Below are 57,292 nucleotides of genomic sequence, written 5' to 3' on the forward strand. Positions count from 1 at the left end.
CGGGTCGAGGCGGTGTTATTCGCCAGCGATACGGTAGTTGCGGAAAAATCCCTGATGGCGGTGATCGGGCAGGGTGCAAAGCTGGATCGGTTGATCACGGATATTAACGCCGATCTGATCCGCCGCCCCTACGAGGTGGTCGCCGTGGCCGGCGGTTATATGATGAGGACGCGCAAAAAATTTGCGCCTGTCATTCACAAGGCCAGACACGGCGAGGATAAGGGCGTCCGGCTGAGCGAGTCCGAACTCTTGGTGCTTGCGACCATTGCCTATCAGCAACCGGTCAGCCGTGCGGATTTGCGGGATGTTTTCGGCAAGGATGTAAACCGCGATCTGCTGTCCCGTCTGCAATATCGTAAACTGATCGCCAACGGTCCGCGCAGCCCCCGTCCGGGTGCGCCCCATACCTTTGTGACAACGCCGGAGTTTTTACGCACCTTTGACCTTGAAAGCCTGCGCGACCTGCCGGAGATGGATTTCCCGCAGGCCTAGGCTGCTTGTTCAAGAATGGCGACAAGTTCGGACTGGCTGAGAGGGAATGGATTGCCCTTCATAGAGGAAGCACCCGCCGAAAGGGCTGCAGTTTGCGCAAATATGCCCTTGTCCAGCCCCATCGCAGACAACCCCCGCAAGCCGTTGGTGCGGGACCAGTCTTGTAGGGCCAGCACCCCGTCCGGTTGATCGCCTGTGGCGAAAGCTTCATTGATCAGATCCAGCACCCATCCGGTTCGTTCGGCGATCCCGCTGCCTTGCGGCGCTTTCTGCCGATGCGAGGCCAGCACCGCCGGTAAGAGAGCGCCGCAGATTTCACCGTGGGGCGCATTGGTTATCCCGCCGATGACACCGGCAAAACCGTGCACCGCGCCCAAGCCGCTGTTGGCCAGCGCAAGGCCGCCGCAGGTGCTGACCCATGCCATCCGGTCAAGGGCTTCTGCCGAATCTTCCTCGATCAGCGGTCTGAGCGCGGCGATACCTTCGGGAATGGCTCCCCGGCAAAGCGCATCACTCATCGGATTGGCCTTGACCGAGAGATAGGGTTCGATCACCTGCGTTACCGCATCCAGCGCGGCGGCAAGTATGACGGCTTTGGGTGCGCCTTCCATAAGGTCCGCATCGACAATAGCAGCGCAAGGGATCATCCGCGGATCGCGCAAGCTGACTTTTATGGCGCGGTCTGGCACTGTGATCACCGCGTTTCGCGTGACTTCCGACCCCGTTCCGGCTGTGGTTGGCAGTGCAATCACTGGCAGGGGGGCGGCATCAAGGCTGCGCCCGTCGCCGACGACCTCAAGGTAACTGCGTGGTGACGCTGTGCAGGGAACCAGTGCGGCAAGCGCCTTGGCAAAGTCCATGACGGAACCGCCGCCAAGGGCGATGATAACATCCGGTGGCGCGGTTCTGATACCGGGCAGGGCGGCTTCCAGTAAAGGCAGATCCGGTTCCCCGTTGCAGGCGGTGGTCTGCACGGTAAGACCCGCATTTGCACAGTCTTCCAGCAGCCACTCTGCCCGTTTGGATGTCGCTCCATGGACGACAAGAACTGATCTGCCAAATGTTGCCGCCAGTCCGGCGGCCTTGCTCCGGCTGCCGCGCCCGAAATGGATTGTGTTCGGGGCAGTAAAAGTAAATGCGTTAAAATTCATTGTCTGCCAGCCTTAAACGCTCATCGTGGCGTCGATTGCCTTTTTCCATCCGGCATATTTGGACTTGCGCTGGTCTTCGTCCATTTTCGGTGTGAACTGTTTGTCGAGCGCCCAGCCCTTGGCGAAAGTTTCCTGATCAGGGTAGAGGCCTACATGCATCCCCGCCAGCCACGCCGCCCCGAGCGCGGTTGTTTCCAGTACCTTCGGGCGGTCCACAGGGGCTGCAATAATATCAGACAGGAACTGCATGGCAAAATCATTGGCAGACATGCCACCGTCTACCCGCAGGGTCGGTTGCACGCCGTCCACCTGCCAGTCTGCGGACATGGCATCAAGCAGGTCACGGGTCTGGAAACCCACGCTTTGTAATGCAGCCCGCGCCATTTCCGCCGGACCGGAACCGCGGGTCAGACCGAAAACCGCACCGCGGCAGTCAGGGTTCCAGTAGGGCGCACCAAGGCCCACAAACGCAGGAACAAGGATCACATCCTGATTATCATCCGCATCCCGCGCCAGCGCTTCGGTTGCCGCAGCATCCTTGATGATCTGCAAGCCGTCCCGCAGCCATTGCACCACAGCGCCTGCTACAAAGATCGACCCTTCCAGCGCATAGGTCGGCTTGCCATCCAGTTGATAGGCGATGGTGGTCAGCAGGCGGTTTTTTGAAACCACAGGGGTTTCCCCTGTGTTCAACAGCGCAAAACAACCGGTGCCATAGGTGGATTTCAACATGCCGGGGGTGAAACAGGCCTGCCCGACCGTGGCGGCCTGCTGGTCGCCTGCAACGCCGCAAATCGGAATTTCATGGCCGAACAGATCCGCCCGGGCATGGCCAAAATCGGCGGCGCAGTCCTTGACCTCGGGCAGCATATCCATCGGGATGTTCAACAGCTCGCAGATTGTGTTGCTCCAACGCCCCTTGCGAATGTCATATAGCATTGTGCGAGCCGCATTGGTGGCGTCGGTGGCGTGGACCTTGCCGCCGGTCAGCTTCCAGATCAGATAGCAATCAACAGTGCCGAACAACAGTTCGCCCTGGTCGGCGGCCTGCCGTGCTCCATCTACGTTTTCCAGAATCCAGCGCAGTTTCGTGCCGGAAAAATAGGGGTCAACCAGAAGGCCCGTGCGGTCCGCGATCATGTCGCCCTGTCCGCTGTCCCGCAGGCTGCGGCAATATTCTGCGGTGCGGCGGTCCTGCCAGACAATGGCATTATAGACCGGCTTGCCGGTTTTGGCGTTCCAGACGATGGTGGTTTCGCGCTGGTTGGTGATGCCGATTGCCGTCACCTCTCGCGAGGATAATCCTGCGCGCTCGATCGCTGCGCGGCAGGTGCCAGCCGTCGTTGCCCAAAGGTCCGCCGGATCATGTTCAACCCAACCGGAGTTGGGGAAAATCTGGCGGAACTCTTCCTGCGCACTGGCGACAGGATTCATGTTTTCGTCAAACAGGATCGCCCGCGTCGAAGTCGTGCCCTGATCAATGGCGAGGATATGGGTCATGGGATGTCCACCTGTTTCTGAGATGTCGATAGAATGTCGGTGCGCGGGCGGCTGTCAAGCCTTCGGCCGCAAGCCTGCGCGGGGTGGAGCGGCCCGCCCGTTCGGGGCCGCTCCGGTATTGAGGATCGCAGGGGCGGCGGGCCGCCCCCTGATCACCGGCTTACTGCCAGGATTTGATCAGCTCGTCGTAAGATACCGTCTTTGGCTCTTCGTCTTCGTTTTCCAGCTTGGCCTTAGGCGAACCGGGTTGGGACAGCCAGTGCTCCGGGTCCATTTCCTCGTTCATCTTCGGGCCGATGTCGCCCTGAACACCTGCACGCTCCAGACGGATCAGGACTTTTTCCTGATCGGCACACAAAGCGTCGAGCGCTTCTTGTGGGGTTTTCGCACCGGACATTGCGTCACCGATGTTCTGCCACCACAGCTGGGCCAGTTTCGGGTAGTCAGGCACGTTTGTGCCGGTCGGGGACCACTGCACGCGGGCAGGGGAACGGTAGAATTCCACCAGACCGCCGAGTTTTGGCGCCCGTTCGGTGAAGCTGTCGTGCTGGATCGTGGATTCACGGATGAATGTCAGACCAACATGGGATTTCTTCACGTCAACGGTTTTAGAGGTCACGAACTGGGCGTAGAGCCAAGCCGCCTGGGCACGATCCACAGGAGTGGATTTCATCAGCGTCCAGGAACCGGCGTCCTGATAGCCGATCTTGGTGCCTTCCGTCCAGTAAGCGCCGTGTGGCGAAGGAGCCATGCGCCATTTCGGGGTACCGTCTTCGTTCATCACAGGCAGATCGGGTTCAACCGATGCGGCTGTAAAGGCGGTGTACCAGAACATTTGCTGCGCAACATTACCCTGTGCCGGGATTGGACCCGCTTCGGAGAATGTCATACCGGCAGCCGCTGGGGGAGAGTATTTTTCCAGCCATTCGATTGCCTTGGTCACAGCATAAACCGCTGCTGGCCCGTTGGTTGCACCGCCACGGGCGACACAGGAACCCACAGGTTGGGAGTTTTCGTTTACACGGATACCCCATTCATCCACAGGCAGGCCGTTCGGCTCACCCACATCGCCGGCACCGGCCATGGACAGCCACGCATCTGTGTAGCGCCAGCCAAGGGACGGGTCTTTCTTACCGTAATCCATGTTGCCATAGATTTCACCGTCAACGCCCATGTGGGTCAGATCACGGCCGGTGAAGAATTCAGCGATGTCTTCATAAGCGGACCAGTTTACAGGCACGCCCAGATCATAGCCGTATTTCTCTTTGAAATCGGCCTTGTTCTTTTCGTCGTTGAACCAGTCGTACCGGAACCAGTAAAGGTTGGCGAACTGCTGGTCGGGCAACTGGTAAACCTTGCCGTCCGGTCCGGTGGTGAATGACAGACCGATAAAGTCTTCCAGATCCAGACCGGGGTTGGTGACAGAAGCGCCTTCGCCTTCCATCCAGTCGGTCAGGTTACGCGCCTGTTGATAGCGCCAGTGCGTGCCGATCAGGTCAGAGTCGTTGATATAGGCGTCATAAATGTTTTCGCCGGACTGCATCTGTGTTTGCAGTTTCTCAACAACATCGCCTTCACCGATCAGGTCATGTGTGACCTTAATGCCGGTAATGGCTTCGAATGCAGGCGCCAGAACTGTGGCTTCGTATTCGTGGGTGCCGATTGTCTCGGAAACCACATTGATGGACATGCCCTGAAACGGTTTCGCTGCATCCACGAAGAACTGAAGCTCTGCTTCCTGTTCTGCACGGGACAGGACGGACATATCCTTGATTTCGGAATCCAGAAACGCTTTGGCGGCGTCCATATCCGCGAACACGGGTGTGCTCAGCAAACAGGCCACCACGCTAAGCGCGGATGTTCCTTTAAGTCGCAAGGTCATTTTTGTTCCTCCCAAGGTTTGAACAATTAAAGCTTTCCGGCCTTGCGTGCCGGTCAGCCACTTTGATTACACCCAGCGAAACACCGCTACAGCGTAAAAAAAACAGACGATCAACGCGCCCCATTGCGGGGCACTGGTTGATGCGAGCCATGCCAGATTGATAAAGGCCGATCCTAACAGGGTGATGAACAGACGATCCCCCCGTGTGGTTTCAATCCGCAAAATCCCGACCCGAGGCGTTTCGGGGAATTTGATCGCAAGGATTGTGAACACGATCAGGGTCGCGGCGATCACTGCAAAGAAAATTGCGGTCGGCCAGGTCCATGCCATCCATTCCATGAGGTCTCTCCTTCGTTAGATTACACGCGGCCCAGGGCAAAACCCTTGGCGATGTAGTTGCGGACAAAATAGATCACCAGCGCACCCGGAACGATAGTCAGCACACCGGCCGCTGCCAGTACTCCCCAGTCAATACCGGCGGCACCCACGGTGCGGGTCATAGTGGCGGCGATGGGTTTGGCGTCTACGCTGGTCAGGGTCCGGCTGAGCAGCAGTTCGACCCAGCTGAACATGAACAGGAAAAAGGCCGTAACCCCGATGCCCGACGCCACCAGCGGTGTGAAGATGCGGATAAAGAAACGCGGGAAGGAATAGCCGTCGATATAGGCTGTTTCGTCTATTTCCTTTGGCACCCCGCGCATGAAACCTTCCAATATCCACACCGCCAGCGGCACGTTGAACAGGCAATGGGCCAGCGCCACTGCGATATGGGTGTCAAACAACCCGACCGAGGAATAAAGCTGGAAGAACGGCAGCGCAAAAACCGCAGGCGGGGCCATCCGGTTGGTCAGCAGCCAGAAGAACAGGTGTTTGTCCCCCAGAAATGTATAGCGGCTAAAGGCATAGGCGGCAGGCAGCGCCACGGCGAGGCTGATCACCATATTGATCACCACATAGGCCATAGAGTTCAGATAGCCCGTATACCAAGACGCATCTGTCAGGATGGTCAGATAGTTGTCAAAGGTCAGATCACGGGGCCAAAGGGTAAATGTGTTCAGGATTTCCGTGTTGGTCTTCAGGCTCATCGTGAGCAGCCAATAGATCGGCAGCAGCAGGAACAGCAGATACAGCCCCATGACAATGGCGTTGCCCTTTATGCGGAAGCCACCGCGTTTTTGTACAGATACAGACATCAGTGGCCATCCCTTTTATCGAGGTTCGTCATAACGGTGTAGAACACATAGGAGATCAGCAGGATCACCAGATAATACATGATCGAGAAGGCGGCTGCGGGACCAAGATCAAACTGCCCCAGTGCCATTTTCACCAGATCAATCGACAGGAAGGTTGTCGAATTGCCCGGCCCGCCGCCTGTTACAACAAACGGTTCGGTGTAGATCATGAAGCTGTCCATAAAGCGCAGCAGGATCGCGATCATCAAAACGCCGGTGATTTTCGGCAGTTCGATAAAGCGGAAAACGGCCCAACGGCTGGCCTGATCAATCTTGGCCGCCTGATAATAAGCATCGGGAATGGATTGCAGTCCGGCATAGGCCAAAAGTGCGACAAGCGAGGTCCAGTGCCACACGTCCATGACAATGACCGTGATCCATGCCGCATAGAAATTCTGGGTATAGTTGTAATCAATCCCCATCGCATCCAGCGTATACCCCAACAGGCCGATATCGACCCGCCCGAAAATCTGCCAGATGGTGCCGACCACGTTCCAAGGGATCAGCAGGGGCAGGGACATCAGCACCAGACAAAACGACGCCCAGAAGCCGCGCTTGGGCATGTTCAGCGCAACAAAGATGCCAAGCGGGATCTCAATGGCAAGGATAATGGCGGAGAAAGCGATCTGCCGCCCCAACGCATCCCACATCCGTTCGGAATCCATCATCTCGCGGAACCAGTCGATACCGGCCCAGAAGAACTGGTTGTTGCCGAACGTGTCCTGCACCGAATAGTTGACCACCGTCATCAATGGAATGACTGCAGAAAAGGCGACAAGCACCAGAACGGGCAGGATCAGGAACCATGCCTTTTGGTTGACAGTCTTGTTCATTATTCCCCCCCCGATGGCGCAACCCGCCAGCTGTCCGCATAGATGTTGATCCCTGCGGGATCAAAGATGATCCTGTTGGCATCCGGTGAAATGGAGCTGCCTTCTTCGGCAATCACGTTGATTTCGGTGCCATTGAAATCGGCGCGAACGATCTTGTGACGCCCAACATCTTCGATCCGTTTGACTGTCACCGGCAGGCCGGTGTCGCCGCTGGTCAGTTTGGTGAATTCAGGACGAACCCCCAGCTCAACCTTGCCCGACAGAGCGCCAAAGCCCTGTCCCAGCGGAATTTCCGTGCCATTCAGAACCGCCTTGTCGCCGGAGACTGATGCTTCCAGCACGTTCATACCGGGAGAGCCGATAAAATAGCCCACAAAAGTATGCTCGGGGCGTTCGAACAATTCCTGCGGCGTGCCCATTTGCACAACACGGCCATCATACATCACCACAACCTTATCCGCAAAAGTCAGCGCCTCTGTCTGGTCGTGGGTCACGTAAATCATCGTGTGACCGAATTCGTGATGCAGGGATTTCAACTGGGTGCGCAATTCCCATTTCATGTGGGGGTCGATCACGGTCAGCGGTTCGTCAAACAGCAGCGCGTTCACGTCCTCGCGCACCATTCCCCGCCCGAGCGATATCTTCTGCTTGGCATCCGCCGTCAGTCCGCGGGCCTTGCGGTTGAGCATCTCTTCCATGCCGATCATCTGCGCGATCTGTTGCACGCGATCCCGCACATAGGCCGCATCCGCCCCGCGATTGCGCAGTGGAAACGCCAGATTGTCCCGCACGGTCATCGTGTCGTAGACCACCGGAAACTGGAAAACCTGCGCGATGTTGCGCTCCGTGGTGGGCGCGTGGGTCACGTCCTTGTCGTCAAACAGGATTCGCCCCTGACTGGGGTGCAGCAGGCCGGAAATGATGTTTAGCAGTGTGGATTTCCCGCACCCCGAAGAGCCAAGCAGCGCATAGGCTTCTCCGTCCACCCAATCGTGGTTAAGCTCTTTCAGCGCGTAATCCTGTTCGCCTTGCGGGTTTGGCAGATAGGAATGGGCCAGATTGTCGAGGGTGATTTTAGCCATGGTTCAAGCCCTCTGTCTCTGTGGCATAGGCAGCAGGGGCTACGGATGTGCCGTCCTGCGCAAAAATGTATACGTGGCGGGGATCAAGAAAAACCTTCAGTGCAGCGCCAATTTCAAGGTCTTTGACCCCGTGGATCAGGCCGACCCAGTTTTCGCCGTGGTGGTCCAGATGAACAAAAGTTTCCGATCCGGTAATTTCCTTGACCTGCAAGGTTCCGGTGAACTCCAACGTGGCACTGCCGCTGTTTTCCAGTTCCAGATGGTTGGGGCGGAAACCGGCCATGTAGTCACCATCCGGAAGGGCGGCAAATCCGGTGGAAGCGGCGCTTTGTCCGTCGCCGAAGTGCAAAGTATCACCGGATTTGCGGATGTTGAGGAAGTTCATAGGCGGGTCGGAGAATACCCGCGCCGTGGTTGCATCTACCGGCTGGCGATAAACGATCGGGGTTTTGTCGAACTGGGTGATCCGGCCTTCCCACATTGTCGCTGTGTTGCCGCCAAGCAGCAGCGCTTCTTCCGGTTCGGTTGTGGCGTAAACAAAAATCGAACCCGCTTCTTCGAAAATCTTCGGAATTTCGGCGCGCAGTTCCTCGCGCAGTTTATAGTCCAGATTGGCCAGCGGTTCATCCAGCAGCACCAGTCCCGCGTCCTTCACCAGCGCGCGGGCCAGTGCGCACCGCTGCTGTTGCCCGCCGGACAGTTCCAGCGGCTTGCGGTCCAGCATTTCCGAAAGTTTCATCAAATCGGCGGCCTTCTTCACCGCCGCGTCGATTTCTGCCGCAGATTTGCCGAGCAACCGCATCGGGCTGGCGATATTTTCATAAACGGTCATCGATGGATAGTTGATGAACTGCTGGTACACCATCGCCACGCCGCGGTCTTGGACGCGCATGCCGGTGACATCCTTGCCATCCCAGAACACCTTGCCGGTGTTGGGCACATCAAGCCCCGCCATCAACCGCATCAAAGATGTCTTGCCAGCCAAGGTCGGACCAAGCAGAACATTCATCGTACCAGACCGTAGTTCAAGGTCTGTCGGATGGATATGGGTCTGGCCGTTCACGACCTTGGAAACACCTTCAAGTACAAGTGCCATGTTATTCTCCTTGTGCGCGCGCAACGGGCGCCTGTGCGGGTGGAGCGGCGGCATGTTCTGCCATCCAATCATCCAGCGCGTCTATTTCCTGTGGCGTCATGCGCAACCCCAGTTTGGAGCGCCGCCAGACGACATCCTGCGCGGTCCGCGCATATTCCTTGTCCATCAGCCAGTGTACTTCACGCTCGCTTAGATCACTGCCGAAGTTCCGTCCCAGATCATCCGCGGTTTTCGCCCCGTCAAGCAGTTCGAACGCATCGGTGCCGTAAGCTTTGACAAGACGGGTGCACCAGCGCGGGGATAGAAAGCTGTAACGGGAGGAAAGTTCAGCCTTCAGATCCCCGACGCCTTGCACCGGAAAATCGCCGCCGGGAAGGGGGATTCCAGCGGTCCAGCGATCCGGCAACCCGTCAAAAAACGGTGCAATTTTTTCAAGGGCAGATTCCGCAAGGCGGCGGTAGGTAGTGATCTTGCCGCCAAACACATTCAGCATCGGTGCACCGGCTGAGGTATCCACCTTCAGCACATAATCCCGCGTTGCGGCCGTGGCAGAGCTGGCCCCGTCATTGTAAAGCGGCCGCACGCCGGAATAGCTCCAGACAATATCGTCCCTTGTGACAGGGGTTTTGAGATAGTTTGAAGCAAAGGCCAACAGATAGTCCCGTTCTTCGGGCGTGCATTCGGGGCGCTTTGAAACATCGTCGTGATCCGCATCTGTGGTGCCGATCAGGGTGAAATCCGTTTCGTAAGGGATGGTAAAGATGATCCGGCCATCCTCGCCCTGAAAGAAATAACATTTGTCGTGATCGTAAAGCTTGCGGGTTACGATATGGCTGCCGCGCACCAGCCGCACACCTTCGGTTGTGTTGATCCGCGCTGTGTTGCGGATCACGTTTTCGACCCACGGCCCGCCGGCATTCACCAGCATTTTCGCAGTCACTGTCCGTTGGTCGCCGGTGACGGTATTTTCCAGTGTGATTGACCAATGGCCGTCCACCTGTTCAGCGGACACAACTTTTGTGCGTACATTTATCTTCGCGCCACGGGCTTCGGCGTCCCGTGCGTTCAGCACGACCAAGCGGCTGTCTTCAATCCAGCAATCCGAATATTCGTATGCTTTGCGAAACCGGTCTTGCAGGGGTGCGCCTTCGACGGAATTATCCAGATCGACAGATTTGGTGCCTTCCAGAATATCCCGGCCACCCAGATTGTCATAAAGAAACAGGCCAAGCCGGACGAGCCACGACGGGCGGCGCCCTTTCATCCATGGCATGAAAAAGCTCAAAAGCTTTGATGTGGGCGTATCGCCCTCAAACCGCATGTCCTTGTGGTAAGGCAGTACAAACCGCATCGGCCAGGAAATATGGGGCATCGCCTTGAGCAGGGTTTCCCGCTCGATCAGGGCCTCGCGCACAAGGCGCACTTCCCAGTATTCCAGATAACGCAACCCGCCGTGGAACAATTTGGTAGAGGCAGAAGATGTGGCAGATGCGAGATCGTTCATCTCGGCCAGTTCAACGCGCAGGCCACGCCCCGCAGCATCGCGGGCGATGCCGCATCCGTTGATGCCGCCGCCAATGACGAACAGGTCAATCATGTCCTGATTTCCGTGCTGACTCACTTGGACCTCCACCGCCACAAAACCACACCGGAATTGGCTCCACCCTCCGGTTTGTGACTGGGAATATACCAACAGCATTTACAGATTTGTTGCAATAACGAATGTTCGTTTATTTTCTTTTTTGGATTAATACCTGATTTTACTGTGTTAATTTTTTCGTTTCGGGCCGGTTTTACCCGCGCTTTCGCAAGAATCTCGATTCGCGCTCTTGACCTTCGGACCTGCCCGTTGATTGATACAAGCCGGAGGACCACGCCAGACAGGTATGGGAAACGGGGAGAGGGGCACGCCACTATGGTGTCGAATTTCAGGCAGCAGGAAATTCTCGAAATTGCGCGGGAGCAGGGCAAGGTTACGGTAGACGGGTTGGCAGAACGCTACGATGTAACTGTTCAGACCATCCGGCGCGATCTGGCGGAATTGTCCGAAAGCGGACGTCTGGAGCGGGTACACGGCGGCGCAGTTGTCCCGTCAGGCGTGGTCAATATCATCTATGAGGAACGCCGCCGTTTAAACGAAGCCGGCAAGAAAGCCATCGGCGTGCGTTGCGCAGCGGCAATCCCGAACGGTGCCTCGGTTTTTATGAACATCGGCACCAGCACAGAGGCCGTAGCGCGGGAATTGCTCGACCATGAGAACCTGCTGGTGGTGACGAACAACCTGAACATCGCGAATATTCTTGCGGCAAACCAGAGTTGCGAGATCATTCTTGCGGGCGGAGTCCTGCGGCGCGCGGATTCCGGTATCGTCGGCGGTCTGACGGTGGAAATGGTGAAACAGTTCAAGTTTGATTATTCTGTTCTGGGCTGTTCGGCCATTGATGCGGACGGGGACTTGCTGGACTTCGACGGTCAGGAAATCATGGTCAGCAGTACCGCGATCCAGCGGTCCCGAAAGGTCAAGATCGTGGCGGATCACCTGAAATTCCAGCGCAAAGCCCCCCTGACCATCTGTTCCCTGCGGGATGTGGATGTGTTTTACACGGATGGCAAATTGCCAAAATCCCTGATGGAAGACTGCGCCGGTTGGGGCACCGAGGTGCAGATCGCCGAACCTGCCGGATTACGGGGGCGCAAAGCGACTCGAAATGAAGCCAACAGATAATTCCGGGTGGTTATTTGTGCTGCCCGCAATGGCGGTTCTTGGCCTGATCGGATTGATCCCGCTATTAACGGTCGTAAATTATTCTTTCTTTGAAATCTTTATTCTCAGTTCACGGTTTTGGGTCGGGCTGGAGTGGTACGGCGAACTGATCGGCTCTGCCCGTTTCTGGCAGAGCTTCGGGCGCAGCATCTTCTTTTCGATGATAGTGCTTCTGATCCAGATTCCGCTCGGGATCGGGCTTGCCCTTTGTATTCCAAGGGGTCGTCTCTGGATCGGCCTGTCGCTTGTGGTGGTGGCACTACCACTGCTGGTGCCATGGAATATGATCCCCGCCCTGTGGCTGAGCCTGCTTAATCCTGAAACCGGACTTCTGGGGCGTTTGGGTTCAATTCTCGGCTGGCCTGCGGATTGGAAAGCCTCGGCGTTTCACACATGGGTTGTCATTGTGATGATGGATGTCTGGCATTGGACCAGTCTTGTGGTGATCCTGTGCTACTCTGCGCTGACAACAATTCCTGCCGCCTATTATCAGGCGGCTGCGATCGACGGGGCGAGTCCTTGGGATGTGTTCCGTTTTATCCAGTTGCCCCGTTTGCACAATGTGCTGCTTATGGCCGTACTGCTTCGGTTTATGGATTCCTTTATGATCTACACCGAAGCTTTCCCTATCAACGCAGGTGGTCCGGCAGAGGCGACGCTGTTTCTGGCGGTTGATCTGGGCGAAGAGATCAAGGCGTTTAACTATGGTCCCTCCGCCGCCCGTTCCGTGCTGTATTTCTTGATAATCGTAACAGTGGCGTGGCTGTTTACCAAGGCGCAGGGCAAACTAGAGGACAAGGCGGCCCCATGAAGCTGATCTACCGCTACCTTGACGTGATCAAGATCGTTGCACTGCTGGCTTTCATGATCTTTGTTTGCCTGCCCCTTGTGCAAATGACGTTGCTGGCCTTTGTCGCGACCCTGCCCCATGAAGGGCTGGATGTAGGGCAAGCGACCTTGCGAAACTTCACCGGCATTCTGGCAGATCCGAACCTGCGCGCGGCCTTTGGCAACTCTATCGCCTATGTGCTGATCAATATCTGCATCACAATTCCGGTTGCGCTGCCCTCCGCCTATGCCTTTTCGCGCATGTCGTTTGTCGGGGACAAATCCCTGTTTCTGGCCTTCATCGCCTTTCGCATAACCCCGCCTGTTGTGCTGACCCTGCCAATCTTTCAGCTTTTTTCGGCGCTCGGGATCGTAAATTCGGTCTTTGGAATTGCGCTGGCCCATTGTCTGTTCAACCTGCCGATTTCCATCTGGATCTTGCAGGGGTTTATCTCGGCCATCCCGCAGGAAATGGACGAAACGGCCTTTATTGACGGCTATTCGCGGCCCCGTTTCATCTGGTCAATCCTGATCCCGCAAATCAGGGCTGGCATCGCTGTAGCGGCTTTTTTCTGCTTTATGTTTTCATGGGTAGAGGTGGTATTTGCCCGTATCCTCACCACGACAAACGGCAAGCCGATCAGTATGGCGATCAATGCCCTGTTCGGGTTTCAAACCGACATCGGGTTGGTTATGGCCGTCACCCTTGCCTCCATGGCACCGGGCGCATTGCTGCTCTTTGCGATGCGCAATCACCTGTCGCGGGGTTTCCGGATCGGTCAGGTTTGACGCGGGGCTTTCGGTCATGCACAAGTTAGGGTGACAAAGCGATTGCACCAAAACCCATTACACAGGAGCCTCTGTCCCATGACACCGGAAAAACTGCGCAGCCTTTACGGGGCGGTATCCCCTGCGGCGGCGGCCAAAGTGATCACGCGATTTGACCACCATTGCCGCGATTTCATCGAAAACGCCACGTTTCTGGTTATGGCCACTACGAATGGCCAGACGCTGGATGTGTCGCCGAAGGGCGATCCGGCGGGTTTTGTGACGGTCGAAAGCGATACCACCTTGTTGATACCGGACCGCCCCGGCAACAACCGGATCGACGGTTTGATGAATATTCTGGCCAACCCGCAAGTGGCGCTGATTTTCCTGATCCCCACGGTGGGCGAAACCCTGCGCGTGAACGGGCGGGCGGAAATTTTGGACGACCCTGAAATTTGCGCACGGTTTGCGGTGAACGGGCGCAGCCCCAAAACGGTTACTCGGGTGACAGCGGAAAAGATCCTGACCCATTGCGGCAAGGCACCGATCCGTGCGGGCTTGTGGAAACCGGAAGGCTGGCCTGCCGAACGGCCGGTTGCCACGCTCAGCGACATCATCCGCGATCACGTCAAGGGCGAGGCCGAAGTGGTGGATGACGCCACAATGCAGGCAATCTATCAGAAAACACTTTACTAGGGCTTGGGCCGGACGGGATCGGGAATGACACAAGGCAAAAACATCTGCTCGCGGATTGAAAACATGCGCGGACTTGATCCCGCACAACGGCTTGCGGCTGTCGGACAGGCGGCGGGGTTGTCACCGGACGATCTGGCCACACTTGCGGGGCGGGACGTTCTGGATATGGCCCGCGCGGACGGGATGATCGAAAACGTTGTCGGCAAATTCGAATTGCCGCTTGGGGTGGCGACCAATTTTGTGGTGAACGGCAAGGAGTACCTCGTGCCGATGGCGGTCGAGGAACCTTCAGTGGTGGCTGCGGCTTCTTACATGGCCAAGATAGCAAGGACCTACAGCGGGTTTCACACCAGCGCCACCGCGCCGTTGATGCGGGCACAGATTCAGGTGCTTGGGATCACCGACCCTTATGCTGCCCGTCAGCGTATCCTGTCTCATCGTGACAGCCTGATGGCAGCCGCCAATGCCAAAGACACGCTTTTGGTCGAACTGGGCGGTGGCTGTCAGGATATTGAGGTTCACGTGTTTGACGACACTCCGGTCGGCGCAATGGTGGTGGCCCATCTGATCGTTGATGTGCGCGATGCGATGGGGGCGAATACGGTCAACACGATGGCAGAGGCGCTTGCCCCCGAGGTAGAGCGGATCACAGGCGGCACCGTGCGGTTGCGTATCCTCTCAAACCTTGCAGACAAACGGATTGTGCGGGGGCGGGTGGAGCTGCCGCCAGAGGCGCTGGACACGAACACCTTGCAAGGCGCTGATGTTGCCAAAGGTATGGTGGAGGCTTGCACGCTTGCGATCATTGATCCTTACCGCGCAGCGACCCACAATAAGGGGATTATGAACGGGATTGATCCGGTGGTGCTGGCAACAGGCAATGACTGGCGCGCGATTGAAGCAGGCGCTCATGCCTATGCTGCGCGGAACGGACGCTACACATCGCTGACACGATGGGAACTAACATCGGATGGCGGGCTGGCGGGCAGTATCGAACTGCCGCTGGCGCTGGGGCTGGTGGGCGGGGCCACGAAGACCCATCCGGCAGCGCAGGCTGCGTTGCGGCTAATGGATGTGGGCAGCGCGACGGAACTGGCCGAGGTTACAGCCGCCGTCGGACTGGCGCAGAATATGGCAGCACTGCGGGCGCTCTCGACCGAGGGTATCCAGAAAGGTCATATGGCCTTGCATGCCCGCAATATCGCGATTTTGGCTGGTGCCAGCGGCGCGGATGTGGACCGGATTGCCCGTGCTCTGGTGGTTTCAGGGGATGTGAGCGCTGCGAATGCGCGAACTCTCTTGAACGCGAAATAGGCATCATCTCCGGCAGGAACAGCCCTTGAACCGGCAGACGCGCCTGACCACTCCGGCCAGACGCGTCGTCATTATTGTCTAACTGCGGGGATTACAGAATTCCCGGCAGGTTTAACCCGTTTTCCCGCGCGCATTCCTTGGCCTCTTCATAGCCTGCATCTGCGTGGCGCATCACGCCTGTTGCCGGATCGTTCCAGAGCACCCGCGCAATGCGGCGGTCGGCGTCTTCGGAACCGTCACAACAGATCACCATGCCGGAGTGTTGGGAAAAGCCCATGCCAACGCCCCCGCCATGATGCAGCGACACCCAAGTCGCGCCCGAAGCGGTATTCAGCAACGCGTTCAATAGCGGCCAGTCCGACACAGCATCGGAACCATCCATCATCGCCTCGGTTTCGCGATTGGGAGAAGCAACCGAGCCGCTATCCAGATGGTCGCGCCCGATCACGATCGGGGCTTTCAATTCGCCTTTTCGCACCATTTCGTTGAAGGCCAGTCCCAGTTTGTGGCGCACGCCCAGACCGACCCAGCAGATCCGCGCTGGCAGCCCTTGGAAGGAGATCCGCTCCCGCGCCATATCCAGCCAGTTGTGCAGATGGGCGTCTTCGGACAGGATTTCCTTCACCTTGGCGTCTGTCTTGTAGATGTCCTCGGGATCACCCGATAGCGCGGCCCATCGGAAGGGACCAATGCCGCGGCAGAACAGCGGGCGGATATAGGCAGGCACAAATCCGGGGAAGTCAAAAGCGTTGTCCAGCCCTTCTTCCAGTGCCATCTGGCGGATGTTGTTGCCGTAATCCACGGTGGGTATGCCCATTGCGTGGAAGTCGCACATCGCCTTGACCTGCACCTTCATGCTGGCCCGCGCAGCTTTTTCCACCGCTTTGGGATCGCTCTCCCGCTTCTCGCGCCATTCGCCCATGCTCCAGCCTTGGGGCAGGTAGCCGTTGACCGGATCATGGGCCGAGGTCTGGTCAGTCACAATATCGGGACGCACGCCTCGTTTAACCAGTTCAGGGAAAATATCGGCAGCATTGCCCAGCAGTCCGACGGATTTTGCCTCACCCGCTGCGGTCCAGCGCTCGATCATCTCCAGCGCTTCGTCCAGCGTTTCCGCCCGTTCGTCCACGTATTTGGTGCGAAGCCGGAAGTCGATGCTATCCGGATTGCACTCTACCGCCAGACAGCAGGCACCTGCCATTACGGCGGCAAGCGGTTGTGCGCCGCCCATGCCGCCCAGACCACCTGTCAAAATCCATTTGCCTTTCAGATCACCGCCGTAATGCTGGCGGCCTGCCTCGACAAAGGTTTCATAGGTGCCTTGCACGATGCCTTGAGAACCGATGTAAATCCACGAACCGGCAGTCATCTGCCCGTACATGGCAAGCCCTTTCTTATCCAGCTCGTTAAAGTGGTCCCAATTGGCCCAATGGGGCACAAGGTTGGAGTTGGCGATCAATACGCGGGGCGCGTCTTTGTGGGTCTGGAACACGCCGACGGGTTTGCCCGATTGCACCAGCAGGGTCTGGTCATCCTCCAGCGCTTTCAGGCTTTCGACGATCTTGTCAAAATCCGCCCAAGTACGGGCCGCGCGGCCGATACCGCCATAAACCACCAGCTCGTGCGGGTTTTCCGCCACATCTGGGTGCAGGTTGTTCATCAACATGCGCATCGGCGCTTCGGTCAGCCAGCTTTTGGCGGTGATCTCGGTTCCGGTGGCCGGAAAGACGTCGCGGGCATTTTTGCGGGGATTGGTCATGGGATACCTTTCGAAAGAATATAGGGGCTGGCGCGGCTCAGTCGCGCAGGGCAGGGGTTTTAACAGCGGCGGCCTTGAGGATTGCGCCGGTGCGGATCAGCACTGCGGCCTGTTCCAGATCAGGGGCGAGATAGCGGTCTTCCTCTATGGTTTTGACCGATTTGCGCAGTTCACTGACCACGCGCTCCAGCGGGGCGCTGGTGGTCAGGGGGGCGCGGAACTCGATCCCTTGCGCCGCACACAGCAGTTCCACTCCGAGTATCCGTTCCAGATTGGCGACCATCCGTCCCAGACGCACGGCACCGTGGGCAGCCATGCTAACGTGATCTTCCTGATTGGCACTGGTGGGCGTGCTATCGGTCACACAGGGGTTCGCCAGATGTTTGTTTTCGGACATCAGCGCGGCCGTGGTCACCTCGGCAATCATCAGGCCCGAGTTCAGGCCGGGGTTGGGTGTCAGGAACGGCGGCAGGTCATGGCTCAGTACCGGATCAACGATCAGCGCGATCCGGCGCTGCGCGATTGCGCCGATTTCAGCAACGGCCAGCGCGATCATGTCAGCGGCAAAGCCTACGGGTTCGGCGTGGAAATTCCCGCCCGATACAATCAGGCCTGCGCCGACCAGCACCAGCGGATTATCCGTGGCAGCATTGGCCTCGATCTCCAGCGTGCGGGCGGCCATGCGGAGCATATCCATCGCAGCCCCAGTAACCTGCGGCTGGCAGCGGATGCAGTAAGGGTCTTGCACCCGCGTGTCGCCTTCGCGGTGGCTTTCACGAATGACCGAGCCGTCCAGAAGGTCGCGCATGGTGGCGGCGGCTTCGATCTGTCCGGCATGGCCGCGCAGGGTGTGGATTTCCGGTTCCAACGGGGCGGTAGAGCCCATGATCGCATCGGTGGACATCGCGGATGTCACCAGCGCCGCATTCATTGCCCGCCAAGCGTCAAACAATCCCGCCAGAGCAAAAGCCGTGCTGAACTGTGTGCCGTTGATCAACGCCAGCCCTTCCTTGGCGCCCAGCACAACGGGTTTCAGTCCGGCCCGTTTCAGGGCTTCTGCACCGCTCAGGGTTTCGCCCTGATACTGCGCTTCGGCGTGGCCCATCATCACTGCGGCCATATGGGCCAGTGGCGCCAGATCGCCCGAGGCCCCGACCGATCCCTGCACGGGGATCAGCGGTGTGACGCCTTTTTCCAGCATGGATTCAATCAGATGCACGATCTCCAGCCGCACGCCCGAGGCCCCACGCCCGAGGCTGAGGAGTTTAAGCGCCATCATCAGGCGGGCGTGTGCGGTTGCAATCGGCTCACCCACGCCGCAGCAGTGGGACAGGATCAGGTTGCGCTGCAAAGTGGCCGTGTCCTTGGCTGCGATCTTGACGCTGGCCAGTTTGCCAAAGCCGGTGTTCACACCATAAACAGCAGTATCGCCATTGGCGGCGGCGTCGATCCGTTCCTGCGCTGCAACAATGTCGGGATGGCAGGCAGGGTCCAGTTTCACACTGGCGCCCTCGCGGTAGATCACGGCCAGATCGTCCAGCGTCACAGAACCGGGGGAGAGGGTAAGCGTGGTCATGTAAGGTCTCCGAAAATACGGGTGTGAAGGGGATTAAATCCGATGCGATAGGCTAGTTCTGCAGGGTGTTTTACGTCCCAGACCGTCAGATCCGCCTTTTGACCTGCGGCAAGGGTGCCCTGATCCGACAGGCCAAGCGCACGGGCTGCGTTGACGGTGACACCGCGCAGGGCTTCTTCGGGGGTCATACGGAACAGGGTGCAGCCCATGTTCAGGGTCAACAAAATGGAATTCAGCGGCGAGGAACCGGGGTTGATATCAGTCGCCAGCGCCATTGGAACGCCGTGTTTGCGCAGCAGATCAATCGGCGGCGCCTGTGTTTCACGCAAGGTGTAAAACGCTCCGGGCAGGATTACGGCAACGGTTCCAGCCTCTGCGAGCGCTTTTGCGCCATCCTCGTCCAGATACTCGATATGATCCGCCGACAAAGCGCCGTAACGGGCGGCAAGTTTCGCGCCCCCGAGGTTGGACAGTTGTTCAGCGTGAAGCTTGACCGGCAGGCCGAGTTCCTTGGCCACATCAAAGACGCGGGCGATCTGGTCAGGCTGGAAGGCGATGCCTTCGCAAAACCCGTCCACTGCATCCACCAGCCCTTCGGCGTGGGCGGCACGCAGGGCAGGGATGCAGACCTCGTCAATATAAGCGTCATCGCGGTCTTTGTATTCGGCAGGGGTGGCATGGGCGCCCAAAAAGCTGGTGACAACCCGCACAGGGCGATGGTTCGGGATAGCACGGGCAACGCGCAGCATGCGTAGTTCGGTGCCCACGTCCAGACCATAACCGGACTTGATTTCAAGCGTGGTCACACCTTCGCTGATCAGCACATCGACGCGGCGCAAAGCCTCTGCCAACAGTTCGGATTCGCTGGCGTTGCGGGTGGCTGTCACGGTGGAGACGATTCCGCCACCGGCGCGGGCGACCTCTTCGTACGAGGCTCCGTTAAGGCGCATCTCGAACTCAACCGCACGATCGCCGCCGTGCACGATATGCGTGTGGCAGTCGATCAGGCCGGGCGTGACCAGTCTGCCGCCCATCGTTCGATTTTCAAATAATTGATATTGCTCCGGAATTTCAGCAGCAGAACCGATCCAGACGATGGTCCCGTCATCGATCGCAATAGCGGCATCTTCGATCATTCCATATGGCGCGGCGGTCTCTGTCATCGTCGCCGCCTTCAGGTCTGTCAGTAATTGGGTCCGGTCGGGCATGGGTGAATCTCCTTCCTGTTCAGCATTAAGTATATTCTCATTGCTTATATGTCTATACATAAAAAATGGAAAACAGATGCCGGCTGATGGTAACACTCCGCTTTGCACGGGGTTTGCGCTGGAGGTGCGCCCATGAAATTGCCGATCAGGCCAAGCTGGTATATTTCGCGTTGTAGTAGGCTTGGTGTTCAGGATAGAAAGCGGGCAACTCGGCACGAAAGGCGACACCCCCGTGAAAATGCGCGACACATTCATTAAACCGATGCATCCGGAAGGCCGCAAATTCGTGGCTATCTTTGCCTCGATTACTCTGGTGCTTTTCCTGATCGCTGATTTTCTTGGCTGGATCGGTGTGGGCCTGACGGTCTGGTGCTATTACTTTTTCCGGGATCCGAAGCGCGTTACACCCGAACGGGACGGCTTGATCGTCAGCCCTGCGGACGGGGTCGTTTCGCTGATCGAAAAAGCAGTGCCGCCTGCGGAACTTGGCATGGCGGATACGCCACTGACCCGTGTCAGCGTGTTCATGAGCGTGTTTAACTGCCACGTAAACCGCGCACCGATTGGCGGGAAGATCACGGCGATTGCCTATCGCCCCGGTAAATTCTTCAATGCCTCGCTGGATAAAGCCAGCGCCGATAACGAACGCAACAGTCTGTGCATCGAAATGGAAGATGGCCGTCAGATTGCAGTTGTCCAGATCGCGGGGCTGGTTGCACGGCGCATCGTTTGTTTTTCGAAAGTGGGCGACGGTATTCGCACCGGCGCACGCTTCGGGCTGATCCGCTTCGGTTCCCGCCTTGATGTCTATCTGCCAGATGGCGTCGCGCCGCTGGTGTGTCTGGGGCAGAATATGGTCGCGGGGGAAACAGTACTGGCTGATCTGGCCACCGACGAGCCGCGCCGGACCGGACGGACGGACTAACTATGTCCCAGCCTCCTAGCGATACCAAAGCCGAAGTCAGTATTCTTCAGCTTTTGCCCAATGTGATTACCATCGGAGCAATCTGTGCGGGGCTGACAGCGATCCGCTTCGGGTATCAGGGGGATTTTGAAACTTCGGTGCGATTGATCCTGCTGGCCTGTGTCCTTGACGGGATTGACGGGCGTCTGGCGCGGATGATGAACACCGACAGTGCGGTCGGCGCGGAACTGGATTCCCTTGCGGACTTCCTGAATTTTGGTGTGGCACCTGTACTGATCCTGCATCACTGGGCCCTGACGGATACCACCGGATTGGGCTGGATCGCAGTGCTCTGCTATACAATCTGTTGTGTGCTGCGACTGGCACGGTTCAACGTGACCAGCCGGTTGGAAAAGCTGTCTCCGGACCCGAGCAGCGGGACCGACCATTTTATTGGCGTACCTTCTCCGGCCGGAGCAATGCTGGTTATGTTGCCGATGTTTATTGTTTTTCTTTTCCCTGACATCGGGACCATTCCGCCGGTTGCGATTGCCATTTATATCGGTGCAATCGGCTTGCTGATGATCAGCCGCCTTCCTACATATTCATTCAAGAACATTTCAATCGCTCGCAAATACGCCAAATATCTGATGTTGATGGCGGTTTTGATGGCGGCTGCGTTATTTACCTATCTGTGGGCAACTCTTGTGCTGTTCTGCGTGATTTATCTGCTGGGGCTGGTACGGGCGTTTCAACTGGATCGAAGAGCGAAGAAAAATACTGAAGGGTAGTTACGATGGAACTTGAGGCAGTCAAATCCTCTTATGCGCGATGGGCCCCTGTTTATGACAAGACTTTTGGTATCATCACCAGCGGCGGAAGACGGGCTGCTGTGGGATTTATCAACGGCCAAAAAGATTGCCGGAACGTTCTTGAAGTGGGGGTGGGCACGGGGCTTGCCTTGCAGCACTATCGTGACGGTTTGAATGTAACAGGCGTGGACTTCAGCACCGATATGCTGAAAAAGGCCCGCGAAAAAGTGGACAAACAGGGGCTGAGCCACGTAAAGGAACTGCGCCAGATGGATGCACGGGAGCTGGATTTTCCGGATAACTATTTTGATGCGGTCGCGGCGATGCATATCGTGTCTGTCGTGCCGGAGCCGGAGAAAGTGATGGCTGAAATGGCCCGTGTCTGCAAACCCGGGGGAAAGGTTGTCATCACCAACCACTTCGCCAAAGAAGCCGGTGCAATGGCCGTCGTTGAAAAAATGTCTGCGCCCTTCGCAAATCTGCTGGGGTGGCATTCCGATTTCGAGATGAGCACGGTTCTGAAACAGCCGAACCTGAAGCTGGTAGAAAAACGACCGCTGCCGCCGGTTAACATGATGACGTTTCTGGTTCTGGAGAAAACCCAGAGCAATTGAGCCGGTCCGTTTCTGACCAGTCACAACCAGACGCGACACGGGGGCGCAGCCCCTTTAGCTTTGCAGCTATTCACAGATATAAGCATCTTATGATCCGTCGTTTGACATATTCTCTTCTGGCCTGTTGCGCCGCAGTAATGATCGCTTGGGCGGGTGTAAGCTCTGCGACCATGATGGCGCCGGAACGGGGCGAGGTGGACAAACTGGAAACCGCCTTGGTGTTCGGTTTGTCAGCTGCGGACTTTTGTGAAGAAGGTACTGCGGGCCACAGCCACGAATGTCCGTTCTGTCTGACCGTTTCCAAGGCGCCCCTTATCCGTCCGGCTGCAACAGTCACTTTGTTGACGCCCTTTGACGGATGGCGCGCTCTTGCGGGCTTGACCCGTCACGCAGAGGCACCTTCGCCCCATTACACCACCCGCGCTCCGCCGGCGTTGGTCTGATACCGCCTGTTTAAAGGCAATCAAGACTGAAAACGCGGGCCCCAAATTGCCCGAAAAAAGACAAGCGTAAGATGTGGTGTTCCCACGTGCGCTATGTGACGGAGTAACAACGTGTACAAATCAATTCTTATGTCCGCCGTTCTGGTGGGACTGGTCAGTGTCGCTCAGGCTCAGGCCGAACAGACCGCAACTGGCCATAGTGCTAAAACAAGCAGCCTAAACCCAGCACAGTCCGGCGAAGCAGTTGCAATAGGCGATCTGACAATTTCAGGCGGTTTTGCCCGTGCAACATTGCCAAACCAGCCGGTCGGTGGCGGTTTCTTCGCAGTAACCCACAGCGGCGATGCAGATGACCGTCTCGTTTCTGTTTCTACCGAAGTCTCCCCGCGCGTGGAAATTCACGAGATGAGGGTGACAGAAACTGTGATGAAGATGCGCAAGTTGGAAGGTGGGCTGCACATTCCGGCCGGGGAGACAGTCGTTCTGGAACCGGGCGGGTTGCATCTGATGTTTATGGACCTGACGCAGCCTTTGATTAAGGAAGAAATCCTGCCAGTGACCCTGACCTTTGAGAATGCCGGAGAAGTTGTGGTTCCGCTCGCAATCAAAGCTCCAAACGCCCGCAAGTCGGGTGATCATTCAACACACGACGGACATTAAACCGGAGCCGATGAAATGACTTTTCAACGTAAACACTATGCCATTCTGGGCCTCTGGGTGATTGCCATGCTTGCGCTTGGACTTTTTGTCTGGGCGCGCTTTGCCCAGCCAACCTATCAAAACGCCATGGCTGACGTGATCGGGCCGGGGGACTACGAACTTGTCACCACCGGTGGAGAGAGCTTTACCCAAGACAGTCTGAAGGGGCGCCCCTCGGCTGTGTTCTTCGGCTTTACCCATTGTCCTGATGTCTGTCCGACCAGTCTCGGGGATATCGCAACATGGCAGGAAGAACTTGGGCCTGACAACCAGATCCGTGTGTTCTTTATCACGGTCGATCCGGAGCGGGATACAGTTGAAAGCCTCAAGGATTATGTGGAATGGGTACCGGATGCGGTTGGCGTGTCCGGAAGCCCCGAAGAGGTTGAGAAAGCGGTGAAAGCGTTCAAAATCTACGCCCGCAAGGTGCCGCAGGATGACAGTTACACAATGGACCATTCGTCGAACGTGCTGCTGTTTGATGCGAATGGCCGGTTCTTTGAGCCGGTCGGGTATCAGGAAGCATTCGACCGTGCGATTGCCAAAATCCGGCGGATGCAACGGGGCTGACAACCGGCCCCGCCGTTACCTGACGCAAACTTAACCCTGTTCGCGCAACTCGTCTGTGCGGTGGATACTGTTATCCACCGCACAGACGAGTTGCGCGAATTTTCCGGCCTTCAAAGGCCAGTTGACCGCTGCATTATTGGCCTTTGGTTTGCAGACGGTCTGTTGAATGGTTCCCAAAAGATGAAACAAACGATTGAAAAAACCCGCCCGTCGAACGGGCTCTATCGGGCTGTCTGGCGCTGGCATTTCTATGCCGGATTGCTGGTACTGCCCTTTCTTATCCTTCTTGCCGTGACAGGTGGTATCTACCTGTTCAAGGACGAGATAAACAACACGGTATACTCCGGTCTCAGGATCGTGGAACCTCAAGAAGCGGCGTTCAAGCCGGCGTCGCTGATCACGTCGAATGCGCTGGCGTACGGGGGCGGTACGCTGAAAGCCTACGTCCCGCCAGCAGCGGCAGATTCATCGGCGCAAGTGCGCCTGGTGGGCGAGGACGGCCTTAAAAACACTGTCTTTTTGAACCCGTACACCGCCGAAGTCCTTGGCAGCCAATGGGACAGCGGAGCATCAGGTAGTCCGGCAATGTGGGTAGTCCGCAAGTTACACTCGCTTGAATACATTGGCTGGCTTGGCAACCGGATTATCGAAGGTGTTGCCGGTTGGCTGGTGCTGTTGGTCGGAACCGGATTGTACCTGTGGTGGCCGCGCAACCGCAGGGCCGGTGTTTTGACAGTAAAGGCAAGGAAGGGTCGGCCGTGGTGGCGGGATGTCCATGCGGTAACCGGCTTTTACACGGCAGGTTTTATCCTGTTCCTGTCGCTAACCGGCCTGCCGTGGTCCGGCGTCTGGGGCAAACAGTTTTATGACCTGTCGTACAAGTTGGGGCTGGGGATGCCTGACGGATACTGGTCTTCCTATCCTGTGTCCAACGTGCCTACGGGGGAGGTTCTGGACCGCACACCCTGGATATTGGAGCATCAGCCGTTGCCCCAATCGACCACATCTACGGGAATACCGGCAGGACTGGATCAGATCGTGGCGAAGGTCGAAGATCTTGGGGTTGCGGCAGGCTATGCGCTAAATATGCCGTCCGGTCCGACAGGTGTTTTCACGGCTTCGGTCTATCCTGATGACATCACACAGGAACGGGTGGTGCATCTGGATCAATACACCGGCGAAGTTCTGTTTGACATGGGGCTTTCGGACCTTGGCACGCTTGGCTTTCTGGCAGAATGGGGGGTGAGCATTCACATGGGGCAGGCATTCGGTCTTGCGAACCAGATTGTGCTGCTGCTCGCTTGTATCGCGATGGTGCTCATGGCTGTCTCTGCCGCATTGATGTGGTGGCGGCGGCGTCCGGCGGGCAAACTGGCTGCACCGACCTATCCCGCAGATCTGCGGGTGCCGCCTGCGATCTGGATCATTGCAGGGTTGTCAGCTGTGTTCTTTCCGCTTGTCGGCCTGTCGATGGTTGTCTTTGCCGCAATCGAACTCGGCCTCCACGGGGTGGCGCGCCTGAGAACGACCTAGACCGCAGTTGCTGGGTTTCGGGTGGGTGGTCTGCCCGCCCGAAGCCTGACAGACGCTCTTGTGCACTAATGGAAATACGTTGCTCTGTGGGAGCTTTTTCAATGATATATTGATAATCTGTAGATAAACCCCGACTCTGTAGGGTATTCTGACGAAAAGGAAGGTTGAAGCTATGCCCTATCTGGAGAGCCTTCGGGTTTTTGTGCGGGTGGTCGAACTTGGCAGCATCACCGCGGGTGGTCGCGATTTGCGCCTGACCCCTGCGGTGGCAAGCAACCGGATTAAAGAGCTGGAAAAGCGCCTTTCGGTGCGCCTGTTCAATCGGACAACCCGCAAGCTTTCCCCGACAGACGCAGGGATCAGTTTTTACGATCACGCCCGACTGGTGATTGAAAATCTTGAAAATGCCGAAGCGGTGATTGCGGGGTTTGCCGGAAACCCGCGCGGGACCATTCATGTGACCGCGCCCCTTGGTATGGGCAAACGGATTGTTGCGCCACTGGTGCCGGATTTTGTGGATCGCTACCCCGAAATCTCGGTGCGCCTGCGTTTGTCCGACCGCAAGGTGGATATTCTGGAAGATGGGCTGGACGTTGCTTTCTTTGTCGGGACGCCACCGGACTCCACGCTGAAGCTGCGCAAGATTGTGGATTGCCCCCGCGTGCTCTGTGCAGCGCCGTCATATCTCGAAAAACACGGCATCCCGAAAAAACCGCAGGATTTGACAGATGGCGATCACAATTGTCTTTTGCTGCGCTATCCCCGCTCGCCGGAGTATTTCTGGACACTGGAAACTCCGGACGGCCTACAGAAATGTGAAGTGGCAGGAAAATACGACAGTGACGACGGGGATGTGTTGACGCAATGGGCGCTGGACGGGCGCGGGATCGTAAACAAGCCGCGCTATGATGTGGCGGATGACCTGAAGGCGGGGCGACTGGTGGAACTGCTGCCAGACACTCCGCCTGTTGCATCGGTTATGGGATGTCTTTATCCCCACCGGCGTTTGCAGGACCCGAAGGTGCGCAGCTTTATTGATTTCATGATAGAAGAAGCCCGCCTGAAGCTGTGACCGGTCGGTTATGCGCAATCGATGAAGCCGATTGTTGTTTCCAGACCTTGCCGCATGTGATCGTTCAGATGGTCCAGCATCGCGCCCAGATCATTGCCGCTTGCCAGACGGATATACAGATCGTGAGACCTGCGTTTCGGGCCTTTGCGTTCGTGGGCTTGCTGGTGCATGGCAAAATAGAATTGCAGGTTCGGCTTTAACCGGTTCCAGCTTTGCAGCAGCAGACGGTGACCGGACAGTTCATAACACCAGCTGTGCAGGTGCAATTCCGCCTCGATTGGGCCGAGCGGATCAGTCGCTGCTTCTATTGACCCGATCAGTTTTTTATTGCGTGCCTTTAAATCTTCCAGCGCCTCGGGTGTGCGTTTTTCCCATGCCTCCTGAAAGGCAAATCTCTCTAACATGGTACGCAGCGAGTAGATTTCTTCCAGATCCTTGCGGGTGATTTCCCGCACGAACAATCCTTTGTAGGGTTTGGATACCAACAGGCCAATATCTACCAACTCGCGGATCGCCTCGCGCAGCGGGCCGCGGCTGATACCAAGCGCGTCGGCCAGCTCGGTTTCTGTCAGTCGCATCCCAGCCGCCAGTTCACCCGTCACCACAAGGCGGCGCAGCTGTTCAACAGTGCGCCCTCGGATTGTGGTGTCTTCCAGTGGTTTGAGCGCGGCGAGATGGTTCACACTTTATGCTCTGCGATGTTCTGGCGGATCAGCTTTTTGTAGAGACCCTGAATGCGCGCCATAACAGGGCGTTCTCCGCTGCCGATGATCTTGCCGTCAATTTCTGCAACGGGGGTTTGCGCCCCGAAAGTTCCGGTCAGGAAAGCCTCGTCCGCGCTATAAGCCTCATAGAGCGAGAAGTTCTTCTCATAGACCGGAATGTCATTGGCGCGGCACAGATCAATGACCTTCTGACGGGTCACACCGTTCATGCAGTAATCGCCAGTAGAGGTCCAAACCTCCCCCTTACGCACGATGAAAAAGTTGCAGGCGTTGGTGGTGTTAACAAATCCGTGGGGGTCCAGCATCAGCCCTTCATCCGCACCGGCCTGTTCTGCCTGCAGGCAGGCGATGACACAGTTCAGCTTGGAATGGCTATTGAATTTGGCATCCTGACTGTTGGGCAACCCGCGCACCTGCGGGACAGAGGCCAGACGTATACCGGCACTGTGCAGGCTATCCACAGGTTTGGAATGTTCCATGATAATCACTAGCGTCGGGCCGGAGCGGCTGAGTGACGGATGCTGGAAAGGTTTGACCTTGGTGCCCCGTGTCAACATCAACCGGCAATGCACATCCGTAGTCATATCATTGGCGGCAGCGGTTTTGGTCAGGGCGTCCAGAATACCCGCACGGTCCATCCCCACGTCCAGCGAGACCGCTTTACAGGACCCGAAGAAACGATCCATGTGTTCGTCAAAAAAGGCCCAGACCCCGTCATAAAGGCGCATGCCTTCCCACATCCCGTCCCCCAGCATGAAACCGCTGTCATAGACGGATACCTTGGCTTCGTCGCGATGGAACAATTCGCCGTTGATATAGATTTTGATGTTCTCGTTGCGGACATCTTCATCCGCATCATGGGTGGTGTGGTTTGCAGGCGCTAGGTCGGTCATTTCGGGGATCTCTGTCAGTTCGTATTTCCGGCGTAAGTTGAGATTAAATTGTCTGATTGTCAACAATCTGGCTCCCTAGCAATCCCTATAGTTCGGCCAGTGGCTACACCGACCGGAGTTTGGGAACGCTGCGGCGCGTTTTGTGATGCTTGTGTCCGGCGTGGCGGAGCGGCTAGAACTTTGGACAGAACCAATGCCACAACAGAAAGAGACGACCATGAAGATCAAAGCCGCCGTTCTGGAAGAAGTTGGACGGGCCATGCCCTATGAGCAAACCCGCCCGCTGGTTGTGCAGGAAGTGAATCTTGAAGGGCCGCAATATGGCGAGGTTCTTGTGCGGATTGTTGCGGCAGGTCTGTGCCATTCCGATCTTTCCACAATCAACGGTGACCGTCCACGTCCCGTGCCGATGGTGTTGGGGCATGAGGCTTCGGGCGTTGTCGAAGAACTCGGTGCGGGTGTAACCGATCTCGAGGTCGGAGATCATGTGGTCTGTGTTTTTGTGCCCAGTTGTGGCCATTGCGCCCCCTGTCAAAGCGGCCGTCCTGCGCTGTGTGAACCCGGTGCTGCGGCGAACGGGGAAGGTGTGCTTCTTGGCGGGGGCACCCGCCTCAGCCGGAACGGGGAACCGGTTCTCCACCATCTGGGAGTTTCCTGTTTCGCCGAATATGCCACCGTGTCGCGCCATTCTTTGGTGAAGGTGGACAAGGAAACACCGCTTCATATCGCGGCGCTGATTGGCTGCGCCGTGCTGACGGGAACCGGAGCAGTTTTTAATACGGGTGCAGTGCATCCTGCAGGGACCACAGCGATTGTCGGTTTGGGCGGCGTTGGGCTGGCGGCTGTTATGGGAGCAGTCGCCACTGGGGCGCAAACGATCGTGGCAGTAGACCGGATACCCGAGAAGCTCAAACTCGCTGCGGAACTGGGGGCGACCCACACGGTGAATGCGGATGATGAAGATGCTTTGGAGCAAATCCGAGATACTACAAATGGCGGCGTGGAATCCGCGCTTGATTTCACCGGTAGCGCGCGCGCTCTGGAATTCAGTTTCGGCATTACAAGACGGGGAGGCACCACTGTGACCGGTGGTCTTCCTAACCCTGCTGCGCGTCTGGACTTGCCTGCGGTAACGTTTACAGCCGAAGAACGGACATTGAAGGGCAGCTACCTTGGCTCGGGTGTGCCATCGCGGGATATTCCCAAATTCCTCGGCCTGCATAAATGCGGCAAGCTTCCGATTGAGAAGCTGATGACCGACCGTTTGAAACTCGAAGACATCAACGCCGGGTTTGACCGTTTGCATGCAGGAACCGAAATCCGGCAGATCATCGACTTCAGCTAGGCGCCGGCCGGAAACTTCCGATTGTCCTGCGCAGGCGGTTATATATACTTGGCGCGAATGTGATGTGGGATATATCACGGCCATCTAGCAGGAGCCGCCGACCGTGTCCAAAACAGAAGATGCCTATCAGGCGTTGAAGCAGGATATTCTGTTTACCCGTCTGGCACCTGACGCGCCGCTGAACCTGAAGAAGCTATGTGCGCAATACGGGTTCGGTTGGACCCCGATGCGGGAAGCGCTGGCGCGGCTGGAATCCGAACAGCTTGTCCTCTCTCGGGAAAATCGCGGGTTCGTCGTGGCGCCAGTATCAGAAGCAGAGCTGCACGATCTGACCAATGCGCGCCAGACGGTTGAGCTGGCCATGTTGCGCGAAGCGATGGAACAGGGCGACGAGGCTTGGGAAGAGGCAATCGTCACAGCCCATTTCCGTCTGGGACGCTTCAAGGTGGATGCAGGCCATCTGACAGAGTCCGATTTTGACGCTTGGGAGTCGCTCCACGACAGGTTTCATCGTGCCCTGCTTGCGGCGTGCCCGTCCAAAACGCTACATTATTTTTACGATCACGTGAACGCACAATTGCTGCGGCACCGTAAATACCTTGCCATCAGTCCGGCCATTCGTGCAGCCCAAACAGGCGGGGCAGAGCGCGACGCCGTTGTTGCCCGTCTTGCAGAGGCTCTTTCCCTAGAGGGTCATACAGTGATCATGGAAGCGGTCATCGATCGTGACAAAAAGCGCGCCGAACATCTGCTCGGCGCGCATATTCAACTTACACGACAGGTGTTTACCACGGCCTTGGGCGAAGCGGTCAGGTGACGGCCTGGCGGGTTTTGAACTTGGCCTGATCCCATTCGCCGGTTTCCATGATTTCCCGCAGGTGACTGACTGAATCCCAAATATCCTGATAGGTTACATAAGGTGCAGCAAAGCCGAAGCGCAGAATGTCGGGCGCACGGAAATCCCCGATCACACCCCGCGCGATCAGCGCTTGCATGATCGGATATCCCTCCTCGTGGGTCAGGGATACCTGACTGCCCCGCGCTTCGGCCTCGCGCGGGCTGGCGAGTTCGAAACCCATGCCCGACAGTTCCTGCTCCACCAAAGCAATGAACAGATCGCCAAGCTGCTGGTTCTTTTTGCGAAGGTCCGACATGTCCACATCCGCAAAAACGCCAAGTGCTTCTTCCAGCGCGATCAGACCAAGCTGGGAGGCCGTGCCGGTCAGCATTTTGTCAATCTTTGCATGGGGTTCATAGCTTTGGGTAAAGGCGAAAGGCTGTGCGTGCCCATGCCAGCCGGCGAGCGGCTGGTGCATGTCGGGCAGGTGGCGGGACGCGACAAACAGGAAGGCCGGTGCGCCCGGTCCGCCGTTCAGGTATTTATACCCGCAGCCCACTGCAAAATCCACATTGCAGCCGTTCAGATCCACCGGCAGGGCACCTGCCGAATGGGCCAGATCCCAGATCACAAGCCCGCCCAATGCTTGGGCCTGTTCGGTAATGCCCTTCATGTCATAAATACGACCCGACTTGTAGTGCACATGGGTCAGTTGCACGGCAGCCAGCGTTTCGCCCGCTTCGGCAATCGCCTCTTCCACCGCCTCCGGTGCGACACAGCGCAACTCGAAGCCCATCATATCCGCGACCTCGGCATTGATATAAACGTCTGTCGGGAAGTTCCCCTGTTCCGAAATGATGACCTTGCGGTCCTTGCGCATCCGCAGCGCCCCGACGAGTACCTTGTAGAGGTTCACGGAGGTGGAATCGCACACAACGACCTCATCCTCTTTGGCCCCGATCAGCCGTGCGATTGCAGCGCCGGTTCGTTGCGGCGCGGGATACCAGCCAGCGTCGTTCCAGCTGCGGATCAGGCCTTTGCCCCATTCCTCTGTCACTGCTTTTTGCAACCGCGCATCAATGCCTTTTGGCAGTGCGCCAAGGGAGTTGCCATCGAGATAAATTACACCCTCCGGCAGATTAAAACGGTCCCGCAGATAGGAAACCGGATCATTGGCATCCATCTTTTTGATGGCATCACGGGTATAGGTTTGCTGGGTCATTTCAGGCTCCGAAGGGGTTATGGAACTGATTGTATATATTAGAATGATGGATTTCAATAATTATATATAATTTTAAGATCGGGCATGTTCCGCTGTAATTCGTCCCTTTGAAACGAAAAAAGACCGCACGCTGGCGGTCTTTTTCTAGTACTTCAGGCGAAAGGCCTTATCCGGCTTTGGCCGGCACGGCATCCCTGTCCGCACCAATGTCCCAAAACAGACCCGCCATCACTTGCAACGCATCGCGGCAGACGGGTTTGAGAACATGCTCGTCCGGAGCATGCTGGGAACATCCGCGATAGCTGTGAGGCACCCAAACTGTCGGCAGTTCCAACACATCGCTGAAGCTGTCGTTGGGCAGGGAGCCTGCAAGATTGGGCAATACATGGGGTTCCTGCCCTGCGGTGCGGGTCAGGCTGTCCTTTACATAGGTCACCCACGGATGCTTCGGATCCAAACGGGTCGCCGCAAAGAAACCGCGGTCCTGCGGGGTGATTTTCACATCCTCAAACCCGTTGGCATCCAGATGGCGGCGCAGGGCGGGCAGAATGTCGTCTGTTTCCGTTCCCACCACATAGCGTAGCTGGCAGGTGGCCCGCGCTCTTGCGGAGATTGCGTTTACCGGCGCTTCGGGCACGCCGGAAGTCATGGCAAGTACAGCAAAACTGTTCCAGCCGTAAACCCGTTCCGCAGGGGTCAGGCTCTCTTCGCCCCAATCCGCGTTGACCTCTGGGCCGTCCCCTTCTGACACTGGAAGATCTTTCAGGGCGGCGCGAATATCATCCGTCAGGCTGGTCGGACGCCACTCGGGGATCTGGATCTGGCCGCGACGGTCACAAATCGTCGCCAGCGCATGAGACAGGATCATCGCCGGATCGGCAAGCAATCCGCCCCAGTTTCCGGAATGGTGTGCCCCTTCGCGCAAATCAAGTGTCAGGTCAAAGCCGATACCGCCCCGTGATCCCATAAACATAGTCGGCCGGTCCGGTTGCAACCTTGGCCCGTCAGATGCGATGAGAACATCGGCGGACAGGCGCTCCTTCTGCGCTTCAAAGAATTCACGCAGACCGGCAGAACCGGTTTCTTCGCTCATCTCAAGAACAATTTTTGCATTGAACCCGAGCGATCCCCGCTCTGCGATAACAGCCTCTAAGGCGGCGATATTAATAAGATGCTGGCCTTTGTTGTCCGCCGTCCCGCGTCCGTAAAGCCGATCACCTTCTTCGACGAGTTTGAACGGGTGTAATCCCTCGCGCCATTGATCTGTTTGGGCGCGGATCACATCGCCGTGGCCATAGGTCAGAACCGTGGTCAGGGCAGGGTCTTCGATCCGTTCCCCGATCAGCAACGGGCCACCGTCAGGGTTAGGGTTGGGAAAAATTTCGCAAGTGAAACCGGCAGCTTCAAGACGGGGCCGGATGGCCTGTTCAAGATAGACCCCCAGCTTTTCCTTTTGCTCCGGGTTCTGGCTTTCGGTTTCATGAGAGACCAGAGTGGCTAGTTCGGACTGGAAGGTGCCATCATCGAAATAGCTGGAAATACGCTCTATTGTTGTGTCGCGGGTCATATTTGATCCTCGGATATTGCATCGCCCCAAGGGGACATGATTTCGGTACAGCCGGCATTTTTACCGTCACGCCGCATGACACCGGCGGTGCAGGCAAAAGCGTAGGGAAAGACCGTGCGGCGTGTGCTGTGGATCGGGTGTTTTTCTGCCAGTCCGTTCTGAACATCCTCTGGCAAGGCATCGTCGACAACGACCGTGTCTCCGCCTGACACATCAATGCGCGGGTGGTGGAAAGCATCCGACAGGGACATGCCATAATCGCTGACGAAAGACGAAAGCTGCGACACGGCACCAACAATCTTGCGTCCGCCTGATGCGCCAAAGGCAAAGCGTGCGCCATCGCCGGTTTCCCCGAGAACAGGGCAGACGTTCATCAGGCAGGGTTTGCCTGCTGCCAGAGAGTTCGGCTTACCCTGTGTCGGGTCAAACCACATGATCCCATTGTTCATCAGAAAGCCGGTAGAGGGCGACACAACGCGGCTGCCAAAAATCGACAGCAGGGTTTGGGTCTGGGCCACCATATTGCCGTGACGGTCTACAACCGAGAAATGTGTGGTGCATCCGGGCGCTTCGGGGGATTCCCCGTCATGGCCCATCTCTGCCAGCCGTTTGGCATAGGCCGCTTTCAGCCCGTCCACATAGGCGGCATAGGCTGCACCGTCCGGCGCTTTACCATTCATGGTCGACGGATCAATGTGTTGGAACACTTGTTGGAAAGTCGGACCAGCGGTCAGACCGGGCAGAACGTTGAACTTTGCGCTGCCATGGCTGAACTCCAACGGTGCATGAAAGCTGGCGTTGTAGGCACGAAGGTCCTCATGGCTCAGACTGCCACCTTTGGCCTGAACATCTTCAGCCATCGCCGCCCCCAGATCCCCGTCATAGAGCGCGCGGTGGCCTTTTTCTGCAATCTCTGCAAGGGACTGGCCCATTGCCTTCATGTTCAGACGTTTTTCGGCAACGCTGGTCCATCCGGCAATGGTCGGCCACTGGCCGTCCTCCAGAAAAAGCGCAGCGGCATCAGGGTCTTGCGCCAGCGCACGGGTGGTAGAGGCGATGATCAACGCGGCATACCAGTCCACGTAAAGACCCTCATTGGCCAGATCGACCGCAGGCTGCACCAGATCGCGCCAAGGCATTTTGCCAAATCGATCGTGCGCTTTGCCAACGCCATCCACAAGCCCCGGAACGGCGATGGATTTGGCACCCTGAACGTTGCAGTCGTCTACCACCTTTTCCCAAGGGAACAGGTCGTCGGCCTTGCCCGCACCCGACAAAGGATAATCGGCAATGTCGAGGTTCTTCGGAGAGCGCATCCCGTAGTTAAGCGCGTAAGCCTTTTGTTCATGCGCGCGCCAAAGCATCATCGCCCCGCCACCGGCAGGGCCGGACATCCACGGTTCGACAACGCCAATCGCGAAGGATACTGCGGTTGCCGCATCCACGGCGTCGCCGCCCGCAGCAAGGACTTCTGCGCCGATGCGGGCAGCACGGGAATGTTGAGCTGCTACCACGCCGTGTTCCGTTTCGATCACGGTTTTGCGGACAGTCTGGCTGTTTGAAAGGTTCGGGATCATTACACGCCCTCCCGCACCAAAGGTGCGCCTGTGTTATGATCGTTTTCCGAGTCGAACAGGTGGCATTCTACATGCCCTTCTGGTGTCGGAACAGGGCGCGGCGGGATGCTTGCACAGTGTGTCATCGCCATCGGGCAACGGGGGTGGAAATGGCACCCGCTTGGTGGTGCAATCGGGTTCGGGTATTCCATGCCCAATTCTGTATCCGGCACGCCTTTGCCCGCTTCCGGTGTCAGCACAGATTTCAACAAAGCCTGCGTGTAAGGGTGTCCCGAAGTGTCAAACAGCCCACCTACGGAGGATTCCTCAACGATCCGGCCCAGATACATCACAGCCACGCGGGTAGCGAGATGTTCCACCACGGCAAGGTCATGGCTGATGAAGAGGTAGGTCAGGTTAAATTCTGCCCGCAAGTCATTCAGAAGATTCAGAATCTGGCTTTGCACCGACACATCGAGCGCAGAAGTCGGTTCGTCACAAATCACGATCTCAGGCTTCATGATCAGCGCCCGCGCGATCGCTACGCGCTGGCGCTGGCCGCCGGACATCTGGCTTGGATAGGTGCGCATCACCCGTTGAGGCAGGCCGACAATGTCAAGGATGTCCCGAACTGCCTTGTCCTGCGAATTGCTGTCGCCGATGTTATGCACCCGCAACGGCAGAGAGATAATATCCTCAATAGATTTGCGCGGGTTCAGCGAGGAGTACGGGTCTTGGAAAATCGGCTGGATCCGGCGGGCGAGGGTCCGCCGGTCGGTGGCGCCGATGACTTCACCGTCGACCCGCACTTCCCCTTTTGTCGGGTCTTCAAGGCCCAGCAGGATTTTGGCGAGTGTGGACTTCCCGCAGCCGGATTCACCCACAAGGCCAAGGACCTCACCCCGGTTGAGGGAGAGAGACACATCATTGATCGCTTTCAGGGGTTTCGGCTTGCCAAACATCCCCTGCTTGACGGTGTAGGTCTTGGAAACGTTACGCAGTTCCAGCACCGGGTGGTTTGTTTCGGTCGTGCTCATACGGCGGTCTCCGCGATTTGATGGCCTGTCTCGTGGACGCAGCGGAAACGGTGGTTCTCCGCAGGCTTTCTGTGGGGGATGGCGTCGCGACAGGCGGCAACGGCCTGATCGCAACGTGTGCGGAACGGGCAGCCGGTTACACCGCCGACAAGGTTCGGAACGATGCCCGGAATGGTGCCAAGACGCGCACCCCGTTCGGTTTTGCCCGGTTGCGGGATGCAGCGCAGCAGGCCACGGGTGTAGGGGTGCATCGGCGCGTTGAACACCTGTTCCGCCGATCCGGTTTCCACCAGTTCACCTGCGTACATCACCGCGACTTTATCTGCGACGCGGGCCACAACGCCCAGATCGTGCGTGATCAGGATCATCGCCATGTTCATTTCCCGCCCGAGGTCCACCAGCAAACGCAGAATTTGCGCCTGAATGGTCACATCAAGCGCGGTTGTGGGTTCATCCGCGATGATCAGTTCGGGTTCGCACATCAGGGCCATTGCGATCATGACGCGCTGGCGCAGCCCCCCCGAAAGCTGGTGGGGATATTGCGACAGACGGCTTTCAGCGGCGGTGATGCCAACCTTTTCCAACAACTCGATGGCACGGGCGCGGGCCGCTTCCTTGCCGACATTGCGGTGCAGCAGCAGCGCTTCCATCAACTGGTTGCCGATAGTGAAGGCCGGATTGAGCGATGTCATCGGTTCCTGAAAGATCATCGCCATCCGGTCGCCGCGCAAGGCACGCATTGTCTTGTTGTTGGCTTTGGTCAGGTCAATGCCGTCAAATTCCATCTGTGTTGCGGTGCGTTTGATACGCCCGCCGAGCAAACCCATCAGCGCCAGCGAGGTCAGGGATTTCCCCGAACCGCTTTCGCCAACGATACACAGGGTTTCCCCGCGATTCAGATCAAAATCAATGCCGCGCACCGCATTCAGAGTGCCCCCACCGACCGGAATGTCGATGGTCAGGTCTTTTACGCGCAAAAGTGGACTGTTCATCAGTTTAACTCCGGTTTTCTGGGGCAGTGACGTCACGCAGACCATCGCCCATCAGGTTGATTGCCAGAACCAGCACGAACAATACAGCACCTGGGATCAGGACCATCCATGGCTCGAACAGCATCATGTTCTTGCCTTCGGACACCATCAGACCCCAGCTTGGGGTGGGGGGTTGAACGCCCAGACCCAGAAACGACAACGCCGCTTCCAAAAGGATCGCGTGGGCCATTTCAAGGGTCATCACTACGATCAGGTTGTTGGCGATGTTTGGCATGATCTCGGACATCAGCACACGGGGAGTGGAACAGCCGACCGCCTTGGCCGCTGCTACATATTCGCGGCCGCGCACCTGCAGGGTGCTGGAACGCATCACAACTGCGAATCGGTCCCAAAGCAAAAGGCCCAGTACCACAATTACCACCTGCAACGATCCGCCAAGGATTGCCACGACAGCAAGCGCCACCAGAACCACCGGCATCGCCAGCCGCACGTTGATCAGATAGGTGACAACTGCATCAACCTTGCCGCCAAAATAACCGGCCGCCACGCCCATTGCCGTTCCGATCACACCGGAGATCGTGGCAGCCACCAGACCGATGAGCAGGGAAACGCGTGCGCCGTAGATCAGGCGCGACAGGTAATCCCGCCCCAGATGGTCGGTGCCAAGGGGATGTTCCCATGTGCCACCCAGAAACACGGGGGGTTTCATCCGCGCCATCAGACTTTGGGCATAAGGATCGTGCGGGGCCAACAGGGGCGCAAAGATTGCCACAAGCACCAGTATTCCAAGTACCACGACACCGATCATCAGACCCTGATGGCCGAAAATCCGTTTGCGCAGCATTTGTCCGGGCGTGGGGCCGACAATGGCCTCCAGCATCGGGTCGGGTGTCATGTTTGTTGTTGCGTCGCTCATATCAACCAGCCCTCATGCGTGGGTCAAGCCAGGCGTTAAGAACGTCCGACAAGAATGTGAAAACGATGTAGAAAAGGGAAAAGACAAGGATCAGCGCCTGTACGGTGGGAAGGTCGTTCCGCGCGATGCTTTCCCATGCCAGATAGCCGGCACCATGCAGTGCAAAGATGCTTTCGACAACGATGGAGCCGCCCAGCATAAAGCCCATCTGCACAGCGGCGAGGCTGACCACAGGAATGATCGCATTGCGCAGTGCATGTTTGAACAGAACCGTAAACTCGCTTGCGCCCTTGGCCCGCGCAGTGCGGATGTAATCAGAGGACAGAACCTCCAGCATACCGGCGCGGGTCAGTCGCATGATGGCAGGCATCGCGTAATAGCCCAGCACAATGGTCGGCATGATGAAGTGCCGCCAGGTGGACGTGCCCGAGGGCGGCAGGATGCCGAACTGGATCGAGAACACAACAATCAGGATAAGACCGAACCAGAAGGACGGCATGGCTTGACCGGCGACGGACAGAAACAGTGCAATCCGGTCAATGATGGAGTTCGGGCGGATGGCCGCGGCAACACCCAGTGGCACTGCTGTCAGCAACGCAAAAGAAATCCCGCACAGGCCCAGCATCATGGTGACTTGCAGACGTTCTGCAATCAGACTGGCCACAGGCAGCTTGAAATAATAGCTTTCGCCCAGATCCCCGACCAGAGCAGAGGACAACCAGTCCCAGTATTGGACCAACATAGGGCGGTCAAAACCATAGAGAACCCGGATCGCTTCTACGTCCTGGTCCGATGCTGTTTCGCCTGCCAGTGCGGCTGCGGGATCACCGGACAGGAACATCAGCGAAAAACTGATGAAAGACACGGTGAACGCAACCAGAACGGCAAGGCCCAAGCGTTTCAAGATAAAGTTCAGCACTGGCGTAAATACCTCTTAGCTAAGTGCGGGAAGGGTGCCCCATATGCTGCTGGTCCGAGAACCGCGCGGAGGGCAAAATAAAAGGGGGCGGAGGCCATGACAGCCTCCGCCCGCTATTCAGGATGGATTAGTTCCAGCTCATGGTTGTGAAGCGCAGAACCTCATCCGGTGTTGGTGTGTAGTCGATCTCTTTGGTATACACGTAGTTCGTGTTGTAAGAGAACATCGGCACCCAGTAAGCCTGATCGGCAATCTTCTTCAGGGCTTTGGAGTAGTTTTCCTTGCGAACTTCCGGATCAGTTGCACTGTCTGCAATGTCCAGCCATTCCTTCACTTCCTCGTCGCGCGCATCATCCAGAGACCCGAACTTGAAGAACTGGCTGGTGATCGCAGAAGTATCGTTAATGGAATAGGAACCCCAAGTCTGGAAGGATACCGGAGTGCCTTCTTTCATCCGCAATTCGCGCAGGGCGGAATATTGCAGCATGTTGAAGTTGGTATCGATACCAACCGCATTCAGGAAAGAAGAGATCGCTTCGGCATAATCGCGGTCGCGGTATGCGTAGAAATCGGTTGAGAACCCGTCCGGATACCCGGCTTCGGCCAGCAAGGCCTTGGCTTTTTCGGGATCGTATTCATAGCTTGTCAGATCCTGTTCACAACCGAACTGGCTGGGGAAACAAGCGGAAGAGACAACTTTACTCTTGCCTTTCAGCAGCGCGCCAACCAGTGCCTCGCGGTCGATGGCATGGGCTACTGCCTGACGTACTTTCAACTTGGTGAACGGGTTGTCTTCACCAGTACGGCCTGCCGCGTCCAATGTCAGATAACCGATCCGCATCGTGCTTTCGTTGGCCACCGTAAACTGCTCCATTGTAGAGAGTTTTTCAGCTTGGTCCGCAGGTGTTTGCCAGATCAGGTCCAGCGAGCCCGAGAAAAGTTCTGCGATCTGTGTGTTCACATCAGGGATCGTACGGATATCAACTTTGGCGATCTCCGGCTGACCTTTCGGGCTGTCGTGGTAGTTTTCGTATTTTTCAAGAACAAAGTGGGAGCCCGGTACAACCTTGCTTACTTTGTAAGGGCCAGTGCCAACAGGTTCGAGGCCCATACCGGACGGGCCGACCTTGGCGTAATATTCGTTCGGGTACATGGACACCGGACCGGAAAGGAATTCAATCGCTGCCGGAAATGCCTCTTTCAGGTGGATACGCACGGTGTAATCGTCGATTTTCTCGGCAGATTTCATCCAGTTAACGTTGCGCTGCGTTTTCACACCGTTGGCTTCGTCGGCAACGAAGTTGACTGTGTAAACCACGTCGTCTGCGTTGAACGGTTCACCATTGTGGAACGTTACGCCTTCACGGAGCTTGAACTCCAGAGTGGTGTCATCGATCCACTCCCAGGATGTTGCAAGGTTGCCTTTGTATTCATTCGTGGCGGGATCACGATAGATCAGGCCGTCCCAAATTGCGCGTTGCAGAACAACGCCCTCTCTGGAGGAGTTGAAGTAGCTGTCGACATTTTCCAGCTCTTTTGTGAAGGCCGCGTTCAGAACGCCGTCAGCTTTGTTGGCCTGTACTGCGCCCGCTGCGATCATCGCAACGGCAGCCGCAGCCATGCCAAGTGCTTTAACTTTGAAAGTCATATTGTTTCCCTTGTTGTACATGCCAGGTTACCCCGGCTTCGTTGTTGCCATATTACATTATAATATGTAGCATCGAATTGTAATTAAGGGTATCAATCGTATTAACGAGTCGTCAAGAATAAATCATTCCAGTAAAGAATGTTTCTTAAAGATACGACCTGACGTAAAAGACCTGGGAGGGGTAACGAGGTTGAATATAGAGAATAAACCGAAGCAAAATACGCTGTTTGTGGCCTCTCTCGCCAAGGGGCTCAGCATTATGAAGGCATTTGACGAAAACCATACCGAGATGTCGCTGCCCGAACTGGCAGAGCGGACAGGACTGGAAAAGAGCGCTGTGCAGCGGCTGGCGAACACATTGCATTTGGAAGGGATGCTGGAGAAAGATCCTAACACACGGCGGTTCCGCCCGTCCCATGCCTTTCTCAATCTGGCCTATTCTTATCTGTGGTCCGACCCGCTGATCCCGGTTGCCATGCCTAAACTTATCGACCTTTCGCAAGAACTGGGCGAGACCATCAACCTTGCCGAAATGTCAGGGGATCATATCATCTACGTTAGTCGGTTGCCCTGCAAGCGAACCTATTTTGCGGCCACAGTAATCGGGCGGAGGCTTCCGGTTCTAAGTACTTCGTCGGGGCGGGCAATGCTGGGCACCCACCCGGATGACGTGCGGGAACAGGCTGTGGCGGAATGGTCCTTGCGTCGCTTTACACCGAGTACAACGCTTGACCGCGGGGAAATTGCCCAAAGCGTGGAAAAGGCGCATGTTGACGGTTTCGCTATTTCCCGTAACCAAATGATTTTGAATGAGATTGGTGTGGCCGCGCCGATCTGCGGACCCTCTGGCAAAGCCTATGCTGCGATCCAGTGTTCCGTATCCTCCTTCCAGTGGAGCGAGGATGAAATCCAGAAGAGGATTGTGCCGCTTTTGCTTGATACCGCGAACGCAATGGGTCCGGCGCTGCGCCATTAACCGGTAAGGTTTATCTTGTACTGTGAAGCCCGGTAAGGTTAGCCTCGGGTAGGCCGTATTTTCCGGCTGAAGAACTTTTTTATCTAAAAGTGTTGAAATGGCTAAAGTTATTATTCACGTCGGGTCCCACAAGACGGGTACGACGGTGTTGCAATCTGTCTTGGCAAGCAATCGATCGGCGCTAAAAGCGCGCGGTGTATATTATCCTGAAACGTTTCGTTTTATGGGTGACAAGCGCAGCACCGAAGTCAGCACAATGGCTCATTTTGAACTGCCAAAAGCACTTGGTATTTACGGCCTAAGGGAGCGTGAGGAACTTGCGCGGTTCCGCCAGCATCTGCTGGATGTGAGGCAGGAATATAGCAAAATCGTTTTCAGTGCGGAAACCTTCTACCGGATGCTGCCAAACAAGGCGAACCTGACATCGTCTGAGAGTGCGGTGGCGAAAAATACGCGCGGGCTCCGTTCCGTTATCTTCGCTCGTCTTGCAGCATTCCTTGAAGGGTTTGATGCTGAAATCCTTGTGTATTTCAGGCGGCCCGACAGTTTTGCAGAGTCGATGTACAGCGAAGGGATTGTAAACGGCAAATCGACCCGCAGTTTTGAAGAGTTTCAGTCATTTCAGAAATTTCGTTTTGACTACGGCGCGCAGCTTGCCACCTTCAAGGAATATTTTCCGGTCCGCTCTTTCGTGTTCGAAGAGAAGGTAAAGGGTGGTCTTCTAGAGAACAACTTTGCCGATTTGGATATTGGTTCGCCGTTTACACATGACTCTGCCATGGAACGCCGCGCTGTACCCAAGCGGGCAACATTGTGGTTAAGGCGCTGTAAGTTGGCGGCTGCCATCAAAAAGCGTGGATTTAACCAGCGGAAACTGTTTGCTTATCTGCCGGAGCATCGCGCGTATTTCGGTGGCGAAAACCGTTATAGTTTTTGGGAGAGTACGCAAGCGCGGGATGCTTTCACCGAAAGGGCGCTTCGCAACGCGCCCGAATTGGTCTTTCCCGCAGCGCCGCCAACGGTTCCCCCGTTGTGTGCCTGGACCCCTGCCGACCATCAGGCTGCCGAAGATGCTTTCCACGATTGGCGGCAGCGGGAGCAGGATTGGATAAAGGAACGTCGCAAAAACCGGATTCTACCCTTCATGGTCGATCCGGTCGATGACGTTTAAGCAAAACTAGAGTTCTGAATCCCACGGAGCGTTGGCGCCTGCGCGTGAAACGACGATTCCTGCCACACGTGCCCCAAGCGCGAGCGCATCTGCCAATGTATCTTCTGAAAGGGAAGCTATCGCTGTTTTGGTGAGGACGTTTGCTTGTGCAAGTGACGCCAGCACGCCGGCGTTAAAGGTATCGCCTGCACCCACCGTATCGACTACGTCCACTTTTTGCGCTGCTACGCTGATTTCGGCCCCGCTCGCCAGAAAGCCGGTTGCCCCTTCGCTGCCTTTGGTCAGGATGACAAGGCTTGGCCCTTGGGCCAGAAGGTCGGCGGCCTTTTCTGCCGCGCTCTGTGGGCCGGTAACAAGCCAGTCCAGATCTTCATCGGAGATCTTCACAATGTCTGAAAGCGCAATCATCCGCTTCAGGCGTGTCCTGTAAGCGGCTTCATCTGCGATGAAATTCGCTCTGATGTTCGGGTCTATCATAATAACGCGCCCGTCACCCTGAGAAGTCAGGAGCGCTTCGTAAGTTTCCGCACAGGGCATGCAGGCGAGGCTAATTCCCCCGAAGAACAACGCGTTTATGTCATCAGGTAATTGTGGCAAGTCGTCCGGTACAATCATCCGGCCTGCGGAATTCTCGTCGTAGAAATCGTATTTAGCCTGACCGTTCTGCAACTGCACAAAAGCCAGAGTCGTCGGGCGGGATGAGATTATGGCATGTTCTGAATTGACGTTACTTTGTGCCAAAGCATCCTGCAATTGCCGGCCAAACAGGTCCGATGACAATCCGCTCAAAAGTCCCGACTCCACACCCAGACGACCCAATGCGACAGCGGTATTGAATACGGCGCCGCCGGTGTGGGGGACGAAGCCCTCAGGCCCCTGAACGGTGGGTTCGGGGATCATATCGATCAGGGCTTCGCCGCAGCAGAGGATCATGGGTTCAAATACTCTTGCAGAGCGGCAGCCAGACCCTCGTTTTGAATACGGTTCAGGGATTGGCAGAATGCATCAGCAAAGCGTGGGTTCTCGCCAAGGTCTCCGTAATATTGGGTCATTTCCAGCCAGCGCATCGGTGCATCGGCAGCTTCCTGCGCCACTTTTTTCAGTTCGTCCCAATGGGGATCGTTCGGCGCGATTGTGCTGCCATCTTCACGGTGGCCCTGACAGTACCGCGCCCAAGTTGCCGAAACCAGTGCGAGCCCTTCTATGGGTGTGCCGCTTTCAAGGCCGTCGCGGATGGAGGGTATAATAAAGCCGGGTTGCCGGCTTGAACCGTCAAAAGCCACACGACGGGTCGTGTCGAAGATTTCCTTGTTCGAGAACCGGCCCGTGATCAATTCAAGATAGGCAAGTGGTGTCATGTCAGGAACAGGCGCTACGTGCGGAGCGATTTCCTCTGTTTCGACCTTACGCATCAGAGCATTCAAACTGGGATGGGCCATTGTTTCGGCAATGGTTTCCAGTCCCAGCAGATCTCCTGCTGCAGCGATGATCTGATGCCCGCCGTTTAGCATGCGGATTTTCATGGTCTCGTAGAGTTCGACTTCATTGGTCAGAACCGCACCCGCATCTTCCCAAGCGGGCCGACCCGCACAGAAAGAGTCTTCTATCACCCACTGGCGGAAGTTTTCGTGTGTAACCGGAGCATTATCGGCAATACCGAAAGCAGCTGCCAAAGCGATTTCCTTGGGGCCGGTGGCTGGTACGATGCAGTCAACCATAGAGTTGGGGAAGCTGCAATTTGCGTCAATCCACTCTGCAAGTTCCGGATCGGACATGCGCGCCAGTGACGTCAGTGTCTGGTGCAGGACTGCGCCGTTATCCTGAAGGTTGTCGCAGCTCATACAGGTGAAAGGCCCGACGCCGTTGTCGCGGCGCAACCGAAGAGCCGCAATCATCGCGCCAAAAGCTGTCCGTGGCTCGGCCGGATGGGCCGCATCGTGCCGGATTTCCGGATGTCCTGCGTCAAAACCCCCTGTGGCGGCGTCGCGGTAATACCCGCCTTCGGTCACAGTCAGGGACACAATACGGATTTCGGGACGTGCCATATAGGCGATCAGCGCGTCATTGGAAGGTTCAACAGGCAGGTAGCCGATCATTGCGCCGCAGACTTCTGCCGATGTGCTGGCGGGATCGAGTTCGATCAGGGTTGTCAGGCAATCCTGCGCCAGTAGTTTTTCGCGCTGCAATCCGTCCGAAGGGCGTACACCTGCGCCAACGATGGCCCAGTCATGGTTCTTGCCCGCATCAAACAGTCGATGCGTGTACCATGCCTGATGGGCACGGTGGAAATTCCCCAGACCGATATGGACGATACCTGCGGAAAGGGATGCACGGTCGTACTTCGGAACGCGGATGTCTGCGGCCAGTTGGTCAAGAGAGCTGTCAGACAGTGGTACAAGCGGTTTCATTTTTGTTTGCCTTGCTGTCGGGTGGCCAAGGGGCAACCCCGGGCCGTCTTCACGGCCCGTCGTGTCGTGGAAACCCATTCGGTCATTCCATCCGCAGGCCAGAGGCGTCAAAGCGGTGGATCTGATCGGCGCGCGGGGTGAGATGGATGATATCGCCGTGTTTGTAACCGACCTCGCCGGTGGCCCGAACGGTGAGCGTTTCACCCAGCCCGGTCCCGTGCACGTGGAAGAAGGTATCAGAGCCGAGATGCTCGGCTACGGCGACCTTGCCCTGCCATTGCCCGCCACTGTCCGTGACGTCGATATGTTCGGGACGGATGCCGATAGAATGGGCGTCGTGTTTGGCGGCTTCCGGGCCTTCGATGAGGTTCATTTTCGGGGATCCGATGAAGCCTGCCACAAAGCTGTTTCGCGGTTTGTGGTAGAGCTCCAGCGGACTGCCGACCTGCTCGATAAATCCGGCCCGCAGAACCACGATCTTGTCGGCCATTGTCATGGCTTCTACCTGATCGTGGGTTACATAAATCATTGTAGTTTCAAGGCGTTTGTGCAGTTCGCTGATTTCCAGCCGCATACCGACCCGCAGGGCCGCATCAAGGTTGGAGAGCGGTTCGTCAAACAGGAAGGCCTCGGGTTCGCGGACGATGGCCCGACCGATTGCAACCCGCTGGCGCTGACCACCGGACAGTTGGCCCGGACGGCGTTCCAGATAGTCTGTGAGGTTCAGGGCAGCAGCGGCCTGTTCGATCCGGCGGTCCTGTTCCGCCTTGTCAACGCCTGCCATACGCATAGGGAAGGCGATGTTCTTGCGCACGCTCATATGGGGATAGAGAGCGTAGGATTGGAACACCATTGCCAGACCCCGTTTTGCAGGTGGTACATGGGTCGCGTCCACACCATCGATTTTCAGCGTGCCGGAGGTCATGTCTTCCAGTCCTGCAATCAGGCGGAGCAGTGTGGATTTACCGCAGCCCGATGGCCCGACAAAGACTGTGAACTCTCCGTCTTCGATCGTCAGATCAAGTGGCGGGATAACTTCGACATCGCCGAAAGTTTTGCTCACTTTTTCAAGTATAATCTGTCCCATGTGTAAATTCCTTATTTAACCGCGCCGAAGGTCAGGCCACGGACAAGCTGCTTCTGGCTGAACCAGCCGAGGATCAGGATTGGTGCAATCGCCATAGTAGAGGCGGCTGACAGTTTGGCGTAGAACAACCCTTCCGGGCTGGAGTAGCTGGCGATGAACGCGGTGAGCGGGGCCGCTTTAGCGGCGGTGAGATTGAGGGTCCAGAAAGCCTCGTTCCACGCAAGGATGAAATTCAAAAGCAGGGTGGAGGCGATGCCGGGAACGGCCATCGGTGTCAGTACGTAAAGGATCTCGTCCTTGAGCGTTGCGCCGTCCATTCTTGATGCTTCCAGAATTTCGCCCGGAATCTCGCGGAAGTAGGTGTAAAGCATCCAGACAATGATCGGCAGGTTGATCAGCATCAGCACTACAGTCAGACCGATGCGGCTGTCCAGAAGGCCCATTTTAATGAAGATCAGGTAGATCGGGTAGAGAACCCCGACTGCCGGAAGCATTTTTGTAGACAACATCCACAGCAGGATGTCTTTGGTGCGACGGGATGGTACAAAGGCCATCGACCACGCTGCAGGGATCGCGATGATCAGGCCAAGCAGTGTGGAACCGCCGGCGATGAAGACCGAATTCCACAGGAAGCGGGCATAATTGGACCGTTCCAGAACCACCTCGTAGTTTTCCAGTGTCCAGTCAAAAGCAAGGAAGACCGGAGGATCGGCAATCGCTGTTGCTTCGGTTTTGAAGCTGGTCAGGATCGTCCAGAGGATCGGGAAGAAGATCAGGAAACCGATGCCCCAAGCGGCTGCGGTATTGATGATCTTGCGTTGTGTTGTGACGCTGCGAGCCATGTTCAGTTCCTCCTCAGGCGTCCAGATTCTTGCCAACAATGCGCATCAGGAAGACGGCCATTATGTTTGCAAGGATGACGGCATAGATGCCACCGGCAGAGCCAAGACCGATGTTCTGGCTTTCCAGTACGCGTTGATAGATCAGATAAGTCAGTGTGCGGGTGCCAAAGCTGCCTTGGGTGGTCACAAAGATTTCGGCAAAGATCGACAGCAAGAAGATTGTCTGGATCAGTACAACGATTGTGATCGCACGGGACAGGTGGGGCAGGGTGATAAAGCCGAACCGGGAAAGAGCAGGTGCACCATCCATTTCGGCTGCTTCAAGCTGTTCGCTGTCCAGAGACTGGATTGCAGTCAGCAGGATAAGGGTTGCGAACGGCAACCACTGCCAGGACACGATCATCACTATAGAGCCGAGCGACGCCTGACTGAGCCATTCCACCGGCGTCAGTCCGAAAGCCTGCCACAGATGGGCAAAAAGGCCGTTCACAGGGTCCATAAACATGTTCTTCCAGACCAGCGCGCTTACGGTGGGCATCACGAAGAAAGGCGCGATGACCAGAATACGTACAATGCCTTGCCCCCACATGGGCTGGTCCAGCAGGATTGCAAGCAATACTCCGAATACGACGGTGATGAACAGGACACCCAGTACAATCACCAGTGTGGCAGTCACTGAGGGCCAGAACGCGCTGGAAGTGACGAAGCGGATGTAGTTGTCAAAACCGACCCATCCGAGGTCTCCGCCACGCATTGGCAGGTATTTCTTGAAAGAGAAAAACAACGTCATCGTCAGGGGCACGAGCATCCAGCCGAGAAGCAGGATTACAGCCGGGGCCATCATCAAACGGGCAGCAGAGCGGGAATGTTGGGTCGCCATGACTTATCTCCTCACGCAGGGTGGTGCGCGGCTGTTCGTACGCCTATTGCGCACTGTTGTTTTTGTCTGTCAGGAAAGAAGTATAACACAGCCCGGGGGTAAAACCGAGGGAATGCACCCCCGGGCTGTGTGAGGAAAGGATTAGTAGCCCGCGGCTTCCATTTCGTCGGCAGTCAGAGCCTGCGCTTTCTCAAGAGCTTCTTCCACTGATTGCTGGCCTGCCAGCGCTGCGGAGAATTCCTGACCAACCTGAGTTGCGATACCTGCAAACTCCGGGATGGCGACGAACTGCACGCCTGTGTACGGAACCGGATCAACTGTCGGGTTGGTCGGATCTGCGGAGTTGATGGAATTCAGTGTCATCTCTGCAAAAGGAACCTTTTTGTATTCCTCGTTCTCGTAGAGGGATGTGCGTGTGCCCGGAGGTACGTTTGCCCAACCTTCGTTTTCGGCAACCAGAGCTGTGTACTCTTTCGAGGTAGCCCAAGCGACGAACTTTTTGGCTTCTTCTGTAGCGTCAGAGCCAGCAGGGATCGCCAGTGACCATGCCCAGAGCCAGTTGCCCCGTTTGCCAAGTCCATTGTCCGGTGCCAGCGCAAAGCCAACGTGCTCGGCAACAGTGGAGTCTGTCGGGTTGGTTACGAAAGACGCAGCAACTGTCGCGTCAATCCACATGCCGCATTTGCCTTGCTGGAACAGGGACAGGTTTTCGTTGAACCCGTTTGTCGACGCACCCGGAGGACCGTAGTTGTTCATCAGGTCCATGTAGGTGTTCAGGGTTGCTGCCCATTCTTCAGTGTCGAACTGTGGTGTCCAGTTTTCGTCAAACCAGCGTGCGCCGTAAGAGTTGGCCATAGCGGACAGGAAGGCCATGTTCTCGCCCCAGCCTGCTTTACCGCGCAGACAGATGCCGTAGATGCCTTTTTCCTTGTCGGTCATGGCTTCTGCGGCCTTGGCGATCTGGTCCCATGTTGGTGCTTCTGGCATTTCCATGCCAGCGTCAGCCATCAGGTCTTTGCGGTACATAACCATGGAGCTCTCACCGTAGAACGGTGCGGCGTACAGGTTGTCGTTGACGGTCAGGCCGCCACGGATGGCTGGCAGGATGTCGTCTTTATCCCACTCGGCTGGCAGGTCTTCCAGAGAAACCAGCCAGTCTTGTTTGGCCCAGATCGGCACTTCGTAAGTCCCGATTGTCATCACGTCGAACTGCCCGCCTTTAGCGGCGATGTCTTGTGTAACGCGCTGACGCAGAACGTTTTCTTCCAGAGTAACCCATTCCAGTTTGATGTCTGGGTTCTTGGATGTGAAATCTTCGGTCAGACCCTGCATACGGATCATGTCGCCGTTGTTCACTGTCGCGATGGTGATTGTTGTTTCCGCATATGCGGCATTCGCTGCCAGGATAGCAGCAACGCTTGTGAAGCGCAGTGGCATAGTCAAATTCATCCCTAGTCCTCCCTTGGTGAATCAAATGCTGAAATGACTGTAGGGCATCCTTTATCACGGTGTCAATTAATTTTTAACGCGCGTAAAGTTTATTTAGGCGGAGGACCGCATGATCAGACGACCTTCATAGAGGGTATCCTCACGGTCCCGCTTGTTCCGCCCGTGCTCGATCAGGTTGACCAGCGTATCTACGCTGCGCTCTGTGATTGCTTCGTAATCTTGTGAGATTGTTGTGAGCGAGGGGCAGGTGTAGCGGGCAAAAGGGTGGTCGTCATGGCCCGCGATCCGCAAGGTACAGTCCGGCGCAATGCCGACTTTGATCCCGAGTTCGTAAGCAGCAGCCATCAGGCCAATGGCAAGACGGTCGTTGCTGCAAAGAATTGTGCGGCTCGGCAGATCATTCTTCTCAAGAATTTTCAAACCACCGTTGTATCCGATTTCCTCAAACTCCCAATCGTCGCCTTCCACACGGATCACATGGGGCGTGTGACCCAGTTCCTCCATCGCCTGCGTGTAGGCAGCGCGGCGTTTGTTGGCGTTCGGGTTCACTGGAGGCATTTCGAAAAAGCAAGGAGGCTCTCCGGTCCGGCAAAGATACTCCACCATCAATGGCACTGATTGGAAGTTGTTTGAGCCGATGAACGTCGCCCCGATGCCTTCAAGGTTGCTATCCACCAGAACGGTCGGGATTTCCTTGCAAAAAGCTTCGAGTTTTTTCTTGTGGGAATCCCGTCCGATCGGGGCCATCAAAACACCGGCAGGGCGCATCGACCGCAGGATATCGAGAATCTCAAGCTCGTGGTCGGGGCTGCCGTGAGAGCTGAAGGTTGAAGGGGAAAAACCCGCCTCGATACAGCACCGTTCCAGTTTGCGTGCAACTTCCGAGAAAAACGGGTCGGCCACATAGGGAACGACGATCCCGATGTTTTTTGTGATCCGGCGGTTCTGGTTTACGGCGTAAAGATTCGGACGGAAATCATACTGTTCAAGTGCCGCTTCGATCTTTTGGCGGGTGGATGCACGGACGCTTGAAGGCTCGTTAAAGTACTTTGATACTGTCGGACGGGACACACCGCATTTTGCGGAGAATTCTTCCATATTCCGGATCTTCTGAGCAACCATCGGGCGTCCTTGTTAAAGCTTCTCGGCCCGCAAAAATAAATTTTCCGCGCGCAAAGTTATACTGTGTCACATTTCCGCTGCGGTCAACAGAGCAGGTCGGTAAATGCGTATACCGTTACGGGAGACCGGAAACTTTCTTTCTCATAGGCTGAAGAATCAACCGAAAGTAGCCGGTTCAGGTCAGGGGAAGGCGCCGTTCTATGATTCGCGACAGAATGCTGGCGCCGACAGGCAGGATGTCATCATCGAGCGTATAGGCAGGGTTATGGACAGAAACCGTGCCGCTATGCCCGAGAGTACAATAGGCACCGGGCACAACCTTTAGCATGTCTGCGAAATCCTCACTTCCGGTTCGCAATTCGTCGGAATGTTCAATGAGATCAGCCCCGACAACCTCGGCGGCGGCTTCCAGCATGTGTTCGGACAGGTCTGCATCGTTCATCAGAACGTCGAACACGTTCCAGATTTTGACATCAATCTCAATTCCGTGGGCTTTCGCCATTCCGGCGCAGATTTCGTTGATGCGCAATTCTACCAGTTCGCGTACGTCATCGTGGAAGTAGCGAACCGTACCTGTCAGAGTGGCCGATGCGGGTACTACATTATAGGCGTTGCCCGAATTGAACGTCGTCACGGAAAGCACTGCGGGTTTTGTCGGGGCGACATTGCGGCTGACGATGGATTGCAATTCCCCGACCAGCGAAGCTGCGATGACGATCGTATCGCGCCCTGCCTGAGGCATTGCGGCGTGGCTGCCGACGCCGTTTACGGTAATGTCAAAGAAACAGGCTCCTGCCATGGCCGCCCCGGGTTTCACGCTCACATGGTTGGGCTGGCCGTTCGGGTTATTGTGCATCCCGTAGATTTCATCACAGGGAAATTTTTCAAACAATCCGTCAGCGATCATAGTGCGCGCCCCGCCGAGTCCTTCTTCGGCGGGCTGAAAGACCAAAACAGCTGTGCCGTCGAAATTACGGGTATCTGCGAGGTATTTGGCAGCCCCGAGCAGCATGGTCGTGTGGCTGTCATGACCGCAAGCATGCATCACACCCGGCGTTTTGGAGGCATAGGGCAGGTTTGTGGTTTCGTGGATCGGCAAAGCATCCATGTCGGCCCGTAACCCTATGCGTTTGGGGCCTTTGCCTTTGCCGTGGATCAAGCCGACAACGCCCGTTGTAGCCAGACCACTGTGCACCTCATCAACTCCGTATTCCTTCAACAGGTCTTGTACGATGCCGCTCGTGCGGTGCTCCTGAAAGCCAAGTTCCGGGTGTGCGTGGAAATCGCGCCGTATATTGGTAAGGGTCTTGGCGTGGTCGGCTATCTGGGGCAAAACGGGCATGGTCTGATCCTGAATCTCTTTGGGTTCGCAGCACTTTAGGCCGCGAACCGCAAGTTGACCAGAGACTAGCTTGCTAGTGCCGCTTCGTTGCGTTTTTCGATCTGGTGTTCATCCTCGACCAGCCCGATTTTCCAGTAGCCTGCGATATAGGCGTCGGCTTTCGGCAGCTTGCGGTCAACAAGGATGTACTGGCGCAGGGCGCGGATCATACTGCTTTCGCCCGCAATACAAACTTGCAAACGTTCTACGGGCCAGTGAAGCTGGCGCACCAGGTTTTCAACCTGCCCATCCGGTTTGGAAGGGTCGGGGTTCACAAGCCAGTGGGCTGTTATCCCTGCTGGCATCTTCAGGGACTGCCGGTCGTCGGGATGGGTAATCTCGAAAATCGCGGTGCCTTTTGCACGTTCGGGCATAGCCTCTAGCGTGGCAGCGGCGAGCGGCAGGGCTGAAAGGTCGGCGACCACAAGATACTGGTCTGCCTCATAGGCTTTAACTTTAACTGGGCCGGGTCCGGCAAAACCGCAAAAAGAGCCCACCTGCGCGGCCCTTGCCCATGCCGAAGCCGGACCGGCGTCTCCGTGATCGACAAAATCAATGTCCATCTCACAAGCAGCCCGTCTCTGGTGGCGCACGGTATAAGTGCGCACAACCGGACGGGGGCCATTGATCAACTGCTCGTGGAACGAAGCCTTGTCCTGTCCTGCCTTTGGAAGGAACAACTTGCAGTTTGCCCCTTCGCAGCCGTCGGTAATTTCACCGACTTCGGGGCCGCTGAAGGTAACGCGGATCATATGGGCTGAAATGCGGCGGACTGCGGAAACAGTAAAAACTCGGGGTGTGCGTTTGCTGCGGGCTGGTTCTGTCATAGTATCTTCCTGTGATGTAGTGGGTGGGAAAATACCTGCCTGTTTCGCGGTGTTATAACACCATATGTCACAGGGTTCGAGCGCAAAGCCGTTCGCGCCAGATCAGGATTTCTTCTCTAACGCCTCGGCTTGGGCATTTTTGCGTAGGAACCAGAAGAAGGACACAACTGACAGCAGGAGCAATGCTACGGCGACCGGACTTTTGAGCATTTGCGTCAGGTCGCCGTTCGTCAGGGCCAGCGACTGTGCAATGGATTTTTCAAAACGGGGGCCTAGGAAGAAGGCGATGATGAAGATCACCAGCGAATATCCGAAAGTAGACATCAGATAGCCGACAATGGCGAAGATCAGCATGATGGCTACGCCGAACAACCCGCTGGTGGCCATGGAAACGCCCACGATGCACAACAGCAAAGCAGCGGAAAAGATGATGGATTCCGGTGCTGAAACGACTTTGGTCCAGAACCGCAAACCCAGTTGCCCGACCCACAGGTTTACGAAATTTGCCATCAGCATTGCACCAAACAGACCGTACACAAGACGCCCTTGTTGTTCAAACAGCAAGGGGCCGGGCTGCATACCGTGGATCATAAAGGCCGAGATAATCAGTGCCGCACCCACACTTCCCGGAATGCCAAGCGTCAGGAGCGGGATCAGGTTCGCTCCGACCACCGCAGAGTTGGCGGATTCAGACGCTGCAATCCCTTGCAGGTTGCCTTTGCCAAAGCTCGTCGGGTCTTTTGAGCCGGCTTTGGTCATGGCATAGGACATGAAGGCGGCGGCCGTAGACCCGATGCCCGGCAGGGCGCCTAGAATCGTGCCGATTGTTGCACCGCGCAACATTGTATAACGGCAGGCCCAGTATTCTGCCCAACTGACGCGGCGATCTTCGGGTTTCTGGGAACCGTCTGTGATAATGCCGGATTTCACATTGCCATGGGCCAGCGACATACGCCGCAGGATCTCCGAAATGGCGAGCATCCCGATCGCAACGGAAGGCAGCGGCAATCCGTCAAACAGATCCCAATAGCCGAAGATCAGTCGCGGTGTGTAATGTTCCGGATCCTGCCCGACCGAAGCCACCAGCAGGCCAAGCGCAGCGGCGATAATGCCTTTTATCAAAGAGTTGCCGATCAGCCCGGCGAGAATTGAAAAGGCAAAAATCATCAGGGCGACCACTTCAATCGGCCCCATCTTCAAAGCCATGATTGCCAATGGCGCAGAAACGGTGATCAGGACAATGTCGCTGAACAAATCCCCCGTTACGGACGAAAACAGGGCCATTTTCGTGGCCTTCAACGGTTTGCCCTGTTTGGCCAACGGATGCCCGTCAAGCGCCGTAGCTGCCGCATCGGGTGTTCCGGGCGTATTCATCAAAATGGCGGGAACCGCCCCGCCCACCAGACCGCCCTTGTTGACCCCCACCAGAAAGGCAATGGCGGGTAGCGGGTCCAGCCCGAAGGTAAAGGGTATCGCGATCGCCATAGCCATAATCGGTCCGATACCGGGCACCGCGCCGACAAACTGGCCCAGTAGCACTCCAAAAAGCACAAACATCAGGTTGAACGGGGTAAAAGCGTCCCCGAAGCCTGCAAGTATCGTTGCAAAATCCACCATGGAGCGGTCCTTTAAGGCAATGCGCGACCAAGCGCTTGGGTCACAAGAAACCAGATCAGTGCAGGCATCCCGACAGCGCCGAAAGCCAGCCAGAAGGGGCGCCGTTCTCCGATGAACCACATGATGGCGAAAGCGAGGAGTGGCGCAACATACTCAAAACCAAAACGGGACATGGCGAAAAGCCCCGCGACCAGAAGCAGGCTGTAGCCCGCTGTCCGCAGGATATTCTGAAGGTTTGCCACTTGATGGGTCGTCGGCTTCAACACCAGCAAACCGCCGCACAGCGCCAGGATCAGGGAAATAATGTCGGGCACGGTTTTGGGATTCAGGCTGCCTCCCTCCACCGCCTCAATATGGGCGGGATTGACCACGAAGTACATCGCGAGCCCGAGCAACAAAAAGAATATACCGGAAATGCGGTCAGCCGACACCACGTGATCCCCCCTGGAATGGTGCCCCCGCCCGTATTTTCTGCGGGGGCTCGAACAGTCTTTATTTGCCGAACAGGACTTTAGCGTTGGCCAGACCGTCTACCATCATTTGCTTGGTGCCTTCGACGCCCATATTGATAGGGTCACCTTTGACGGCATTGCGCACGATTTCCACAAACTCGGGGGCTGTGATTGCCTCGTCTATCGCGGCTGAAATTGCTTTGATCGCCTCAGGATCAGTGCCGCCGGTCATCGCAAGGAAGAATACAGGGTCCACATAGGCCGGTACACCGGATTCAGTGAAGGTTTTCACATCGGGTGCATAGCTCAGACGGGACTGGTTTGCGCCGGCAATGACCTTCATGTCACCGGATTCAAGATAGGGGTATTGTTCGCCCGATCCGAAACCCGCCAGAACCTGACCCCCAAGGATCAGTTTCATTACTTCGGCCCCGCCATCGGCGGTTACAAGGTTGAAGCTTGCGCCGGTTTTGGCTTCGGTCTGTTTCATCACCAGAACCTGTGGCGGCGCCATTGTGGCAACGGCCAGAGTGCCCTGTTCCTTGGCGTGAGCCACCATTTCTTCCAGATTGTCAAATGGCGCGTCCTTACTGGCGACAAGCGCCAGCTCGGCTTTGGCAACCGTGCCAAGATAATCGAAACTGTCGACGTCAAACGGCAGCTGGTCGCCGCGATTAACCAGCTGTACCAGCACAGGGATGCTGACCCCCATGCCAACAATATTCCGGTTTGGCGGCATTTGGGACAGGCCCGTAAACATGGCAACACCACCGCCGCCCGGTTTGTTTTCTACGACAACGTTCCAGCCGGTGTTGTCCTTCATAACCTTGCCAAGCACGCGCCCCATCGTGTCGGTTGACCCCCCCGCGCCAAAGCCGATCTGAATTGTAAGCGGTCCGTCCGGTGCCCAGTCTTCGGCAAAAACCGGTGCGGAAAGGGCCATGAGTGCCGATGCGCCAAGCGCAAGAATTCTGGATTTCAGTTTCACTTGTTATCCTCCCGTAAGTGAAATACTTATTAATATGTTAATCATCTTTTCCTGTGCCGTTCAATACAGGAATTTTTTACCACTGATAAAATTCCGGTTAAATTCTCTGTAACCATATGAACTTATTGAAATTTCTTAAACGTGCTCTGCACGCATTCAATCTTTCCCGGATTCTGCACAGAGCAGGTTGTAACAAGTAGAGTATTCCAGTCAGGCATCGGTTTTATATTGATGGAAGCAGGAGTTGGGGATGTTCGGCAGCCAGTTGCGCCCCGATAACCTGTGCAGTTTTTTGCAGGCGGTGCAGGTTTTCTGCGACAACCGAATTCGTTTCATATTGCTCGGCCAACCAGACCAGACTGATCGCACCAACCGTTTTGTCGCCGGAACGCACGGCAACGCTGATCGCAGTCGGGACGCCGCCGTAATCAACAGCCCGCCCCCAATACCCTTTTTCCCGCACGGCAAATCCCTTGGTCCGGATGTCGTCCACCTTTCGCGGAAATTCCATAGCGGCGGCGCGGTCGGATCCTGTTAAAGTGGCTGCCAGTTTTGCCGTGCAACGGACGCGGGTTTCTGTGTCCAGTGCTGCAAGAAAAACGCACCCCAGCGCAGACCGGAAGGGGGAGGGGCGATAGCCGACACAATCCGGAAAAATTCCGTGCAAAGCGAACTGGCGGGTTGTGTCTACAATTTCCAGACGTCCCTCTCCGATGGAAGCTGCCAGATCGACGCCCAAACCTGTGACTGCGGAAAGCTCAACAATGGCAGTGCTGCCGGTTTCAACCAACGCATCTATCAGGCCCGGAGCCGTTTCCATGCGTGGAAACCGCGGGCCGATCCGGTACCGTTTGTCGTTTTTGCTTTGGGAAAGCCAGCGACGGGCAACCAAAGTTTTGCAGATCCGTAGCACTGTGGGCTTTGGTAATGCGGTCTGCTCTGCTAGAAAACCAAGAGAGCACACGCCAAGGTCCGAAACCACTTCAAGGATTTCCATACTGCGCTCTACCGAGCGATTTTTTTTAGTCATTTATCATTCCACCTGGTGAAACGCAGTCTCGACTATGTTGGACGAACTGTCTAGGCAAACGCGATAAGAATTACGGGATTCGGCCATGCTTGGCCCCCGTGATGATCATGGAGGAGAATAATCGGATGGTGCAGAACCTGCTTTCCCGATCCATCAATGGTGTGAGTTTGGCGCTGTCCGCACTTATCATTGCCGTTGTCTTTTACGTTTCGGTCTTTGGCGTTTTCAGTGAATCCTATTTGCGCGTGGGTATGCTTCTGGTGGCAGGGCTGCTGGTCCTTTTGTTCCACATCAGCGAGAGCCCGAAGGTGCTCGACAAACTGGTGGCAGTAGTAACGGCCGGTTTTCTCGGGGTTGCTGTCTGGCAATATTTCAAGGCTGCGGCCGAGATTGAAACCGGCCTCTACTTTCTGACAGACGCAGACATCTGGCTCGGCTGGCTGGGGCTGATTGCGGTTATTGAACTGACCCGCCGCTCTGTCGGGATGGTCATGGCGAGCGTGGCTGCGATCGTGCTTATTTACGGGGCTCTGGGGCAGCATGCACCGGGTTTCATGCGCCATGCCGGGATCACTT

The 57,292-nt window shown here is 56.6% G+C and carries 54 protein-coding genes (2 of these 54 running past the window's edge); 19 read left to right on the plus strand and 35 right to left on the minus strand.

All coding sequences use genetic code 11. From position 1 onward, the window contains the following. Window positions 1–492 carry the 3' portion of an SMC-Scp complex subunit ScpB gene (gene scpB, locus C0U40_RS12100; protein ID WP_101656049.1) on the plus strand. 72 nt of this gene lie to the left of the window's left edge, so 492 of the gene's 564 nt are visible here — the last part of the coding sequence; its start codon lies off the left edge, out of view; it ends in the stop codon at window positions 490–492. Here the strand turns inward: scpB and C0U40_RS12105 are convergent. The 9 genes from C0U40_RS12105 to glpD form a co-directional block, all read right to left on the minus strand. Continuing rightward, a complete protein-coding gene (locus C0U40_RS12105) occupies window positions 489–1,643 on the minus strand; it encodes an iron-containing alcohol dehydrogenase (protein WP_101656050.1) in 1,155 nt (384 codons plus the stop codon). The two genes, scpB and C0U40_RS12105, sit on opposite strands and share 4 nt — an antisense overlap. Window positions 1,644–1,655: 12 nt before the next feature. After that, a complete protein-coding gene (gene glpK / locus C0U40_RS12110) occupies window positions 1,656–3,143 on the minus strand; it encodes a glycerol kinase GlpK (RefSeq protein WP_101656051.1) in 1,488 nt (495 codons plus the stop codon). 160 nt (window positions 3,144–3,303) lie between these two features. After that, entirely contained in the window at window positions 3,304–5,025 is a 1,722-nt protein-coding gene (locus C0U40_RS12115; RefSeq protein WP_101656052.1) for an ABC transporter substrate-binding protein, read from the minus strand. A 66-nt stretch (window positions 5,026–5,091) separates the two neighbouring features. Beyond that, the gene (locus C0U40_RS12120) at window positions 5,092–5,364 is read right to left on the minus strand and encodes a DUF2160 domain-containing protein (RefSeq protein ID WP_101656053.1); all 273 of its coding nucleotides are present in this window, start codon (window positions 5,362–5,364) and stop codon (window positions 5,092–5,094) included. 20 nt (window positions 5,365–5,384) lie between these two features. Beyond that, window positions 5,385–6,218, minus strand: coding sequence for a carbohydrate ABC transporter permease (locus tag C0U40_RS12125; RefSeq protein WP_101656054.1), 834 nt, complete (start codon window positions 6,216–6,218; stop codon window positions 5,385–5,387). Beyond that, a complete protein-coding gene (locus C0U40_RS12130) occupies window positions 6,218–7,090 on the minus strand; it encodes a carbohydrate ABC transporter permease (protein WP_101656055.1) in 873 nt (290 codons plus the stop codon). Before C0U40_RS12130 ends, C0U40_RS12125 begins: the two co-directional genes overlap by 1 nt. Next, window positions 7,090–8,172, minus strand: a complete 1,083-nt coding sequence (locus tag C0U40_RS12135) for an ABC transporter ATP-binding protein (protein WP_101656056.1) — start codon at window positions 8,170–8,172, stop codon at window positions 7,090–7,092. The genes C0U40_RS12130 and C0U40_RS12135 overlap by 1 nt, the downstream gene beginning before the upstream one ends. Further along, a complete protein-coding gene (locus C0U40_RS12140) occupies window positions 8,165–9,268 on the minus strand; it encodes an ABC transporter ATP-binding protein (RefSeq protein WP_101656057.1) in 1,104 nt (367 codons plus the stop codon). The genes C0U40_RS12135 and C0U40_RS12140 overlap by 8 nt, the downstream gene beginning before the upstream one ends. Before the next feature lies 1 nt (window position 9,269). Then, entirely contained in the window at window positions 9,270–10,865 is a 1,596-nt protein-coding gene (glpD, locus tag C0U40_RS12145) for a glycerol-3-phosphate dehydrogenase (RefSeq protein ID WP_101656058.1), read from the minus strand. A 318-nt stretch (window positions 10,866–11,183) separates the two neighbouring features. Here glpD and C0U40_RS12150 point away from each other — a divergent pair, with 318 nt between their 5' ends. From C0U40_RS12150 to C0U40_RS12170, 5 genes are all read left to right on the plus strand, one after another. Further along, window positions 11,184–11,993: a DeoR/GlpR family DNA-binding transcription regulator gene (locus tag C0U40_RS12150; RefSeq protein WP_101656059.1), complete on the plus strand. Its 810-nt coding sequence runs from the start codon at window positions 11,184–11,186 to the stop codon at window positions 11,991–11,993. Then, window positions 11,977–12,843, plus strand: coding sequence for a carbohydrate ABC transporter permease (locus tag C0U40_RS12155; protein WP_101656060.1), 867 nt, complete (start codon window positions 11,977–11,979; stop codon window positions 12,841–12,843). Before C0U40_RS12150 ends, C0U40_RS12155 begins: the two co-directional genes overlap by 17 nt. After that, window positions 12,840–13,649, plus strand: coding sequence for a carbohydrate ABC transporter permease (locus tag C0U40_RS12160; RefSeq protein ID WP_101656061.1), 810 nt, complete (start codon window positions 12,840–12,842; stop codon window positions 13,647–13,649). The genes C0U40_RS12155 and C0U40_RS12160 overlap by 4 nt, the downstream gene beginning before the upstream one ends. A 78-nt stretch (window positions 13,650–13,727) precedes the next feature. Further along, entirely contained in the window at window positions 13,728–14,324 is a 597-nt protein-coding gene (locus C0U40_RS12165) for a pyridoxamine 5'-phosphate oxidase family protein (RefSeq protein ID WP_101656062.1), read from the plus strand. A gap of 24 nt (window positions 14,325–14,348) precedes the next feature. After that, window positions 14,349–15,638, plus strand: a complete 1,290-nt coding sequence (locus tag C0U40_RS12170) for a hydroxymethylglutaryl-CoA reductase, degradative (protein ID WP_101656063.1) — start codon at window positions 14,349–14,351, stop codon at window positions 15,636–15,638. Window positions 15,639–15,729: 91 nt separating this feature from the next. Here C0U40_RS12170 and hutU read toward each other — a convergent pair whose 3' ends face one another. The 3 genes from hutU to hutI are packed head-to-tail and all read right to left on the minus strand — an operon-like array spanning window position 15,730 to window position 20,181. Then, a complete protein-coding gene (hutU, locus tag C0U40_RS12175; RefSeq protein WP_101656064.1) occupies window positions 15,730–17,397 on the minus strand; it encodes a urocanate hydratase in 1,668 nt (555 codons plus the stop codon). 37 nt (window positions 17,398–17,434) lie between these two features. Beyond that, a complete protein-coding gene (gene hutH, locus C0U40_RS12180) occupies window positions 17,435–18,973 on the minus strand; it encodes a histidine ammonia-lyase (protein ID WP_101656065.1) in 1,539 nt (512 codons plus the stop codon). Continuing rightward, complete coding sequence (gene hutI, locus C0U40_RS12185; protein ID WP_101656066.1) at window positions 18,970–20,181, minus strand: imidazolonepropionase; 1,212 nt, start codon at window positions 20,179–20,181, stop codon at window positions 18,970–18,972. The genes hutH and hutI overlap by 4 nt, the downstream gene beginning before the upstream one ends. 232 nt (window positions 20,182–20,413) lie before the next feature. On the opposite strand from hutI, the gene C0U40_RS12190 reads away from it, so the two are divergent. The 8 genes from C0U40_RS12190 to C0U40_RS12225 all read left to right on the plus strand — a co-directional run bounded on the left by C0U40_RS12190 (window position 20,414) and on the right by C0U40_RS12225 (window position 26,828). Further along, entirely contained in the window at window positions 20,414–21,106 is a 693-nt protein-coding gene (locus C0U40_RS12190; RefSeq protein ID WP_180957684.1) for a phosphatidylserine decarboxylase, read from the plus strand. A gap of 2 nt (window positions 21,107–21,108) precedes the next feature. Next, window positions 21,109–21,876, plus strand: coding sequence for a CDP-diacylglycerol--serine O-phosphatidyltransferase (pssA, locus tag C0U40_RS12195; RefSeq protein ID WP_101656067.1), 768 nt, complete (start codon window positions 21,109–21,111; stop codon window positions 21,874–21,876). Window positions 21,877–21,881: 5 nt separating this feature from the next. Further along, a complete protein-coding gene (locus C0U40_RS12200; RefSeq protein ID WP_101656068.1) occupies window positions 21,882–22,511 on the plus strand; it encodes a class I SAM-dependent methyltransferase in 630 nt (209 codons plus the stop codon). Window positions 22,512–22,612: 101 nt separating this feature from the next. Continuing rightward, window positions 22,613–22,954 carry a hypothetical protein gene (locus tag C0U40_RS12205; RefSeq protein WP_145991930.1) on the plus strand — a complete coding sequence of 114 codons (342 nt, stop codon included), beginning with the start codon at window positions 22,613–22,615 and terminating at the stop codon, window positions 22,952–22,954. Window positions 22,955–23,065: 111 nt separating this feature from the next. Beyond that, complete coding sequence (locus C0U40_RS12210) at window positions 23,066–23,614, plus strand: copper chaperone PCu(A)C (RefSeq protein WP_145991931.1); 549 nt, start codon at window positions 23,066–23,068, stop codon at window positions 23,612–23,614. A gap of 15 nt (window positions 23,615–23,629) precedes the next feature. Beyond that, entirely contained in the window at window positions 23,630–24,223 is a 594-nt protein-coding gene (locus C0U40_RS12215; RefSeq protein WP_101656071.1) for an SCO family protein, read from the plus strand. Between the two features lie 180 nt (window positions 24,224–24,403). Beyond that, on the plus strand, window positions 24,404–25,756 hold the full coding sequence (locus C0U40_RS12220; RefSeq protein WP_101656130.1) for a PepSY-associated TM helix domain-containing protein: 1,353 nt from the start codon (window positions 24,404–24,406) through the stop codon (window positions 25,754–25,756). A gap of 172 nt (window positions 25,757–25,928) precedes the next feature. Continuing rightward, entirely contained in the window at window positions 25,929–26,828 is a 900-nt protein-coding gene (locus C0U40_RS12225; RefSeq protein WP_101656072.1) for a LysR family transcriptional regulator, read from the plus strand. 8 nt (window positions 26,829–26,836) lie between these two features. On the opposite strand, the gene C0U40_RS12230 is transcribed toward C0U40_RS12225, so the two are convergent. Continuing rightward, window positions 26,837–27,511, minus strand: coding sequence for a GntR family transcriptional regulator (locus tag C0U40_RS12230; RefSeq protein WP_101656073.1), 675 nt, complete (start codon window positions 27,509–27,511; stop codon window positions 26,837–26,839). Beyond that, window positions 27,508–28,446: an aminotransferase class IV gene (locus C0U40_RS12235; protein ID WP_101656074.1), complete on the minus strand. Its 939-nt coding sequence runs from the start codon at window positions 28,444–28,446 to the stop codon at window positions 27,508–27,510. Before C0U40_RS12235 ends, C0U40_RS12230 begins: the two co-directional genes overlap by 4 nt. A gap of 217 nt (window positions 28,447–28,663) precedes the next feature. Here C0U40_RS12235 and C0U40_RS12240 point away from each other — a divergent pair, with 217 nt between their 5' ends. Together C0U40_RS12240 and C0U40_RS12245 are read left to right on the plus strand one after the other, a co-directional pair. After that, window positions 28,664–29,791 carry a zinc-dependent alcohol dehydrogenase family protein gene (locus C0U40_RS12240; protein ID WP_101656131.1) on the plus strand — a complete coding sequence of 376 codons (1,128 nt, stop codon included), beginning with the start codon at window positions 28,664–28,666 and terminating at the stop codon, window positions 29,789–29,791. Window positions 29,792–29,894: 103 nt separating this feature from the next. Beyond that, entirely contained in the window at window positions 29,895–30,608 is a 714-nt protein-coding gene (locus C0U40_RS12245; RefSeq protein WP_101656075.1) for a GntR family transcriptional regulator, read from the plus strand. Here the strand turns inward: C0U40_RS12245 and kynU are convergent. The 8 genes from kynU to C0U40_RS12285 form a co-directional block, all read right to left on the minus strand. Continuing rightward, window positions 30,601–31,851: a kynureninase gene (gene kynU, locus C0U40_RS12250; RefSeq protein ID WP_101656076.1), complete on the minus strand. Its 1,251-nt coding sequence runs from the start codon at window positions 31,849–31,851 to the stop codon at window positions 30,601–30,603. The two genes, C0U40_RS12245 and kynU, sit on opposite strands and share 8 nt — an antisense overlap. Window positions 31,852–32,017: 166 nt before the next feature. Beyond that, entirely contained in the window at window positions 32,018–33,418 is a 1,401-nt protein-coding gene (locus tag C0U40_RS12255) for a M20 family metallopeptidase (RefSeq protein ID WP_101656077.1), read from the minus strand. Then, window positions 33,415–34,995, minus strand: a complete 1,581-nt coding sequence (locus C0U40_RS12260) for a gamma-glutamyltransferase (RefSeq protein ID WP_286134942.1) — start codon at window positions 34,993–34,995, stop codon at window positions 33,415–33,417. Before C0U40_RS12260 ends, C0U40_RS12255 begins: the two co-directional genes overlap by 4 nt. Beyond that, window positions 34,995–36,011, minus strand: coding sequence for an ABC transporter ATP-binding protein (locus tag C0U40_RS12265; RefSeq protein WP_101656078.1), 1,017 nt, complete (start codon window positions 36,009–36,011; stop codon window positions 34,995–34,997). The genes C0U40_RS12260 and C0U40_RS12265 overlap by 1 nt, the downstream gene beginning before the upstream one ends. After that, window positions 36,008–37,003, minus strand: a complete 996-nt coding sequence (locus tag C0U40_RS12270; RefSeq protein ID WP_101656079.1) for an ABC transporter ATP-binding protein — start codon at window positions 37,001–37,003, stop codon at window positions 36,008–36,010. Before C0U40_RS12270 ends, C0U40_RS12265 begins: the two co-directional genes overlap by 4 nt. Before the next feature lie 4 nt (window positions 37,004–37,007). Continuing rightward, the gene (locus C0U40_RS12275; RefSeq protein ID WP_101656080.1) at window positions 37,008–37,919 is read right to left on the minus strand and encodes an ABC transporter permease; all 912 of its coding nucleotides are present in this window, start codon (window positions 37,917–37,919) and stop codon (window positions 37,008–37,010) included. A gap of 1 nt (window position 37,920) precedes the next feature. After that, entirely contained in the window at window positions 37,921–38,838 is a 918-nt protein-coding gene (locus C0U40_RS12280; RefSeq protein ID WP_101656081.1) for an ABC transporter permease, read from the minus strand. A 127-nt stretch (window positions 38,839–38,965) separates the two neighbouring features. Further along, entirely contained in the window at window positions 38,966–40,459 is a 1,494-nt protein-coding gene (locus C0U40_RS12285; RefSeq protein WP_180957688.1) for an ABC transporter substrate-binding protein, read from the minus strand. Between the two features lie 256 nt (window positions 40,460–40,715). Here C0U40_RS12285 and C0U40_RS12290 point away from each other — a divergent pair, with 256 nt between their 5' ends. Next, window positions 40,716–41,462, plus strand: a complete 747-nt coding sequence (locus C0U40_RS12290; RefSeq protein WP_286134952.1) for an IclR family transcriptional regulator — start codon at window positions 40,716–40,718, stop codon at window positions 41,460–41,462. A 97-nt stretch (window positions 41,463–41,559) separates the two neighbouring features. Further along, the gene (locus C0U40_RS12295) at window positions 41,560–42,633 is read left to right on the plus strand and encodes a hypothetical protein (RefSeq protein WP_101656082.1); all 1,074 of its coding nucleotides are present in this window, start codon (window positions 41,560–41,562) and stop codon (window positions 42,631–42,633) included. Window positions 42,634–42,639: 6 nt separating this feature from the next. Here C0U40_RS12295 and C0U40_RS12300 read toward each other — a convergent pair whose 3' ends face one another. The 13 genes from C0U40_RS12300 to C0U40_RS12360 form a co-directional block, all read right to left on the minus strand. Next, window positions 42,640–43,566, minus strand: coding sequence for a carbohydrate kinase family protein (locus tag C0U40_RS12300; RefSeq protein ID WP_101656083.1), 927 nt, complete (start codon window positions 43,564–43,566; stop codon window positions 42,640–42,642). Continuing rightward, window positions 43,563–45,041, minus strand: a complete 1,479-nt coding sequence (locus tag C0U40_RS12305) for a mannitol dehydrogenase family protein (RefSeq protein WP_101656135.1) — start codon at window positions 45,039–45,041, stop codon at window positions 43,563–43,565. The genes C0U40_RS12300 and C0U40_RS12305 overlap by 4 nt, the downstream gene beginning before the upstream one ends. Before the next feature lie 82 nt (window positions 45,042–45,123). Next, window positions 45,124–46,128 carry an ABC transporter ATP-binding protein gene (locus tag C0U40_RS12310; protein ID WP_101656084.1) on the minus strand — a complete coding sequence of 335 codons (1,005 nt, stop codon included), beginning with the start codon at window positions 46,126–46,128 and terminating at the stop codon, window positions 45,124–45,126. A gap of 11 nt (window positions 46,129–46,139) precedes the next feature. Beyond that, window positions 46,140–46,970: a carbohydrate ABC transporter permease gene (locus C0U40_RS12315; protein ID WP_101656085.1), complete on the minus strand. Its 831-nt coding sequence runs from the start codon at window positions 46,968–46,970 to the stop codon at window positions 46,140–46,142. Window positions 46,971–46,983: 13 nt separating this feature from the next. Further along, complete coding sequence (locus tag C0U40_RS12320) at window positions 46,984–47,850, minus strand: carbohydrate ABC transporter permease (RefSeq protein WP_101656086.1); 867 nt, start codon at window positions 47,848–47,850, stop codon at window positions 46,984–46,986. A 141-nt stretch (window positions 47,851–47,991) separates the two neighbouring features. Next, entirely contained in the window at window positions 47,992–49,299 is a 1,308-nt protein-coding gene (locus C0U40_RS12325; protein ID WP_101656087.1) for an ABC transporter substrate-binding protein, read from the minus strand. A 93-nt stretch (window positions 49,300–49,392) separates the two neighbouring features. After that, window positions 49,393–50,421: a LacI family DNA-binding transcriptional regulator gene (locus tag C0U40_RS12330; RefSeq protein WP_101656088.1), complete on the minus strand. Its 1,029-nt coding sequence runs from the start codon at window positions 50,419–50,421 to the stop codon at window positions 49,393–49,395. Window positions 50,422–50,596: 175 nt separating this feature from the next. Then, on the minus strand, window positions 50,597–51,763 hold the full coding sequence (locus C0U40_RS12335; RefSeq protein ID WP_101656089.1) for a M20 aminoacylase family protein: 1,167 nt from the start codon (window positions 51,761–51,763) through the stop codon (window positions 50,597–50,599). Window positions 51,764–51,828: 65 nt separating this feature from the next. After that, window positions 51,829–52,629, minus strand: a complete 801-nt coding sequence (locus C0U40_RS12340; RefSeq protein ID WP_101656090.1) for a siderophore-interacting protein — start codon at window positions 52,627–52,629, stop codon at window positions 51,829–51,831. A gap of 102 nt (window positions 52,630–52,731) precedes the next feature. Next, window positions 52,732–54,246: a tripartite tricarboxylate transporter permease gene (locus tag C0U40_RS12345; RefSeq protein ID WP_101656091.1), complete on the minus strand. Its 1,515-nt coding sequence runs from the start codon at window positions 54,244–54,246 to the stop codon at window positions 52,732–52,734. Between the two features lie 11 nt (window positions 54,247–54,257). Further along, window positions 54,258–54,680, minus strand: coding sequence for a tripartite tricarboxylate transporter TctB family protein (locus C0U40_RS12350; RefSeq protein ID WP_101656092.1), 423 nt, complete (start codon window positions 54,678–54,680; stop codon window positions 54,258–54,260). Between the two features lie 58 nt (window positions 54,681–54,738). Beyond that, window positions 54,739–55,686 (minus strand): Bug family tripartite tricarboxylate transporter substrate binding protein, encoded by a 948-nt coding sequence (locus C0U40_RS12355; protein ID WP_101656093.1) that lies wholly within the window; start codon window positions 55,684–55,686, stop codon window positions 54,739–54,741. A gap of 223 nt (window positions 55,687–55,909) precedes the next feature. Then, entirely contained in the window at window positions 55,910–56,716 is an 807-nt protein-coding gene (locus tag C0U40_RS12360) for an IclR family transcriptional regulator (RefSeq protein WP_101656094.1), read from the minus strand. Between the two features lie 125 nt (window positions 56,717–56,841). On the opposite strand from C0U40_RS12360, the gene C0U40_RS12365 reads away from it, so the two are divergent. Further along, window positions 56,842–57,292 carry the 5' portion of a TRAP transporter permease gene (locus tag C0U40_RS12365; RefSeq protein WP_286134945.1) on the plus strand. The gene runs 1,418 nt beyond the window's last position, so only the first 451 of its 1,869 coding nucleotides appear in the window; it begins with the start codon at window positions 56,842–56,844; the stop codon falls past the right edge of the window.

This window comes from Neptunicoccus cionae (genome assembly GCF_002860325.1).
Taxonomy (GTDB): domain Bacteria; phylum Pseudomonadota; class Alphaproteobacteria; order Rhodobacterales; family Rhodobacteraceae; genus Amylibacter; species Amylibacter lutimaris.

What these genes read in the sequence shown, in the direction of transcription:
- C0U40_RS12105 (WP_101656050.1), bottom strand. Translation starts at nt 1,643, where the DNA reads ATGAATTTTAACGCATTTACTTTTACTGCCCCGAACACAATCCATTTC.
- glpK (WP_101656051.1), bottom strand. Translation starts at nt 3,143, where the DNA reads ATGACCCATATCCTCGCCATTGATCAGGGCACGACTTCGACGCGGGCG.
- C0U40_RS12115 (WP_101656052.1), bottom strand. Translation starts at nt 5,025, where the DNA reads ATGACCTTGCGACTTAAAGGAACATCCGCGCTTAGCGTGGTGGCCTGT.
- C0U40_RS12120 (WP_101656053.1), bottom strand. Translation starts at nt 5,364, where the DNA reads ATGGAATGGATGGCATGGACCTGGCCGACCGCAATTTTCTTTGCAGTG.
- C0U40_RS12125 (WP_101656054.1), bottom strand. Translation starts at nt 6,218, where the DNA reads ATGTCTGTATCTGTACAAAAACGCGGTGGCTTCCGCATAAAGGGCAAC.
- C0U40_RS12130 (WP_101656055.1), bottom strand. Translation starts at nt 7,090, where the DNA reads ATGAACAAGACTGTCAACCAAAAGGCATGGTTCCTGATCCTGCCCGTT.
- C0U40_RS12135 (WP_101656056.1), bottom strand. Translation starts at nt 8,172, where the DNA reads ATGGCTAAAATCACCCTCGACAATCTGGCCCATTCCTATCTGCCAAAC.
- C0U40_RS12140 (WP_101656057.1), bottom strand. Translation starts at nt 9,268, where the DNA reads ATGGCACTTGTACTTGAAGGTGTTTCCAAGGTCGTGAACGGCCAGACC.
- glpD (WP_101656058.1), bottom strand. Translation starts at nt 10,865, where the DNA reads ATGATTGACCTGTTCGTCATTGGCGGCGGCATCAACGGATGCGGCATC.
- C0U40_RS12150 (WP_101656059.1), top strand. Translation starts at nt 11,184, where the DNA reads ATGGTGTCGAATTTCAGGCAGCAGGAAATTCTCGAAATTGCGCGGGAG.
- C0U40_RS12155 (WP_101656060.1), top strand. Translation starts at nt 11,977, where the DNA reads ATGAAGCCAACAGATAATTCCGGGTGGTTATTTGTGCTGCCCGCAATG.
- C0U40_RS12160 (WP_101656061.1), top strand. Translation starts at nt 12,840, where the DNA reads ATGAAGCTGATCTACCGCTACCTTGACGTGATCAAGATCGTTGCACTG.
- C0U40_RS12165 (WP_101656062.1), top strand. Translation starts at nt 13,728, where the DNA reads ATGACACCGGAAAAACTGCGCAGCCTTTACGGGGCGGTATCCCCTGCG.
- C0U40_RS12170 (WP_101656063.1), top strand. Translation starts at nt 14,349, where the DNA reads ATGACACAAGGCAAAAACATCTGCTCGCGGATTGAAAACATGCGCGGA.
- hutU (WP_101656064.1), bottom strand. Translation starts at nt 17,397, where the DNA reads ATGACCAATCCCCGCAAAAATGCCCGCGACGTCTTTCCGGCCACCGGA.
- hutH (WP_101656065.1), bottom strand. Translation starts at nt 18,973, where the DNA reads ATGACCACGCTTACCCTCTCCCCCGGTTCTGTGACGCTGGACGATCTG.
- hutI (WP_101656066.1), bottom strand. Translation starts at nt 20,181, where the DNA reads ATGCCCGACCGGACCCAATTACTGACAGACCTGAAGGCGGCGACGATG.
- pssA (WP_101656067.1), top strand. Translation starts at nt 21,109, where the DNA reads ATGTCCCAGCCTCCTAGCGATACCAAAGCCGAAGTCAGTATTCTTCAG.
- C0U40_RS12200 (WP_101656068.1), top strand. Translation starts at nt 21,882, where the DNA reads ATGGAACTTGAGGCAGTCAAATCCTCTTATGCGCGATGGGCCCCTGTT.
- C0U40_RS12215 (WP_101656071.1), top strand. Translation starts at nt 23,630, where the DNA reads ATGACTTTTCAACGTAAACACTATGCCATTCTGGGCCTCTGGGTGATT.
- C0U40_RS12220 (WP_101656130.1), top strand. Translation starts at nt 24,404, where the DNA reads ATGAAACAAACGATTGAAAAAACCCGCCCGTCGAACGGGCTCTATCGG.
- C0U40_RS12225 (WP_101656072.1), top strand. Translation starts at nt 25,929, where the DNA reads ATGCCCTATCTGGAGAGCCTTCGGGTTTTTGTGCGGGTGGTCGAACTT.
- C0U40_RS12235 (WP_101656074.1), bottom strand. Translation starts at nt 28,446, where the DNA reads ATGACCGACCTAGCGCCTGCAAACCACACCACCCATGATGCGGATGAA.
- C0U40_RS12240 (WP_101656131.1), top strand. Translation starts at nt 28,664, where the DNA reads ATGAAGATCAAAGCCGCCGTTCTGGAAGAAGTTGGACGGGCCATGCCC.
- kynU (WP_101656076.1), bottom strand. Translation starts at nt 31,851, where the DNA reads ATGACCCAGCAAACCTATACCCGTGATGCCATCAAAAAGATGGATGCC.
- C0U40_RS12255 (WP_101656077.1), bottom strand. Translation starts at nt 33,418, where the DNA reads ATGACCCGCGACACAACAATAGAGCGTATTTCCAGCTATTTCGATGAT.
- C0U40_RS12260 (WP_286134942.1), bottom strand. Translation starts at nt 34,995, where the DNA reads ATGATCCCGAACCTTTCAAACAGCCAGACTGTCCGCAAAACCGTGATC.
- C0U40_RS12265 (WP_101656078.1), bottom strand. Translation starts at nt 36,011, where the DNA reads ATGAGCACGACCGAAACAAACCACCCGGTGCTGGAACTGCGTAACGTT.
- C0U40_RS12270 (WP_101656079.1), bottom strand. Translation starts at nt 37,003, where the DNA reads ATGAACAGTCCACTTTTGCGCGTAAAAGACCTGACCATCGACATTCCG.
- C0U40_RS12275 (WP_101656080.1), bottom strand. Translation starts at nt 37,919, where the DNA reads ATGAGCGACGCAACAACAAACATGACACCCGACCCGATGCTGGAGGCC.
- C0U40_RS12285 (WP_180957688.1), bottom strand. Translation starts at nt 40,459, where the DNA reads ATGGCTGCGGCTGCCGTTGCGATGATCGCAGCGGGCGCAGTACAGGCC.
- C0U40_RS12295 (WP_101656082.1), top strand. Translation starts at nt 41,560, where the DNA reads ATGGCTAAAGTTATTATTCACGTCGGGTCCCACAAGACGGGTACGACG.
- C0U40_RS12300 (WP_101656083.1), bottom strand. Translation starts at nt 43,566, where the DNA reads ATGATCCTCTGCTGCGGCGAAGCCCTGATCGATATGATCCCCGAACCC.
- C0U40_RS12305 (WP_101656135.1), bottom strand. Translation starts at nt 45,041, where the DNA reads ATGAAACCGCTTGTACCACTGTCTGACAGCTCTCTTGACCAACTGGCC.
- C0U40_RS12310 (WP_101656084.1), bottom strand. Translation starts at nt 46,128, where the DNA reads ATGGGACAGATTATACTTGAAAAAGTGAGCAAAACTTTCGGCGATGTC.
- C0U40_RS12315 (WP_101656085.1), bottom strand. Translation starts at nt 46,970, where the DNA reads ATGGCTCGCAGCGTCACAACACAACGCAAGATCATCAATACCGCAGCC.
- C0U40_RS12320 (WP_101656086.1), bottom strand. Translation starts at nt 47,850, where the DNA reads ATGGCGACCCAACATTCCCGCTCTGCTGCCCGTTTGATGATGGCCCCG.
- C0U40_RS12325 (WP_101656087.1), bottom strand. Translation starts at nt 49,299, where the DNA reads ATGAATTTGACTATGCCACTGCGCTTCACAAGCGTTGCTGCTATCCTG.
- C0U40_RS12330 (WP_101656088.1), bottom strand. Translation starts at nt 50,421, where the DNA reads ATGGTTGCTCAGAAGATCCGGAATATGGAAGAATTCTCCGCAAAATGC.
- C0U40_RS12335 (WP_101656089.1), bottom strand. Translation starts at nt 51,763, where the DNA reads ATGCCCGTTTTGCCCCAGATAGCCGACCACGCCAAGACCCTTACCAAT.
- C0U40_RS12340 (WP_101656090.1), bottom strand. Translation starts at nt 52,629, where the DNA reads ATGACAGAACCAGCCCGCAGCAAACGCACACCCCGAGTTTTTACTGTT.
- C0U40_RS12345 (WP_101656091.1), bottom strand. Translation starts at nt 54,246, where the DNA reads ATGGTGGATTTTGCAACGATACTTGCAGGCTTCGGGGACGCTTTTACC.
- C0U40_RS12360 (WP_101656094.1), bottom strand. Translation starts at nt 56,716, where the DNA reads ATGACTAAAAAAAATCGCTCGGTAGAGCGCAGTATGGAAATCCTTGAA.